The sequence below is a fragment of the Ruminococcus sp. 1001136sp1_2201st1_G3_2201SCRN_220225 genome, from assembly GCF_040924365.1.
GTDB lineage: Bacteria > Bacillota > Clostridia > Lachnospirales > Lachnospiraceae > Blautia_A > Blautia_A faecis.
The window spans coordinates 57,672-115,342 of the sequence record NZ_JBCOME010000004.1 but is presented as its reverse complement, the minus strand read 5'-3'; the positions used below and the strand labels follow the sequence as shown (position 1 = coordinate 115,342).

The 57,671-nt window shown below is 43.1% G+C and carries 48 protein-coding genes (2 of these 48 cut by a window edge); 41 read left to right on the top strand and 7 right to left on the bottom strand.

Going from position 1 to position 57,671, the window contains the following annotated elements:
* Together ileS and AB5642_RS02935 are read left to right on the top strand one after the other, a co-directional pair.
* A protein-coding gene (ileS, locus tag AB5642_RS02940) for an isoleucine--tRNA ligase (protein ID WP_173715782.1) crosses the window boundary here: on the top strand, nt 1–1,556 show its 3' portion. Its footprint begins 1,597 nt before the window's first position; only the last 1,556 of its 3,153 coding nucleotides appear in the window; its start codon lies beyond the left edge, outside the window; its stop codon occupies nt 1,554–1,556.
* Nucleotides 1,557–1,584: 28 nt separating this feature from the next.
* Complete coding sequence (locus AB5642_RS02935) at nt 1,585–4,059, top strand: glycogen/starch/alpha-glucan phosphorylase (protein ID WP_334285846.1); 2,475 nt, start codon at nt 1,585–1,587, stop codon at nt 4,057–4,059.
* 104 nt (nt 4,060–4,163) lie between these two features.
* On the opposite strand, the gene AB5642_RS02930 is transcribed toward AB5642_RS02935, so the two are convergent.
* Entirely contained in the window at nt 4,164–4,919 is a 756-nt protein-coding gene (locus AB5642_RS02930) for a PIG-L family deacetylase (protein WP_173715737.1), read from the bottom strand.
* A 129-nt stretch (nt 4,920–5,048) separates the two neighbouring features.
* Between AB5642_RS02930 and AB5642_RS02925 the strand changes: the two genes are divergently transcribed.
* Together AB5642_RS02925 and AB5642_RS02920 are read left to right on the top strand one after the other, a co-directional pair.
* Complete coding sequence (locus AB5642_RS02925) at nt 5,049–7,085, top strand: beta-galactosidase (RefSeq protein WP_173718049.1); 2,037 nt, start codon at nt 5,049–5,051, stop codon at nt 7,083–7,085.
* Nucleotides 7,086–7,355: 270 nt separating this feature from the next.
* Nucleotides 7,356–7,655: a hypothetical protein gene (locus AB5642_RS02920; protein ID WP_243872629.1), complete on the top strand. Its 300-nt coding sequence runs from the start codon at nt 7,356–7,358 to the stop codon at nt 7,653–7,655.
* A 58-nt stretch (nt 7,656–7,713) separates the two neighbouring features.
* On the opposite strand, the gene AB5642_RS02915 is transcribed toward AB5642_RS02920, so the two are convergent.
* Nucleotides 7,714–8,835: a DUF362 domain-containing protein gene (locus AB5642_RS02915; protein WP_148461504.1), complete on the bottom strand. Its 1,122-nt coding sequence runs from the start codon at nt 8,833–8,835 to the stop codon at nt 7,714–7,716.
* 147 nt (nt 8,836–8,982) lie between these two features.
* A complete protein-coding gene (locus AB5642_RS02910; RefSeq protein ID WP_148461505.1) occupies nt 8,983–9,522 on the bottom strand; it encodes a nitroreductase family protein in 540 nt (179 codons plus the stop codon).
* Between the two features lie 177 nt (nt 9,523–9,699).
* On the opposite strand from AB5642_RS02910, the gene AB5642_RS02905 reads away from it, so the two are divergent.
* The 11 genes from AB5642_RS02905 (at nt 9,700) to AB5642_RS02855 (ending at nt 21,079) form a co-directional block, all read left to right on the top strand.
* Nucleotides 9,700–10,185 carry an RNA polymerase sigma factor gene (locus AB5642_RS02905; protein ID WP_118577634.1) on the top strand — a complete coding sequence of 162 codons (486 nt, stop codon included), beginning with the start codon at nt 9,700–9,702 and terminating at the stop codon, nt 10,183–10,185.
* Between the two features lie 64 nt (nt 10,186–10,249).
* Nucleotides 10,250–10,750 (top strand): hypothetical protein, encoded by a 501-nt coding sequence (locus tag AB5642_RS02900; protein WP_226814881.1) that lies wholly within the window; start codon nt 10,250–10,252, stop codon nt 10,748–10,750.
* 162 nt (nt 10,751–10,912) lie between these two features.
* Nucleotides 10,913–11,707 (top strand): GNAT family N-acetyltransferase, encoded by a 795-nt coding sequence (locus AB5642_RS02895; RefSeq protein ID WP_118577632.1) that lies wholly within the window; start codon nt 10,913–10,915, stop codon nt 11,705–11,707.
* Between the two features lie 195 nt (nt 11,708–11,902).
* Nucleotides 11,903–12,439, top strand: coding sequence for a DUF3877 family protein (locus AB5642_RS02890; protein WP_118577631.1), 537 nt, complete (start codon nt 11,903–11,905; stop codon nt 12,437–12,439).
* Nucleotides 12,440–12,539: 100 nt separating this feature from the next.
* Complete coding sequence (locus AB5642_RS02885) at nt 12,540–12,932, top strand: VOC family protein (RefSeq protein ID WP_118577630.1); 393 nt, start codon at nt 12,540–12,542, stop codon at nt 12,930–12,932.
* Between the two features lie 71 nt (nt 12,933–13,003).
* A complete protein-coding gene (locus AB5642_RS02880; RefSeq protein WP_118577629.1) occupies nt 13,004–14,809 on the top strand; it encodes a sensor histidine kinase in 1,806 nt (601 codons plus the stop codon).
* Complete coding sequence (locus AB5642_RS02875) at nt 14,781–16,394, top strand: response regulator (protein WP_118577628.1); 1,614 nt, start codon at nt 14,781–14,783, stop codon at nt 16,392–16,394. Before AB5642_RS02880 ends, AB5642_RS02875 begins: the two co-directional genes overlap by 29 nt.
* A gap of 144 nt (nt 16,395–16,538) precedes the next feature.
* On the top strand, nt 16,539–17,822 hold the full coding sequence (locus AB5642_RS02870; RefSeq protein ID WP_368371448.1) for an ABC transporter substrate-binding protein: 1,284 nt from the start codon (nt 16,539–16,541) through the stop codon (nt 17,820–17,822).
* Between the two features lie 77 nt (nt 17,823–17,899).
* Nucleotides 17,900–18,784 carry a carbohydrate ABC transporter permease gene (locus AB5642_RS02865; protein ID WP_118577626.1) on the top strand — a complete coding sequence of 295 codons (885 nt, stop codon included), beginning with the start codon at nt 17,900–17,902 and terminating at the stop codon, nt 18,782–18,784.
* Nucleotides 18,781–19,620: a carbohydrate ABC transporter permease gene (locus AB5642_RS02860; RefSeq protein WP_118577625.1), complete on the top strand. Its 840-nt coding sequence runs from the start codon at nt 18,781–18,783 to the stop codon at nt 19,618–19,620. The genes AB5642_RS02865 and AB5642_RS02860 overlap by 4 nt, the downstream gene beginning before the upstream one ends.
* 67 nt (nt 19,621–19,687) lie before the next feature.
* A complete protein-coding gene (locus AB5642_RS02855) occupies nt 19,688–21,079 on the top strand; it encodes a glycoside hydrolase family 32 protein (protein WP_173715739.1) in 1,392 nt (463 codons plus the stop codon).
* A 174-nt stretch (nt 21,080–21,253) separates the two neighbouring features.
* Here AB5642_RS02855 and AB5642_RS02850 read toward each other — a convergent pair whose 3' ends face one another.
* Nucleotides 21,254–21,952, bottom strand: coding sequence for a FadR/GntR family transcriptional regulator (locus tag AB5642_RS02850; protein ID WP_195391796.1), 699 nt, complete (start codon nt 21,950–21,952; stop codon nt 21,254–21,256).
* Nucleotides 21,953–22,232: 280 nt separating this feature from the next.
* On the opposite strand from AB5642_RS02850, the gene AB5642_RS02845 reads away from it, so the two are divergent.
* From AB5642_RS02845 to AB5642_RS02795, 11 genes are all read left to right on the top strand, one after another.
* On the top strand, nt 22,233–23,588 hold the full coding sequence (locus tag AB5642_RS02845; protein WP_148461517.1) for a GntP family permease: 1,356 nt from the start codon (nt 22,233–22,235) through the stop codon (nt 23,586–23,588).
* A 13-nt stretch (nt 23,589–23,601) separates the two neighbouring features.
* Nucleotides 23,602–23,838, top strand: coding sequence for an HPr family phosphocarrier protein (locus AB5642_RS02840; protein WP_173715741.1), 237 nt, complete (start codon nt 23,602–23,604; stop codon nt 23,836–23,838).
* Nucleotides 23,839–23,855: 17 nt separating this feature from the next.
* A complete protein-coding gene (gene ilvD / locus AB5642_RS02835; RefSeq protein ID WP_173715742.1) occupies nt 23,856–25,601 on the top strand; it encodes a dihydroxy-acid dehydratase in 1,746 nt (581 codons plus the stop codon).
* 2 nt (nt 25,602–25,603) lie between these two features.
* The gene (locus AB5642_RS02830; RefSeq protein ID WP_173715743.1) at nt 25,604–26,656 is read left to right on the top strand and encodes a sugar kinase; all 1,053 of its coding nucleotides are present in this window, start codon (nt 25,604–25,606) and stop codon (nt 26,654–26,656) included.
* Nucleotides 26,657–26,671: 15 nt separating this feature from the next.
* Complete coding sequence (locus AB5642_RS02825) at nt 26,672–27,310, top strand: bifunctional 4-hydroxy-2-oxoglutarate aldolase/2-dehydro-3-deoxy-phosphogluconate aldolase (protein ID WP_173715744.1); 639 nt, start codon at nt 26,672–26,674, stop codon at nt 27,308–27,310.
* Nucleotides 27,311–27,511: 201 nt separating this feature from the next.
* Nucleotides 27,512–29,044: a sugar ABC transporter ATP-binding protein gene (locus tag AB5642_RS02820; RefSeq protein WP_148461522.1), complete on the top strand. Its 1,533-nt coding sequence runs from the start codon at nt 27,512–27,514 to the stop codon at nt 29,042–29,044.
* Nucleotides 29,037–30,053: an ABC transporter permease gene (locus AB5642_RS02815; protein ID WP_148461523.1), complete on the top strand. Its 1,017-nt coding sequence runs from the start codon at nt 29,037–29,039 to the stop codon at nt 30,051–30,053. Before AB5642_RS02820 ends, AB5642_RS02815 begins: the two co-directional genes overlap by 8 nt.
* A 138-nt stretch (nt 30,054–30,191) precedes the next feature.
* Nucleotides 30,192–31,124 (top strand): ABC transporter substrate-binding protein, encoded by a 933-nt coding sequence (locus AB5642_RS02810; RefSeq protein ID WP_148461524.1) that lies wholly within the window; start codon nt 30,192–30,194, stop codon nt 31,122–31,124.
* 213 nt (nt 31,125–31,337) lie between these two features.
* Nucleotides 31,338–32,984: a response regulator gene (locus tag AB5642_RS02805; protein ID WP_173715745.1), complete on the top strand. Its 1,647-nt coding sequence runs from the start codon at nt 31,338–31,340 to the stop codon at nt 32,982–32,984.
* A gap of 7 nt (nt 32,985–32,991) precedes the next feature.
* The gene (locus tag AB5642_RS02800) at nt 32,992–34,041 is read left to right on the top strand and encodes a sensor histidine kinase (protein ID WP_148461526.1); all 1,050 of its coding nucleotides are present in this window, start codon (nt 32,992–32,994) and stop codon (nt 34,039–34,041) included.
* The gene (locus AB5642_RS02795; RefSeq protein WP_173715746.1) at nt 34,038–35,522 is read left to right on the top strand and encodes an ATP-binding cassette domain-containing protein; all 1,485 of its coding nucleotides are present in this window, start codon (nt 34,038–34,040) and stop codon (nt 35,520–35,522) included. Before AB5642_RS02800 ends, AB5642_RS02795 begins: the two co-directional genes overlap by 4 nt.
* A 124-nt stretch (nt 35,523–35,646) precedes the next feature.
* Here AB5642_RS02795 and AB5642_RS02790 read toward each other — a convergent pair whose 3' ends face one another.
* A complete protein-coding gene (locus AB5642_RS02790; RefSeq protein ID WP_148461528.1) occupies nt 35,647–38,058 on the bottom strand; it encodes a glycoside hydrolase family 3 C-terminal domain-containing protein in 2,412 nt (803 codons plus the stop codon).
* A 273-nt stretch (nt 38,059–38,331) separates the two neighbouring features.
* Between AB5642_RS02790 and AB5642_RS02785 the strand changes: the two genes are divergently transcribed.
* Nucleotides 38,332–39,270: an AraC family transcriptional regulator gene (locus AB5642_RS02785; RefSeq protein WP_195391795.1), complete on the top strand. Its 939-nt coding sequence runs from the start codon at nt 38,332–38,334 to the stop codon at nt 39,268–39,270.
* Here AB5642_RS02785 and AB5642_RS02780 read toward each other — a convergent pair.
* Nucleotides 39,213–39,446, bottom strand: coding sequence for a DUF6783 domain-containing protein (locus tag AB5642_RS02780; RefSeq protein WP_308768458.1), 234 nt, complete (start codon nt 39,444–39,446; stop codon nt 39,213–39,215). The genes AB5642_RS02785 and AB5642_RS02780 overlap by 58 nt on opposite strands.
* On the opposite strand from AB5642_RS02780, the gene AB5642_RS02775 reads away from it, so the two are divergent.
* The gene (locus tag AB5642_RS02775; protein ID WP_308768457.1) at nt 39,357–39,542 is read left to right on the top strand and encodes a DUF6783 domain-containing protein; all 186 of its coding nucleotides are present in this window, start codon (nt 39,357–39,359) and stop codon (nt 39,540–39,542) included. The two genes, AB5642_RS02780 and AB5642_RS02775, sit on opposite strands and share 90 nt — an antisense overlap.
* Here AB5642_RS02775 and AB5642_RS02770 read toward each other — a convergent pair.
* Entirely contained in the window at nt 39,506–40,246 is a 741-nt protein-coding gene (locus AB5642_RS02770) for a 1-acyl-sn-glycerol-3-phosphate acyltransferase (protein ID WP_118577600.1), read from the bottom strand. The genes AB5642_RS02775 and AB5642_RS02770 overlap by 37 nt on opposite strands.
* Before the next feature lie 202 nt (nt 40,247–40,448).
* Here AB5642_RS02770 and AB5642_RS02765 point away from each other — a divergent pair, with 202 nt between their 5' ends.
* From AB5642_RS02765 to AB5642_RS02705, 13 genes are all read left to right on the top strand, one after another.
* Nucleotides 40,449–40,895, top strand: a complete 447-nt coding sequence (locus AB5642_RS02765; RefSeq protein WP_118577599.1) for a protease complex subunit PrcB family protein — start codon at nt 40,449–40,451, stop codon at nt 40,893–40,895.
* A gap of 29 nt (nt 40,896–40,924) precedes the next feature.
* Entirely contained in the window at nt 40,925–42,481 is a 1,557-nt protein-coding gene (locus tag AB5642_RS02760) for an SPOCS domain-containing protein (protein WP_173734781.1), read from the top strand.
* Between the two features lie 241 nt (nt 42,482–42,722).
* Nucleotides 42,723–43,577: a 4-(cytidine 5'-diphospho)-2-C-methyl-D-erythritol kinase gene (gene ispE, locus AB5642_RS02755; protein WP_195391794.1), complete on the top strand. Its 855-nt coding sequence runs from the start codon at nt 42,723–42,725 to the stop codon at nt 43,575–43,577.
* Nucleotides 43,578–43,592: 15 nt separating this feature from the next.
* Nucleotides 43,593–44,267 carry a GntR family transcriptional regulator gene (locus AB5642_RS02750; RefSeq protein WP_118577596.1) on the top strand — a complete coding sequence of 225 codons (675 nt, stop codon included), beginning with the start codon at nt 43,593–43,595 and terminating at the stop codon, nt 44,265–44,267.
* A 158-nt stretch (nt 44,268–44,425) separates the two neighbouring features.
* Nucleotides 44,426–45,940 carry a spore germination protein gene (locus AB5642_RS02745; protein ID WP_330638261.1) on the top strand — a complete coding sequence of 505 codons (1,515 nt, stop codon included), beginning with the start codon at nt 44,426–44,428 and terminating at the stop codon, nt 45,938–45,940.
* Nucleotides 45,941–45,949: 9 nt separating this feature from the next.
* Nucleotides 45,950–47,614, top strand: coding sequence for a GerAB/ArcD/ProY family transporter (locus AB5642_RS02740; protein ID WP_237925445.1), 1,665 nt, complete (start codon nt 45,950–45,952; stop codon nt 47,612–47,614).
* A 115-nt stretch (nt 47,615–47,729) separates the two neighbouring features.
* Complete coding sequence (locus AB5642_RS02735; RefSeq protein WP_148461537.1) at nt 47,730–47,987, top strand: hypothetical protein; 258 nt, start codon at nt 47,730–47,732, stop codon at nt 47,985–47,987.
* A 121-nt stretch (nt 47,988–48,108) separates the two neighbouring features.
* Nucleotides 48,109–48,924 carry a glutamate racemase gene (gene murI / locus AB5642_RS02730; protein WP_368361355.1) on the top strand — a complete coding sequence of 272 codons (816 nt, stop codon included), beginning with the start codon at nt 48,109–48,111 and terminating at the stop codon, nt 48,922–48,924.
* A gap of 24 nt (nt 48,925–48,948) precedes the next feature.
* Nucleotides 48,949–49,395 carry a DUF1934 domain-containing protein gene (locus AB5642_RS02725; RefSeq protein ID WP_118577592.1) on the top strand — a complete coding sequence of 149 codons (447 nt, stop codon included), beginning with the start codon at nt 48,949–48,951 and terminating at the stop codon, nt 49,393–49,395.
* A gap of 514 nt (nt 49,396–49,909) precedes the next feature.
* The gene (locus tag AB5642_RS02720) at nt 49,910–51,850 is read left to right on the top strand and encodes an amylo-alpha-1,6-glucosidase (RefSeq protein ID WP_195391792.1); all 1,941 of its coding nucleotides are present in this window, start codon (nt 49,910–49,912) and stop codon (nt 51,848–51,850) included.
* A 153-nt stretch (nt 51,851–52,003) separates the two neighbouring features.
* Nucleotides 52,004–54,514 carry a glycoside hydrolase family 2 TIM barrel-domain containing protein gene (locus tag AB5642_RS02715; protein WP_237925444.1) on the top strand — a complete coding sequence of 837 codons (2,511 nt, stop codon included), beginning with the start codon at nt 52,004–52,006 and terminating at the stop codon, nt 54,512–54,514.
* A gap of 42 nt (nt 54,515–54,556) precedes the next feature.
* Complete coding sequence (locus AB5642_RS02710) at nt 54,557–55,597, top strand: alpha/beta hydrolase (RefSeq protein ID WP_195391791.1); 1,041 nt, start codon at nt 54,557–54,559, stop codon at nt 55,595–55,597.
* A gap of 327 nt (nt 55,598–55,924) precedes the next feature.
* Nucleotides 55,925–57,671 carry the 5' portion of an EAL domain-containing protein gene (locus tag AB5642_RS02705; RefSeq protein ID WP_195409251.1) on the top strand. 1,631 nt of this gene lie beyond the right edge of the window, so only the first 1,747 of its 3,378 coding nucleotides appear in the window; the start codon lies at nt 55,925–55,927; its stop codon lies beyond the right edge, outside the window.

Genomic DNA, 57,671 nt, shown 5'->3' with positions numbered 1-57,671 from the left:
GAGCAATGCCATTTGCACAGCATCATTATCCATTTGAGAATCAGGAATTGTTCAAACAGCAGTTCCCGGCAAACTTTATTTCTGAGGCTGTTGACCAGACAAGAGGATGGTTCTACTCCCTTCTTGCTGAGTCTACTCTTCTGTTTAATCAGGCTCCATATAAGAACGTTATCGTTCTTGGACATGTTCAGGATGAGAATGGCCAGAAGATGAGCAAGTCCAAGGGAAATGCAGTTGATCCGTTTGATGCACTTCAGACATACGGTGCAGATGCCATCCGCTGGTACTTCTACATCAACAGTGCACCATGGCTGCCGAACCGTTTCCATGGCAAGGCTGTTCAGGAAGGTCAGCGTAAATTCATGGGTACTCTGTGGAATACCTATGCATTCTTTGTACTTTATGCAAATATTGATAACTTCGATGCTACCAAATATACACTTGACTATGACAAGCTTCCGGTTATGGACAAATGGCTCCTCAGCAAGCTGAATACACTTGTAAAGACTGTTGACGAGGATCTGAACGACTATAAGATTCCGGAGACTGCAAGAGCACTTCAGGGCTTTGTAGACGAGATGAGTAACTGGTATGTAAGACGCTGCCGTGAGCGTTTCTGGGCAAAAGGCATGGAGCAGGATAAGATCAATGCGTACATGACTCTTTACACAGCACTGGTAACAGTTGCCAAGGCTGCAGCTCCGATGATCCCGTTCATGACAGAGGATATTTACCAGAATCTTGTAAGATCTCTGGACAAAACAGCTCCTGAGAGTATCCATCTCTGCGACTTCCCGGAAGTAAAGGAAGAGTGGATCAACAAAGATCTGGAAGAAAACATGGAAGAAGTTCTGGACGTTGTTGTTCTTGGCCGTGCATGCCGTAATACGGCAAATATCAAGAACCGTCAGCCAATCGGAACCATGTATGTAAAAGCTCCGAAGGTGATGGATAAATATTTCACAGACATTATTGCAGACGAGCTGAATGTAAAAGAAGTGAAATTTGCAGATGACGTGGAATCCTTCATTTCCTACAGCTTCAAGCCACAGCTTCGTACAGTGGGACCGAAATACGGCAAGCTTCTCGGCGGAATCCGTACTGCACTTGCCCAGATCAACGGAAGCAAGGCTATGAACGAGCTGAAAACAAACGGTGTACTTGTACTTGATATCGATGGAAACAAGGTTGAGCTTACAGAGGAAGACCTGCTCATCGAGACCGCACAGACAGAAGGTTATGTAACTGAGTCAGAAGGCGAGACTGCAGTTGTTCTGGATACCAACCTGACACCTGAGCTGATCGAAGAGGGATTTGTCCGCGAAATCATCAGCAAGGTACAGACCATGCGTAAAGAGGCTGGCTTTGAGGTTATGGATAAGATCCGTGTATCTGTAAAAGATAATGACAAGATTATCGAGACCATGAAGGCAAATGAGGCTGAGATCAAATCTGAAGTTCTGGCTGAGGAAGTCGTTTATGGCGAGACAAATGGTTATGTAAAAGAGTGGAATATTAATAAAGAGCATGTAACTCTTGGTGTTACAAAGCTTTGATTTAACATACAACAGGAGGATCAAAATGATTGACAAACAGTTTGACAAAGAAACCTTCAAGAAAAGTGTAAAAGACAACGTTAAGTTTCTTTACCGCAGAAAGCTTGAAGAGGCAACTCAGGAGCAGCTTTTCCAGGCAGTAAGCTACACAGTGAAGGATGTGATCATCGATAACTGGCTTGATACACAGAACGCTTATGAAAAGCAGGATCCGAAGATCGTATATTATATGTCCATGGAGTTTCTTATGGGACGTGCCCTTGGAAACAACCTTTTAAACCTTGGTGCATACGGTGAAGTGAAAGAAGCTCTTGAAGAGCTTGGAATCGACATCAATGCACTTGAGGATCAGGAGCCGGATCCGGCTCTTGGAAACGGTGGTCTGGGAAGACTTGCAGCATGCTTCCTTGATTCCCTTGCAACACTTGGATACAGTGCATATGGCTGCGGAATCCGTTACCGTTATGGTATGTTCAAACAGGAAATCAGAGACGGATACCAGGTTGAGGTTCCGGATGCATGGCTTGAAGAAGGCTATCCATTTGAGCTTCGTCGTCCGGAGTACGCAAAAGAGGTACATTTCGGGGGATATGTAAGAGTTGAATATGACCAGGCAACCGGCCAGAACAAATTTGTCCATGAAGGATATCAGGCAGTAAAGGCAATCCCATACGATATGCCGATCGTTGGTTATGAGAACAATGTAGTAAATACACTTCGTATCTGGGATGCTGCTGCTATCGAAGAGTTTGGATTTGATTCCTTTGACAAAGGTGATTACAAGAAAGCCGTTGAGCAGGAGAACCTCGCAAAGGATATCGTAAACGTTCTTTATCCGAACGATAATAAAATGTCCGGTAAAGAGCTTCGTCTGAAACAGCAGTACTTCTTCGTATCTGCAAGTATTCAGGCTGCAATCGAGAAATATAAGAAAACACATAATGATATTAAGAAGCTCCACGAGAAAGTCGTATTCCAGATGAACGATACTCATCCGACTATGGCAGTTGCAGAGCTTATGCGTCTTCTTATGGATCAGGAAGGTCTTGGCTGGGATGATGCCTGGGCTGTAACTACCAAATGTGTTGCTTACACCAACCATACCATTATGGCTGAGGCTCTTGAGAAATGGCCGATCGAGCTGTTCTCCAGACTTCTTCCACGTGTATATCAGATCATCGAAGAGATCAACCGTCGTTTCATCATTGAAGTACAGAATAAATATCCTGGAAACTATGAGAAAATCAAAAAGATGGCAATCATCTATGACGGACAGGTTAAGATGGCTCACCTTGCAATCGTTGCAGGCTTCTCTGTAAATGGTGTTGCAAGACTTCATACTGAGATTCTGGAAAAGCAGGAGTTAAAAGATTTCTATGAGATGATGCCAGAGAAATTTAATAACAAAACCAACGGTATCACTCAGAGACGTTTCCTTCTTCACGGAAACCAGAATCTTGCTGCATGGATTACAGACCATATTGGACCAGACTGGATCACAGATCTTTCCCAGATCAGCAAGCTGAAGGTATATGCTGACGATGAGAAGGCTCTTCAGGAGTTTATGAACATTAAATTCCAGAACAAACAGCGTCTTGCAAAATATATCCTGGAGCACAATGGTGTTGAAGTTGATCCTCACTCCATTTTCGATGTACAGGTTAAGAGACTTCATGAGTATAAGAGACAGCTTCTCAATATCCTTCATGTAATCTATCTGTACAACCAGATTAAATTACATCCGGAGATGGAATTCTATCCAAGAACCTTCATCTTTGGTGCAAAAGCTTCTGCAGCATATGAGCGTGCGAAAAAGATCATCAAACTGATCAACTGCGTAGCAGATGTTGTAAACAATGATCCATCAATTGGCGGCAAGATCAAAGTTGTATTTATTGAGAATTACAGAGTATCTAATGCTGAGCTGATTTTTGCAGCAGCAGATGTTTCCGAGCAGATTTCTACTGCAAGTAAAGAGGCTTCCGGTACAGGTAACATGAAGTTCATGCTGAATGGTGCTCCTACACTTGGAACCATGGACGGTGCAAACGTAGAGATCGTTGAGGAAGTTGGTCAGGAGAACGCATTCATCTTCGGTATGAGCGCTGACCAGATCATTAACTATGAGAACCATGGCGGATACGATCCAGACTTTATCTACAATACAGATGCTGAGATCCGTCAGGTATTGATGCAGCTGATCAATGGAACCTTCTCCAGCGATACAGAGCTGTTCAGAGATATCTATGATTCTCTTCTGAATACTAAGAACTGCTCCAGAGCAGACCAGTATTTCATTCTCGGAGACTTCAGATCCTATGCTGAGGCTCAGAAGAGAGTGGAGGCAGCTTACAAAGATGAGAAGAAGTGGGCGAAGATGGCACTTCTGAACACTGCATGCAGTGGTAAATTCTCCTCTGACAGAACCATCCAGGAGTATGTAGATGATATCTGGCATCTGGATAAGGTTACTGTAACCAAGAGCGAGGCTGCTGAGAAATAAATAAGGGCAGATTCATTTTGCGAAAAAAATTATAAGAAATAATAAAGGCTGTGTTCATGCCAGGATAAATAAATTCTGGCATAGACACAGCTTTTTATATAAGATCAGAAATCTTCTTTCTGCCAGTACTCATAGGGCAGCATATGATACATTTTCCTTACGGTAGTCCGCTGACTGACATAGAGCTTTGCCAGCTTGCGCTTCTGTATATAAAGATCTTTAGGCATTTCTTCAAGGTCGTAGGGAACCTTGTCGTTTACATAATACGTTCCAAAAGAATAGAAATCAGCATTGCAGTCTGTCTCTTTATAGGCTTCTGCTACAAGCTGGTGAGTCATCTGGTGGTGGTGATGGCCGTACTCGCCGTCTGCGTTGTGAGTGGCAACCTGTTTCCAATCTTTATAGTTCAGAACGGTGGTAATATCTGCTTCCATATCTTTTTTCCAGTAGTTCCAGCTGCTGCGATCTTTTCCGATTTTGTCCGGGTAGGAAAGAATCAGATATTTGTCCCCGGTAGCTTCCATTACGGATTTAAATTCTGCGCTTCGAACCGGATCATTTCCACGGGTCATACACACTACCAGATAATCGTCTTCAATCAAGTGCCGTCCACCCCAGAGCAAATCATCATCTGGGTGCGCCACAAACATCACCTTGTCGTAACCATCCAGATCAAGGGCGTCCAGATCGGCAGCAGTTACATGGGGCAGATTCAGGTAAGGATAAAAAAGATAAAGCTTATGGCAGGCAAAGGCAATCGCGCTTAGTATTACAATTGCCGCCAGTAACTGTTTCCAGTGCCGCACAAACCAGGAAAAAAGGCTGGCAGTGTTGGAACTGGGAGAAAAATTATTTTTCATATCAGGTACTCCATTTCTGAGTTTATTTGTATAGACGAAATCGAAATTGATTATTTGTAATAATTATACTATATTTGAGATAAGTTACAAGCTAAGATATAATGCCATAAAAAATAATGGAGGATGAACATGAAAGAACTTCTTTATGGAGTAGCATATTATGATGAGTATATGCCGTATGACCGCCTGGATAAAGATGTGGAAATGATGAAAAAAGCGGGAATCAATACCGTTCGAATTGCCGAGTCTACCTGGAGCACTTGCGAGCCGCAGCCAGGAGTATTTGATTTTTCCCATGTGGAAAGAGTAATGGATGCCATGGAAGAGGCAGGAATCAATGTGATTATCGGTACGCCTACCTATGCTGTGCCTACATGGATGGTGAAGGCGCATCCGGATGTACTGGCTGAAACAGTAAGAGGAAGAGGTATTTACGGTGCCCGTCAGATCATGGACATTACCCATCCGGTGTACCTGTTCTATGCGGAGCGTGTAATCCGAGAACTGATGAAGCGCACAGCACATAGAAAGTGCGTCATCGGCTTCCAGCTGGATAATGAGACGAAATATTACGGAACTGCTGGAAAAAACGTGCAGGAGCAGTTTGTGAAATATATTCGTGAAAAATTCCATGATGATCTGGATGCCCTGAATTACGAATTCGGGCTGGATTATTGGAGCAATCGAATTAATGCATGGGAGGATTTTCCAGATGTGCGTGGTACGATCAATGGAAGCCTTGGCGCAGAATTTGAGAAATTCCAGAGAACTCTGGTGGACAAATTCCTCGGCTGGCAGGCTGATATTGTAAATGAATATAGAAGAGAAGACCAGTTTGTAACCCATAATCTGGATTTTGAGTGGCGTGGATATTCCTATGGCATTCAGCCTTATGTAAACCATTTTCATGCGTCCCAGTGCCTGACAATTGCAGGAACCGATATTTACCATCCTACACAGGATGACCTCACTGGCGCAGAAATTGCATTCGGCGGAGATCTGATCCGATCCCTGAAACAGGACAACTATCTGGTAATTGAAACCGAAGCACAGGGATTTCCTGGATGGACACCATATAAAGGACAGTTGAGACTACAGGCATACAGTCACCTGGCATCTGGCGCAAACAGCGTGATGTACTGGCACTGGCATTCCATCCATAATTCTTTTGAGACATACTGGAAAGGCCTGCTCAGCCATGATTTCCAGGAAAATGCCACTTACAGGGAAGCCTGCACAATTGGTAACGAGTTTGCCCGCCTTGGAAAACATCTGGTTAATCTGAAGAAGAAAAATGAAGTGGCAGTACTGGTCAGCAATGAAGCGCTTACTGCCCTGAACTGGTTCCGAATCCAGGAACAGGCACCCGGCGCGGATGCTAAGAGTATCTATTATAATGACGTTATGCGTTGGATGTACGATACTCTGTATCACATGAACGTAGAATGCGATTTCATCTGGCCAGAGTCCGAGAATCTGGAGCAATATAAAGCAATTGTAGTACCAGCCCTGTATGCGGCACCTGATGAGCTTCTCATACGGTTAAAACAGTATGTGGAAAATGGCGGAACCCTGATTGCATCCTTTAAAACTGCTTTTGCAAATGAAAATGTGAAGGTAAGTCATCAGGTGCAGCCACATATTCTGAGCAACTGCTTCGGAGTCCATTACGATCAGTTCACTTTCCCGAAAAATGTAGGCTTAACAGGGGAAGTCATTCCGGAAAAAACAGATCAGAAAGGCAATGCACACCCAGCTGCGAATGTATTTATGGAGCTTCTGGTTTCGGAAGGAGCAGAAGTGCTGGCATCTTACGAGCACTATAATTGGAAAGATTACGCCGCTATCACCCGAAACCACTACGGAAAAGGCCAGGCCGTATACATCGGCTGCATGACAGACGAGGAAACCCTGAAGTCCGTTTATAAAGCCGTGCTCCCGGAAGCAGGCGTAGAAATCCCAGAATACCACTACCCAATTATTGTGCGAAAAGGTTTGAATGATCTGGGAAAAACTGTTTGTTATTTCTTGAATTATTCTGGTATGGAACTGGAAATGCCTTATGATTATAAAAATGGCATAGAGCTGTTAGAAAACACCGCCGTAGAAAATGGCACCGCTCTCCAAATGCCTGCATGGGGTGTGAAAATCGTGGAAGAAGCTTAAAAAGAAACCATAAAAAGTCCCGGTAAACGGTGGAAAGACATCGGTTACCGGAACTTTTTGTGTTACCAGTATTTGTTTGGAACACCAGTAGCGTGATTTGTTTGGTCCGTGTGTTGGTTTATATGCTGGCGGCTTTCTGCCTGGTCTGATTGTGGTTGTAAGGAAAGCGGATATAGGTCTAAATAATTTAATGCACATAAAACGTGATTTTTGTGTTAAGATAGTAATGAAAAACGTGAGAAAATTGCGAATAAAAGCTTATAAAACGTGATGACTTTTCTTGAAGGGGTGAGACTATGTATTTTAGGATTATATTATTACAAAAAAGAAAATGCAACTTTGGAAGAAGATTTTTTTGTCAGGACAAAAGATGAACTGGTTCCGGTTGAAGTAAAGGCAAATAAAAATCGCTCAAAATCTTTAAGAAAACTGATTGATAATGAAAGTTACAGCGATATTAAGTGGGGAATAAAACTGGCTGACAGCAATGTGGGAATAGAAAATGGCATTTATACATTTCCATATTTCTGCTCCTTTTTGATTAAAAGGTATCTGGCAAAAAAAGGTTAAAGTTAAACGGCTGCCGCATTGTTCAAAGTGTTTTGATAATGTGGCAGCTGTTTATTAATTAAATTCTCTTCAGTTCATAGCTTCTTGTTCCAAGTCCAATCTTCTGTCCATGATCCAGAGTTGCTTCCCACTCTACATTCGGATTGGAATCCATAAAGTGGTTGTGGTGGCAATGCCATTCTGGTTTCGCAAGGTTGTCACCAAGCTGGCTGTTGCGGATTGGCTCCGCAGCAAGACATGCATCTACGCAGGCCTGATCAAGAGCAATGGGATCGAAGCTTGCGAACATTCCAATATCCGGAAGAATCGGAGCATCATTTTCGCCGTGGCAGTCACAGTTCGGGCTGATGTCCTGAACCAGAGCGATATGGAAGCATGGGCGTCCATGACAGACTGCCTGTGCATACTCTGTCATCTTACGGCAGAGAAGCTCATTGGAATTGCTGTGCGGGTTGTGAATTGCATCAAAGCTGCAGGCACCGATACAACGGCCGCAACCCTTACATTTCTCATAATCAATGACCGCTTTTTTCTCAGGATATGTAATAGCGTCACTTCCGCATTCCTTTGCACAGCGTTTGCAGCCGCGGCAAAGGTCTGTTTCGATAACTGGTTTACCACTATTGTGCTGAGCCATTTTTCCTGCACGGCTTCCGCAGCCCATACCAATATTCTTGATTGCGCCGCCGAAACCGGTGGCTTCATGTCCCTTGAAATGAGTAAGACTGATGAATATGTCAGCGTCCATTACAGCACGGCCGATTCTGGCAGTAGGACAGTATTCTGCATTTTCTACAGGAACCTCCACGTCATCGGTACCGCGAAGTCCGTCACCGATAATGATCTGACAGCCTGTAGTGATGGTGTTAAAGCCATTCAGATTCGCACAATCCATGTGCTCCAGAGCATTTTTGCGGCTTCCCGGATAAAGGGTGTTACAGTCAGTAAGAAACGGCATTCCTCCAAGCTCCTTACAAAGATCGGCTACTACTTTTGCATAATTGGGGCGCAGGAAAGCAAGATTTCCAAGTTCTCCGAAATGCATTTTGATGGCCACGAATTTACCATCCATATCAATGTCTTTGATTCCGGCTGCAATGCACAGTTTTTTCAGCTTGTCCAGCTGGCTTGTGCCGACCTTGCAGCGGAAGTCGGTGAAATATACTGTTGATTTTTCCATAAAATTCCTCATTTCTGATTTTTATTTATCTTCATATTATTCTTGTGATTGCTTTAATGTCAAGTTATTTTTGTACTATAGCGTGCCCTCAAAATCGTTCCCACAAATTGTAACACACATCTTGCAGAAAGCCTTTTCAAACACGTTTTAAAAGAACTTCAGAACATCCTCCAACTCTCTGCGTCTCGGACGGCTGGGCTCCTCATCAGCTTTTCCTACAGCAATAACGGAAACAATGGTTTCACTTTCCGGAATAGAAAGCATTTCGCGAATTTTATCCCCATCCCGAAGTCCCATGATCAGAGTGGAAAGACCAAGCTCTGTAGCTTTCAGAATCAGGTTTTCATTCTGAAGACCAAGGTCATAACAGCCCCATCCATTTCCAATCTCATTATCCGGAGTGCCGTCTGTCTGGAAACCGGCACGGTTATGTACGAAGGTAGTGACAATCAAAGCTGCATGCTCAGTTTTTACATCGTTATTCGCGTAACACAGGCATTCTTTACGAAGCTTCTGACTCATATCCTCGGATAAAACACAGTAATAACGACCGGTTTCTGTATTCTTCCATGATGGCGCTTCCAAAGCGACCTGTACAAGCTGCTGTATCTGCTCTTTGGTAACGTTTGTATGGGAACTGTACTTACGCACAGATCTTCTGTTCTCAATAAGTGTCTGAAATTCCATGAAAAAGCCCCCTTAAAGTATGTTTTGGCTGTATTTTAGCATAATTCATTGGATGTGAAAAGTTAAAATTTTTTGTAACCTTTCTCCCTCTTTATTTGTATAATTAGTGAAGGTACCCGATACAAGAAAATAACAGACCGCTGCTTTTCATACTGATCAGCAGCCAGAGGAGTTCTCATGAGACAACCAGTTCAACAGCTGATCCAGCTCTACCAGAACAATCTTTTCACCGCAGCGTTTAATATCTGTCAGAATCAGATGGATGCGGAGGATGCTGTTCAGGAGACGTTTGTTCAGTATTACACCAGTAGAAAAGAATTTGAAAATGAGCAGCACATCCGGGCATGGCTCCTTCGTGTGGTTATCAATAAGGCGAAAAATATAAACAGGACTTTCTGGAAGAAAAATAAATGCTCTCTGGAGGATTATATGGAAACTCTTTCTTTTCCAGATTCCCAGTCAAGAGATTTGTTTGAAGAGGTAATGAAGCTTCCGGACAAGTACCGCATTGTGATTCACTTGTTTTATTACGAAGATTATCTCGTCAGGGAAATAGCCGAAATCCTGAAGCTTTCAGAAAGCAATGTAAAGGTTCGGCTTTCCAGGGGAAGAGCCTTGCTTAAGGATTCTTTAAAGGAGGAATGGGAAAATGACGAATGGTGAAAAATATAAAAAAGCTTTTTCCGTATTGCAGACTTCAAAGGGCTCATTACAGGAGGTTGAAAATATGGCAAAATTACAGAAAAGAACAAAAATGAAAACTGCAGCTGCAGTGATTGCAGGCTGTATTATCCTTGGAGGAACAGGTACTGCATATGCAGCGAATGTTGGAGGTATCCAGCGCACGGTTCAGATATGGCTCCATGGCGATCAGACGCAGGCGACCTTAGATGTTTCCAATGACGGTACTTATACCATGGAATACTATAATGAGGATGGCACACTTCAGCAGACCGGTGGCGGTGGAGTATCTATTGATGCTGACGGAACTCAGCGCGCCCTTACAGCGGAAGAACTTATGGAAGAAATTAATTCCCCGGATGTAGAATATAAAGATGATGGAAGCGTATGGGTTTATTTTCACAATCAGAGTATTGACATTACCGACAAATTTGATGATAATAATGTTTGTTTTGTAAAGGTTACAGATGGAAAAGAGACATTCTATTTAACGGTGAAATATAAGAATGGGTACACTTTTTCAAATGATAAATATATAGAACCGTAGAGCATTTTTCAAATACGTTCTAAAGCGTTTCGCAGGCGTGGAACAGCTGACTTTGACTTTCATATATGGTGCTGTCACCGACAAGTCTGTTTGGATAAATGAATTAAGCAAGGATGGCGAGGGGCAAAGGTCTCTCGCCTGATTTACGTAAGGGGGATGAATATGATTTATGAATTAAAAGAAACGGGCAGAGCCACTGCTCTTTTTGCAGGCTGGCAGGATAGTGTAGTCTGGTCCGCATTGCAGGGAGTGATGGGAAAAATCTATGTGGATTCTCTGGAAAAACCGGAGAGTGGTGTTGTTATGCTTGGGGATTTCTGCTTCCTGAGTGGAAAACCAAAATCAGAGATCATTTCCGGAGCTTTGACAAACAGTGCATCAGAGGAAGTGATTCTGGTTCCGCAAAATGATGACTGGGCACAGATGATTGTGGAATGTTACGGGGAGAAGGCAGAGAAAGCGATCCGTTATGCAATCAAAAAGGAACCTGGAATCTTTGATTTAAAGCAGCTTCAGAAGGTAGCACAGAGTTTGCCAGGAGAGTATGAGATGAGACTGATCGATCAGGAGCTTTTTGAAATTTGCAGAGATACACAGTGGAGTAAGGATTTGACAGCAAACTACGAAAGCTATAGTCAATACAAAGAGTATGGACTTGGTGTTTGCATTTTAACGGGCGGGGAAGTAGTCGCCGGAATTTCCTCTTATTCTGGTTATGGCAGAAGAAGTGACGAGAATCTTGGATGTCATGGTGGAATTGAAATTGAGGTAGTAACCCGTGAGGACTACCGGAGAAAAGGTCTTGCATATATCGGAGCGGCGCGGCTGTTTCTGGAGTGTGACAAACGCGGGCTTTATCCAAACTGGGATGCAGCCAACAAAATGTCAGTAGGACTGGCAGAGAAACTGGGGTATCATTTCAGTCATGAGTATGTGGTTTATAAAGTGAAAAAGTAAGTTGCGGCGAACCTGGAAGTATGGTAGAATATGAAAGACTGAAACGAAACATTATATAATTGTGATTTTTGTTATAAAAAAGCAAAGAAAACACTCATAATAGAAGAAAATTGTCAATTGATTGAAAAAGCAGCGGAAGCATTCAGCTGAAAGAATGGGATGTAAGGCCGCTTTTTAGTGGAAGTAGGAGAACTTATGACTGGATTTAAGAAGCTGGAAAATAGTTTAATAGATGTAATAAAGGAAGAACAGGCTAAGCTTGGCTTTAAGGAAGAGAAGATTCACTTATATTATCCGCTATCTTCCCTAAATCATTTTTTTTCTGTGCAGGACAGTGCAGAAGAAATGTTGGCTCGTCTGCAGAATCTGCCGGAAGAGCTGACTTCCAAGCTGGGAAATGTGGCGGTGTCTCATAAAGGGGACAGATTCTGTTTTTATATTCCGGAGCCTGGAAGCGTTTATGTGCATGAGAATATGAAAGAGAATGAATTTATCAAAGTGCTCATCGAACTGGTTCAGAAGCATGACTGCACAAAGGTGAAATTACTTGACCTGTTTACTTCTTACTGGGAAAAAACAGAAAGTCAGGAAATGGACAATGGAGAATTTGATTTCTATATCCGTTTCCTGGATAAGGCAGATGATACCTATTATTACTGCTTTAAGGATGAGGGATTCCATTTCATTTATCACAGATTTCTGCCAGAGGATTATGAGGATTTTGGATTTTGAACAAGCGTAAATCTTGACAAACAAGAAAACTTGTGCGTATATTGTTAAAAAGCTATTGGACAAAACATATTTTTTAACAGAGTTTAAGGGGGAAACGAAAATGGATTTGAAAAACTATTCAACAGGTGTTCAGCATATTGGAATTCCAACAAATGATATTGATAAAACTGTAGATTTTTACCATAAACTGGGTTTTGAAACAGCTTTTGAAACAGTTAATGAAGAGGCGGACGAGAAGGTTGTATTTCTGAAGCTTGGAACTCTGGTTGTAGAAACATATGAGAATCATGCAGCAGTCCTTCGGGTTGGTGCAATTGATCATGTTGCACTCGATGTTAAGGATATAGAAGAAATTTATCAGTACATTAACCAGGCTGGTTTGAATACCACACAGGACAGTATTCATTTTTTACCATTCTGGGAAAATGGAGTAAAGTTTTTCACTATTGAAGGACCGAACAAAGAGAAGGTTGAATTCAGTCAGTACTTATAAAGGATATTTATAACAGGAAGCCGGTACATTGCCTGAAACAATGTACCGGCTTTTATAAGGTGGATGGAAAAATGAAAAAGTTAAAAAAATGGTTTCTGAATCTTTCAATTCAGAGAAAATATCTGTATTGTACACTAGGCATTACGTTGGTTGTGCTTTTGGCAACCAGCTTTTTCCAGTTTATGTCTGCATCTGAAATTGTAACAGAGCAGACTGTGAAACAATCGGCAGGAGTGATTAATGAGCTGTCTGTTAATCTGGATCATTATTTCGATATGGTGGAAAATTCATTTGAGTATATCGCGAATAATAGTATTGTACAGGCAGAACTGGAATCAGATGAACCATATAAATCTGACGGTTCCGAGCTTTATTCTTATTATTCAAGGGCAGGTCAGATCAGACGTCTGCTGCTGCAGGGATATACGAGCATATATATGAATGATATTCAGCTGTACGGATATAATGGTGCAAACCATCTTCTTTCCAATGACAGAGGAATCAATGAAGAAAGCTCCGAAATTTCCTGCACAATGGCAGAAAATGCAAATGGACGTTGTGTTTACTATAATGCAGCGGACGAAAATCTGATTTATATGGCTAAACAGATAAAAGATGTATTGACTATGGAACCTCTTGGAGTTTTGCGGGCTTCTATAAAAATCAGCTATCTGAAGAAAATGACGCTTACAGCACAGGAGTCCCTGTTTGCTCATATATTTTTACTGGATCAGGATAACAACATTCTGCTGGAAAGTGTCGGTGAAAATAAAGATTTGAAGGATCAGAAATGGGTGGATCAGATTAATGGAAATTCCGGAAACCTTCGGCTTAATCTGGACGGGAAAGCTTACAATCTCGTTTACCAGACAAGCTCAGATACAGGACTTACGGTTGTGGGAATGATTCCTACCAGCTTTTTGCAGAAAACGGCTAGGGAACTGGAAAAAACCACTGTGTTGTTAATCGGAATCAGCATTCTGCTATGTGTATTTCTTGCAAATATTATGGCGCGTGGAATTACAAGACCTATTGAACGAACCAGTAATGCCATGAAAAAATTTGCCAAAGGAGATTTCTCAGTGCGCCTCCCGGAAGAACGAACAGATGAAATCGGAGCGATGAATTCTGTTTTCAATCAGACGATTGAGAAGATTGAAAAGCTGCTGAAGCAGATCGTCGAGATGGAAATGGTAAATAAAGATATAGAATTTCAAGCATTGCAGGCACAGATCAATCCGCATTTTCTTTACAATGTACTGGATACCATTAACTGGATGGCTAGAAAAAAAGGGGAAGAAAATATCTGCCGGATGGTAACTGCAATCAGCAATCTTATGCGGGCAAGTATTAGTAATAAACGAAGCATGGTACGTGTGAAAGAAGAATTGAAATACATTGAAGACTATCTTTTTATTCAGGAAACAAGATATGGAGATAAATTTACTTCGTATATTGAGGTAGACGAGGAACTGAACGAACTGGAAATTCCTAAGATGGTAATACAGACGCTGGTTGAAAATGCGGTCGTTCATGGAGTTGAAAATGCCACCTGGGACTGCTTCCTCTATATTTCAGGAGAAGTTCAGGATGGTATAGCAGTATTCAAAGTAAAGGATGACGGTGTGGGAATATCTGCAGAAAAGCTGAAAACCCTTATGAACATGGAGGAAGAGCCGGAACATAAGGCAGAAAGAACACATACGAATCTGGGCATTTATGCAGTGCAGAAACGTCTGGAATATGTATATCACGGAAAAGCAAAAATGACGATCACATCGGAACAGGAGAAGGGAACTCTGGTAGTGCTGGAAATTCCTTTGAAAAAAGCGAAGGAGATTATGGAAAATGGAACTTCAGGTAATGATATTGGATGATGAGTATATTATTCTGGATGGCTTGTGTTCTTTTCCCTGGTCTGATTATGGATATCAGGTAGCAGCTACTGCGAAAAATGGTCTGGAGGGACTGGAAAAGCTGGAGCATATAAAGCCGGATCTGATTCTTACAGATGTTCGGATGCCCGGAATGGATGGTCTGGATTTTGCGGAGCGGGCTCACGAGATGTATCCGGATACGGTTATTGTAATCCTGACAGGTTACGACAGCTTTGCCTATGCTCAAAAAGCAATCACTATTGGCGTGAAGGAATATCTGCTGAAGCCAATTGACTATGAGGAATTAAAAAATATGGCAGCCCGGCTTGCAGAAGAGATACATGCAAAAAAAGATGAACAGCAGGAGGTTCGGGATTTACAGAAATATTTTAATCAGTCTGTACCAGAGCTGAGATCTAAATTTGCAGGGAATCTTCTCTATGGAAGGATCCAGGGAAAAGGTGTGGTGCAGGAGCAGGCGAAATCCCTTAAGCTGACCATCGAAAAATACATTGTATGTGTTGGAAGAAAGGTAGTTGGGGAAAAACAACTTCACGAAGGCGACAAATGGATTGAAGAATTTGCCTGTATTAATATTTTTGAGGAAATTTTCAACAATTACAACATACAGGTGTTGAGTGATTATAATACGGCTACAGCTGAGTATAACTTCATACTTTTGTTTGCGAAAGAGGAAGAAAATCAGAAATGTATGGATCTTGCACTTCAGGCCTGTGGAAAAATTCAGGAAGAAGTGGAACGGTATCTGAAGGCATATATGAATTTTGGAATCAGTGATATTTCAGAAGATGAGTATCAGGCAAATGCCCAGTACCGAAAAGCCCAGAAGGCCTGCAGACAGTGTATTTATCTTGGAGCGAACATTATTCTGAAATATGAAGACCTGCAATATGAAGAACAGAAGGATTTTGTAATTACACCGGGAGAAAGAATGCATTTTATGATGACTCTGTTTCAGGAGAGCTTCGAAAAAGCGGAAGATGAATTGCGTCAGCTGTTTGCCAAAGCACCGGAGGATGGGGAGGCTGTAAAATTTGCAGCAATGGATCTGCTGTTCGGATGCATGAAGTTTCCGTACACCTGTGCAGTAGACAGTGAAATACACAATAAAAACTGGAATTTTTCTGTATTGCAGGATGGAGTAAAGCGTATTTCCCAATGTGAAACTACAGAAGAAGTTCTGACCTGTATGTTTAATCTGTTTGGGACTTTGATCAAGCAGAATACAGAAGGCTCAGATGAACGAAACCAGAAACTGGTTCAAAGTATATTATCATACATTGAGAAAAATTTTGCTACAGATATTTCAATGGATGATCTTACAGAAAAGTTTCATGTAAGCCGAACCTATATCAGCCGGCTTCTGAAGAAATATGCAGGAAAAAGCTTTCTGGAATATCTGACAGATGTGCGTTTTAAGCATGTGGAGAAGCTGATAGCAGATGATCGCTATAAGCAATATGAAATAGCAGAAATGGTAGGATATAAGGATTTCGGATATTACATTAAGGTGTTTAAAAAGCGATACGGCATTACCCCTAATGAGTTCCGTAAACATATCTAAAAGCAATGGGAGATTTGTGCACAAAAGGAAACTGTGTACAAATCTCCCATTTTTACGTTTATTTCCAATTGTTTATAAAAGCACCAGAAGGTAAAATAAAATCATCAAAAGCGAGGAAACCTAAAATAAAAGGAGGAAAATGAAATGAAAAAAATGAGAAAAATGGTATCTCTGGCGTTGACAGCAGCTATGACAGCTGGTCTTATGACAGGAATGGGGGCGTTAACAGCTTCAGCAGACAGCGAGAGAACCAAGATTACTGCACTGTTAAAAGGAACGGAATCAACAGAGCAGTTTCAGACCTTTGACTATCTTCTAAAAAACTTCTGTGACGAGAAAGGCCTGGATTATGAAATTGAACTTGTAAACGATATGCAGGACTATTTCACAAAGCTGCAGATGTACATCAACAGTGATACACTTCCAGACATCTTTGGATGCCCGAATGGAACACTTTCTGCAGCCTGCAAGGATATTGATGCTCTGGTTGATGTAGGTGCAGAGTTAGAGAGAAACGGATATGCAGATAAATTAAACGGAGCAATTCGTGATTTCCTTACCGATGCAGATGATGGAAATTTATATTTGTTCCCACAGGGATTGTACTGCGAATACTTTATGTATAGAAAAGATATTTTTGAAAAATCAGGAATCACAGATGCTCCTACAACCTGGGAAGAGTTTGAAGAGGACTGCCAGAAAATCGCAGATCAGGGTGAGATTCCGGTAATCGTAGGTGGCTCTGATGCATGGCAGCTTATGAGATATCTTTCCTTCTCTCCATGGAGAGTAACAGGTCCTGAATTTATCCAGGGATATCAGGCAGGAACAGATTCCTTTAGTGAGAACGAGTCTGCAAAATATGCAGTAAATCTTCTTTCTGATCTTGGAACAAAAGGATATTTTGAGCCTGGATTTGCAAGTGTAGACTTCACATCCGCATGCAACCTGTTCTTCGGTGGTACAGGAGCAATCTTCTATACTGGTTCCGGACAGATCAGCCTGGCAGAAGAAATGTATGATAATGGAGAACTTGGATTCTTCCCGGTACCGGATACAGAAGGAATGGACAATATGTCTACAAATGTACCGATTCATGCTGGATTTGCAGAAGGATTCAATAAGGCTACATATGATGATACAATGCAGGAATTCTTTGACTACATGTGCGAGAACTTCTCAGACGCTTGCTACACTCAGGCACATGTATTCTCTCCATTTAAAGAAGATTCTCTTCCAGAAGGACTTCCGCAGCTGTACTATGACACTCAGCCAATGTTCGAGAACGCAGAAACAGCATGGACTTCCTGGGATGATAAACTTGATTCTGATGTGCTGACTAAAATCGTTGATGAACAGCAGAAACTGGCACAGGGAATTACCACACCAGATGAATTTATTGAAACCTGTGATTCTTTTGTTAAATAAAGAATTTTAAGCATGCAGGAATGAGACTGGCGGATTAATCGTCAGTCTCTTTTAAAGAAAGAAGAGGAGGGAATCTTATGCAGAAAGCATTTGGAAAAAAATCAGTAATTTTCATGTTCCTTTTTCCTGCATTCCTTATCTATACTGCATTTGTTATTGTGTCCATTGTATGGGCAGGCTATTACAGCTTTTTTGACTGGAGTGGTGTAGGCGAGAAAGTATTTGTAGGATTTAAGAATTATGCGGAGCTTTTAACCCAGGATACGGTGTTCCGCTCTACAGTATGGCATACGATTATTTATACCATTATCAATGTGGCAATTCAGGTATTTGGAGGTTTGTTGTTTGCAATCCTTCTTTCCAGAATCAAAAAAGGAAGAGTTGCTTTACAGACCTTGTACTACATTCCGGTAGTAATTTCATCTGTTGCAATCTGTCAGATTTTTACAAAGCTGTTTTCTGTAACACCGATTGGAATCATAAATCAGATTTTATCATTTGTGAATCCTTCATTTAAGTTCATGGAGTGGATATCAAATCCTCAGATTTCTTTGTATGTAACAGCATTTGTAGAGGCTTATAAATATCTCGGTCTGTATATGGTTATTTTCTATGCAGCACTGATCGGAGTACCGGATGAACTGGGTGAGGCAGCATTGATTGACGGAGCAGCAGTATGGCAGGAATATCTGTATGTAAAAATCCCATACATCAAACCGGTTATCATTGCAAACTGTCTTCTGGTATTAAATGGATCCTTAAGATCCTTTGAATTCTCATATCTGCTGACACATGGCGGACCTGGAAATGCTTCTGAGCTTATGACAACTTACATGTATAAACAGGCATTCAGCAGTATGAAGTATGGATACGGAAGTTCTGTAGCCATTATGATCGTAATCATTTGTATGGTAGTTGGTTTATTATTCCGTAAATTTTCAGGAGAGGGGGAAGATGAATGAAAAAGAAAAAAGTTTCCATTTCAGGTATTATTAAATGGGTCATTGCGTTACTCCTGGTTATTATGCAGGTGTACCCCTTCTTCTATGTATTTACCTCCAGCTTTAAATCCCTGGATGATTTCAGAAAGCTTCCGGCATATGCACTTCCATCTAAGTGGGTATTAACAAACTTTATTAATGTTTTTACAAAGAGCCATATGCTGACTTATTTTAAAAACAGTATTATCGTTTTGATCGGTGTATTAGTTCCATTACTTTTATTTGCGCTGATGGCTGGATTTGCACTTAGTAAAATTAAATTCAAAGGAAGAAAAGTAATCCTGAACTATTTCCTGCTTGGATTAATGCTTCCTATGCAGGTTGCCTTGATTCCCTTGTTCAGTATCTTTAATAAAATGGGACTGATCAATACATATCCGGCAATTATTTTACCGCAGATTGCATTTTCATTGTCCTATTCCATCCAGCTGTTTTATTCCTTTAACAAATTCTTCCCGGAGGAAATGCTGGAAGCAGCTATTATTGACGGATGTTCTCCAATGGGCTGCTTTTTCAAAATGGTAGTTCCAATGTCCTTGAACTCTATCATTACCGTAGCTACCATGCAGGCTGTTTTCTGCTGGAATGAATATATCAATGCTTATACATTTACAAGATCAACAGATATGAAAACAATTACACTGGGTCTGAATGACTTCGTGGGAAGTATGGGACTGACTGACTGGGGCGCAACCTTTGCGGCAATAACAGTTACAGTACTTCCAGTATTTATTTTCTATTTCTTCAGCAGCAAGAAGATGCTTGCAGGTATGACAGCCGGTGCTGTGAAGGGATGAGTATTTAAATAAAATTTACAGATTAAGGGCAGATATATGCCTGTAAAGAAAAGGAGAATATATTATTATGCAGAAATTATACTATCAGTTTCCGGAAACCTGGTTCGGCGATTGTATGCCATTCGGACATGGGGATAAATTCTATTTATATCATCAGAGAGATACCAGAAAACCGGGACCATTTGGAGAGCCATTTGGCTGGGATTTAGCAACAACCTCGGATTTTGTTCACTACGAAGACTGTGGTGTGGCAATTCCAAGAGGAACTGACGAAGAGCAGGATCAGTTTATTTTCGCAGGAAGCGTTTTTGAAGCAGAAGGACAGTATCATATTTTCTACACTGGTTACAACCGTGATTATCCAGCTCTTGGAAAACCGTCTCAGGTACTGATGCATGCATATAGTGATGATCTGGTTACCTGGCACAAAACTCAGGATGCTCTTACCTTTACCCCACAGGAAGGCTATGATCCAGATGACTGGAGAGATCCATGGGTGATCCGTGATGAAGAAAATGATCAGTACTTACTGATTCTTGGAGCAAGACTGCAGGGACCGAAAACAAGACAGACAGGAAGAACTGTTAAGTTTACATCCAAGGATCTGAAAAACTGGAAGTTTGAAGGCGATTTCTGGGCACCGGATCTTTATACCATGCATGAAATGCCAGACCTGTTTAAAATCGGTGACTGGTGGTATCACATTGTGACTGAATACAGTGACAGAAGCAAAATGGTTTACCGTATGAGCAAGAGCCTGAATGGTCCATGGATCGCACCGAAGGATGATGCATTTGATGGCAGAGCTTATTATGCAGGACGTACTTTTGAGCTGAATGGACAGAGAATTCTGTTTGGATGGGTTGCAACGAAAGACAAAGATGATGATGACGAAAACTTCATCTGGGCAGGAACCTTTATGGCGCATGAGGTATACCAGAAAGAGGATGGTACTCTTGGTGTAAGAATTCCGGAAACAGTATGGAATGCTTTTGACAAAGAGGAAAAGAAGGATGATTTCGTTATCGATACACCAACTAAGAGTTCAGAAGTAGTTGTTGGAAGAAATACCGGTGACATTTTCAAATTCGAAGCAGATGTGGAATTTTCTGAAGGCACAAGAACATTTGGCGTGAGATTTTATGAGGACGAGGACAAAGCAGAATCTTACCAGTTTGTATTTAATACTACAGAGAACCGTTATGTATTCGAGAAGAAACCGAACTGGCCATGGCCAGCAAATCAGAACATCGGACTGGAAAGACCGCTTGATCTGATTCCTGGAAAGAAATACAATATCCGTATGATCGTGGACGATACAATTGCGACAATTTATGTTGATGGTGTGGCTTTGAATGCACGAGCATACAAGAGACCAGGAGAAAGCTTATCTTTATTTGCGTCAGAAGGAAGTCTGAAGGTTACAAATTGTAAGGTGACTACCGGGCTGAAGAAATAAGTCGCAAAAAGGAAATTTTTAAGGCTTCATTAAACAGATACATAATTTTATAAAAAAGTCATAGGGTATCATAAGAGATATTGTATAAGTTCCAAATCTTATGATACCCTTTTTATGGATTCCACGTAATATAAAAATATCAATATTGTTATAAAAACAATAAAAATATAGCATTTATTCAGAGTCTTTTTTTATCATCTGAATCCGCTTACGGTTATAAACCAGATGCAGATACATAGCATCCTGTGCGCGGAGCGGATCATGAGCGGCAATGGCATCCGCAATCGCGCGGTGGGTCTCGATGGTTTCTTCCAGCAGTGTACCTCTGGTGGTCTCTACAAACAGAGGAATCGAGCTGTTGATCACAGGAACCAGTCTTGGAACTACAACATTTTTGCTGCTTAAAGCAATAGCTGCATGAAACTCTATATCCTTTTGTGTATGGTCCTCGTGCTTTCTTAATAATTCTTCAACTTCATCGCAAAGTGCGGTGATTTTTTTTATGTCTTTTTTATCGGCGCGTGTAGCTGCCATTGCAGCAATAGATGGCTCAAGAAGAAAACGCACTTCCAACAGGTCGGTGATTAGTTTTTGTTTGTTTCCGATAAAAGTGAAGCCCAGTGGATCGTCCACCATTCCGGGGGAAGATGAGATATAGGTGCCGGAACCCTGTCGGATCGTAACAATATTTCGGGATGCGAGAAGCTTCATGGCTTCCCGGACAGAACTTCTTCCTGCATTCAGACGCTCAGAAAGAATGGTTTCATTCGGTAATTTATCTCCTGGTTGTAAGTTTTCTTCTAAAATAAGCGCAATAATGTCCTCTGATATTTTTTGAGGAAGACTTTTTTCTTCTGATAATGAATTCATCATATGATTTGCTCCATTCCTGATGTGATAATTCTTGTATCTTATGATAATGTTTTTTGAAATCAATGTCAAAATGCTAAATTGCACAAAAATAAATACAGAATTTTATATAAAATTCCGTATTGCGTTTTTGGCGAATAGAATATATTATAAAGACATCAGATGAATTCAAAGAAAAAGACAGCAATTAAAGGAAAAATGACATAAAAGCCACCAAAAAGGTCAGATGAATTCATAGGAAGATTGTAAAACATCAGATGAATCAAGGAGGTAAAAGGAAAAAATGGAAGAAACAACTTTTGCGGCGGATCCAATGAGACTGATGATCGCGGCGGCGGTGGGAATTGTGGTTCTGCTGGTACTGATCATCAAATTTAAGCTTCATCCGGTTCTGTCAATGATGATTTCCGCAATCATCATTGGAGCGGGAGCAGGAATGCCGCTTACGATGATTTCGGACACAGTAGAGAAAGGTGTTGGAAAGACACTACAGGGAATTGCGCTTCTGGTAGGATTGGGATCCATGTTTGGCGGAATTTTGGAGGTAAGCGGAGGAGCCCAGAGAATAGCAGAGACATTGATCGGTAAATTTGGTCAAAAAAAAGCCGGATGGGCACTTGGACTTACAGGACTTGTAATTGGTACCACCGTATTTTTTGAAGCTGGTGTTGTGGTACTGATCCCATTGGTATTCAGTGTTGCGAAACAGACCAGAAAATCCACCCTGTATTATGCGATTCCCCTTCTTTCCGGTCTGGCCAGTGGATATGCTTTTGTTCCACCTTCAGCAGGCTCGGTACTTGTGGCAAATGCCCTTGGCGTGAACCTGGGAACCATGATCATGGTAGGAGTTCCAACCGCACTGATCTGTATGATGGTTTCCGGAATCTTCTGGGGAAGCTTCATTGGTAACAAGATTCATACAGAGCTTCCGGCAAATGTGGAAGAGATTAAAGATGATGGAAAAGACCTTCCGCCTTTTGGCCTGGTATTAGGTGTGATCCTGATTCCGCTTGTTCTGATCCTTCTCAGCACATTATCCAAGTATATGCCGCTTCCAGAAGGAGTAAAGGATGTTCTGGGATTCATAGGAAAACCATTCCTTGCACTGACCATTGCGACATTGGCATCTATGTACTTCCTGGGAATCAAACGAGGATTTACCGGGGCGCAGTTAAAGAAAATCCTGGATCATTCACTCAGACCGGTAGGCATGATCCTTCTGGTAATTGCCAGCGGCGGAGTGATCCGATGGATGCTTCAGGATTCCGGCCTTGGAAACATTATTGGACCGGTGCTGGAGAAGAGTGGGCTTCCATTGATCCTGATCGCATTTCTCATTGCACTTCTGGTCAGAGCTTCTGTAGGAAGTTCAATTGTAGCGATGACAATGGCATCCGGAATTATGGCAACCATGCCGGCTGTAATGGGTACCAGCATGCTTTACAGAGCTGCTATGTGCTGTGCAATCTGTGGCGGCGCAACTGCACTGAGCCATGTGAATGATGCAGGCTTCTGGCTGGTAACCTCATTCCTTGAGATCGACGAAAAGACAACCCTGAAATCCTGGACGATCATGGAGACACTGATCGGTGTTACGGCACTTATTGTAAGCTTTATTGTTTCAATCTTTGCATAGGAGGCAGGACGCAATGATAAAGATACCGGTTTATTTAAGAGATATGTGTGATGCCAAGCATCTGGTGCAGGCTGCATCAGGATGTGAGAAAAATGTAGATCTGATCTGTGGAAGATATATTGTAGATGCGAAATCAATGCTGGGTGTGTTCAGTCTGCCAACATTTGATGATGTAGAACTTGGAGTAGAAGAAGAGGACGAAGAGAAACTCAGGAAAACACTGGAAAGTTTAAAGCTTATCAGAGAATAAAAATGGAGGAAAAAATCATGCAGTTAAAAAGTCAGGAAATGAGAAAGCTTGCACCGGAGCTTGATCCGCTGCGTATTGGAACAGGATGGACAAAAGAAGATCTTGGAAAAGTCCAGGTTATGGTTGAAAGCACCTATGGTGACAGCCATCCGGGAAGCGGACATCTGAATATCCTTGTAGAAGAAGTCCGCAAAGGAATCGCAGAAGAAGGCGGTTTCGGAGCACGTTATAACTGTACCGATATCTGCGACGGTGAAAGCCAGGGAACAGATGGAATCAACTACAGTCTGGCCAGTCGTGAGATGATCGCTAATATGATTGAAATCCATGCAAATGCAACTCCTTTTGATGCAGGTGTATACCTTTCAAGCTGTGACAAAGGTGTTCCTGGAAATCTGATGGGACTTGCCAGAGTAAACATTCCTTCCGTATTTGTTCCAGGTGGAACCATGAATGCCGGACCGGAAATGCTGACCCTGGAGCAGCTTGGAATGTACAGCGCAAAATTTGAGCGTGGCGAAATTGATGAAGAGAAGCTCGACTGGGCAAAATGCAATGCATGCCCAAGCTGTGGCGCATGTTCCTTTATCGGAACTGCATCTACCATGCAGATTATGGCAGAGGCACTTGGACTTGCACTTCCAGGCACAGCCCTGATGCCTGCAACCAGCCCTGACCTTCTTGACTTTGCAAGAGAAGCGGGAAGACAGGCAGTGAGAATTGCCCAGATGGAAAATATGCGTCCTTCCGACATTGTGACTATGGACAGCTTTGAGAACGCAATCCTTGTTCATGCTGCAATTTCAGGAAGCACCAACTGTCTGCTTCATCTTCCGGCAATTGCCCATGAGTTTGGCATTGAGATCACAGGTGATACCTTTGATAAGCTGCACAGAAATGCAAGATATCTTCTGGATGTACGTCCGGCAGGCCGCTGGCCAGCAGAGTGCTTCTACTATGCAGGTGGTGTACCGGCAATCATGGAGGAGATCAAAGATCACCTTCACCTGGATGTCATGACAGTTACCGGAAAGACATTAGGTGAAAACCTGGAAGAACTGAAGAACAACGGATTCTATGAAAAATGTGATAAATGGCTTCAGGAATTTAACAAACGTTACAACGTAAATGTTACGAAGGAAGACATCATCCGTCCATATGACAAAGCAATCGGAACAGATGGAAGTATTGCAGTTCTCCGTGGAAATCTTGCTCCGGAAGGCGCAGTGATCAAACACACTGCATGCCCGAAGGAAATGTTTAAATCTGTTCTCCGCGCAAGACCATTTGACAGCGAGGAAGAATGTCTGGATGCAGTTCTGAAGCATAAGGTTCAGAAGGGTGATGCAGTTTTCATCCGTTACGAGGGTCCAAAGGGAAGCGGAATGCCGGAAATGTTCTATACCTCTGAGGCAATCAGCAGTGATAAGGAACTTGGAAAGAGCATTGCCCTGATCACAGACGGACGTTTCTCAGGAGCATCTACCGGCCCGGTTATCGGACACTGCAGTCCGGAGGCTGTTGATGGAGGACCGATCGCTCTTGTGGAAGAAGGAGACCTTATCGAAATCGATGTTATGGAAAGAAAACTGAACATCATCGGAATCGCAGGAGAACGCAAGTCTATGGAAGAAATCGATCAGATTCTTGCCCAAAGACGTAAAAACTGGAAACCACGTGAAATGAAATACAAAAAAGGTGTCCTGAGACTTTTCAGCCAGCATGCTGCAAGTCCAATGAAGGGAGCTTATCTGGAGTATTGATTATGAAGTATAAATTTATTACCATCGGCGAGATCATGCTTCGCCTGACTCCGCCGGATTATGAAAAAATCAGAACAGCAACATCTTTTGAGGCAAGATATGGGGGAAGTGAGGCCAATGTGGCCCTCTCCCTTGCAAATCTTGGAGTAGCTGCCTCATTCTTTACAGTAGTTCCGGGAAACAGTCTTGGAAAAAGTGCTGTACGTATGCTGCGAAGCAATGACGTAAATTGCGACAGCGTAGTTTATTCAACAGAAGAAGAGACACCGACACATCGGCTTGGAACCTATTATCTGGAGACGGGTTACGGAATCCGCCCGAGTAAAGTCGTTTATGACAGAAAACACAGTGCTTTTTCAGAGTATGATTTCAGCAAAACAGATGTGAAGAAACTTCTGGAAGGATACACCTGGCTTCATCTGAGCGGAATCACTCCGGCACTTGGAAAAAGCTGCAGTGAACTGATCCTGACCTGCCTGAAAACAGCAAAGGAGAATGGCATGACCGTCAGCTTTGACGGAAATTTCAGAAGTACATTGTGGAACTGGGAGGAAGCAAGAGATTTCTGTACCCTCTGCCTTCCATACGTAGATGTTCTCTTTGGAATTGAGCCTTACCATATCTGGAAAAATGAAGAAGATCATACAGCAGGTGATGTAAAGGATGGTGTTCCCTTCCAGCCGGACCGTGAACAGCAGGAAAAAGTCTTCAGGGCCTTTGCAGAGAGATATCCGAATATCAAATGCATTGCAAGACATGTGCGTTTTGCACACAGCTGCAGTGAGAACAGCCTTATGGCTTATCTCTGGTTAAACGGAAAGATTTATGAAAGCAAACGGCTTACCTTCCATATTCTTGACCGTGTTGGAGGTGGAGATGCATTTGTAAGCGGTATTATTTATGCACTGATGAATGAATATACACCGGAGGATATTGTGAACTTTGGTGTTGCAGCCAGTGCAGTGAAGCATACCATTCATGGTGACGGAAATATTACAGATGATGTTTCCCTGATCAGACATGTGATGGAAATGAATTTTGATATAAAAAGATAACGAAAGGAAATTCAAATGATGGATATAGCAGAAAAGTTTCAGAAGCTTGGTGTTGTTCCGGTAGTTGTGCTGGAAGATACAAAAGATGCAGTACCCCTTGCAAAGGCACTTGTTGAAGGTGGACTTCCATGTGCAGAGGTAACTTTCCGTACAGAGGCAGCAGAAGAATCTATCCGTCTGATGACAGAACAGTTTCCGGAGATGCTTGTAGGAGCAGGAACCGTTCTTACCAGAGAGCAGGTAGATGCAGCTGTTGCAGCCGGTGCAAAGTTCATTGTAAGCCCTGGATTTGATCCAGAGATCGTAGACTACTGTCTGGAAAAAGAAATTCCTGTTTTTCCAGGCTGCATCACACCGTCTGAGGTCGCACAGGCAGTAAAAAGAGGCCTTAAAGTTGTAAAATTTTTCCCTGCAGAACCGGCAGGCGGAGTTGCCATGATCAAGGCTATGGCCGCACCTTATGTGGGAATTAAGTTTATGCCCACTGGCGGTATCAATGCAAAAAATCTGGAAGATTATCTTTCTTTCGACAAAATTATATGCTGCGGCGGAAGCTGGATGGTAAAAGGAGAACTTGTAAAAAATGGAGAATTTGACAAGATCAGAGAACTGACAGCAGAAGCACGAAAACTGGTTGATTCCATCCGAAAATAATCGGAGGTATTACACATATTCATATTCACAAAAAACAGGATCCTGCATGAAAACAGGATCCTGTTTTTTACACACATACACTTCATACATTAAAAAAACCCCCATAAACCCAAACTCTCCCCCTCTATCCCAACCCCATCGTATGAGTTAAGATAATATCAACAAAGGAAAGCAAAAACAAATAAATGAGGAGGGAATGGAATGAATGAGGTCATTGTCTCCATGAACAATATCAGCAAAAGTTTCCCGGGTGTTAAGGCTCTGGATCATGTAAAATTTGAGCTGCGTTCTGGAGAAGTCATGGCGCTGCTGGGAGAAAATGGAGCCGGAAAATCGACCCTGATGAAAATCCTCAGCGGTGTATATACCAGAGACGAAGGAACGATGGAAATCTTCGGAAAATCCTATGACGACCTAACACCAAAGCAGGCCCAGGAAGCAGGAGTAGCCATTATCCATCAGGAATTGAACATGTGCAGGCACTTAACAGTAACGGAGAACATGTTCCTTGGAAGAGAAGTAAAAGGTGGTTTATCCTTAAATAATGCGAAGATGCGGAAAGAAGCCAAGAGGGTTCTGGACGATCTTCGAATCGACATCAGTCCGGATCAGATCGTAGGAGATCTGCCAGTATCCAAACAGCAGATGGTTGAAATTGCAAAAGCACTTTCCATCGATGCAAGGATCCTGATCATGGACGAGCCTACATCCTCTCTGACAGCAAAAGAAATTGATGATCTTTTCCGTATCATCCGAAAGCTGAGGGACGAAGGAAGAGGAATCGTATACATTTCACACAGACTGGAAGAACTGTCCCATATCGTGGACAGAGTTACCATCATGCGAGATGGACAATACATAACAGACGGTAATTTCAAAGACATGGACATGGACTACATTATCAAAAATATGGTAGGCCGTGAAATCAAAGAAAAATTCCCGAGAGTGGAATGCAGGAAAGGCAAGAAGATTTTTGAAGTGAAAAATCTCAATGCCGGAAAAATGGTCCGAGATATCAACTTCTCTTTATATGAAGGCGAGATCGTAGGATTTGCGGGACTGATGGGAGCCGGAAGAACGGAGACTACAAGAGCCATCTTCGGTGTTGATCCGAAAGACAGCGGAGAGTTTTATGTGGATGGTAAAAAAATCGAAGTCAACTGTCCAATGGATGCCATTCGAAACGGTGTTGTGCTTGCTCCTGAGGATCGTAAAAAAGACGGTCTCTGTACGAAACTGAGCATCCGTCAGAACCTGGCACTGCCAAATCTTGACCTTGTATGCAATAAGATGGGTGTGATAAACTCAGGAAAAGAAGATGCTCTTTGCGAAAAAGCAGTGAAGGATCTCCAGATTAAAACACCGAATGTGGAAATTGATTCCGGCAATCTTTCTGGTGGAAACCAGCAGAAAGTAGTTGTTGGAAAATGGCTCGCAAGAGATTCAAGGGTTGTTATCTTTGATGAGCCCACAAGAGGAATTGATGTTGGCGCAAAGGTAGAAATTTACAATCTGATGAATGAGCTGAAAAAACAGGGAATTGCAGTTATGTTTGTATCCTCTGAAATGCCGGAGGTCATGGGAATTGCAGACCGTATCATCGTAATGTGTGACGGACGTATCACCGGTGAGGTTTCAGCAAGGGAAGCCACCCAGGACGAGATCCTTACAATGGCAACATCCTTTGAAAACAAGAGTATTAAGGAAACTGAGGGAGGAAGTAAAAATGAATAGTAAACAGCAACGCCCTTTAAAGAAATTATTGGGAATCAGGGGAATGGGGGCAGCACTTACCGCATTCGTGGGGCTGATCATTATTTATATCGCATTTGGTATCATTAACCCGGCGGTTTTTTCAGGACAGAATATGTTGAACCTGCTGCGTTCCATGTCCAAGTACCTGTTGATCGGTATTGCACAAAGTTACGTACTGATCACTGGAAACATTGACCTGTCAATCGGATCCATGGTCGGAATGAGCGCCATGATCGCAGCTACCTTAATGACAACAGGAATGGTACCATTCCTTGCAATTGTGATCGCACTTATTGCCTGTCTGGTAGTTGGTGTGGTAAATGGATATCTGGTTGGAAAATTTAAACTCCCTCCATTTATTGCAACTCTGGGAACCATGTTCGTAGCACGAGGAATTGCCTACATGGTAAACGGAAACAGAAATACAGATGCCATTGCAACAGGTGTTGGAAAAGAAACGGCTGATGCATTCCAAAATTGTTTTTATTACGGTAAAACGCTTGGCATTTATAACACATTCTGGATCGCACTTGTTATTTTTGTTATATTTTTCTTTATCTTATCCAAGACACGTACAGGCCGTCATATTTACGCAATCGGTTCTAACGTGGACGCGGCAAAGCTTTCTGGTGTAAACGTAGTTTCCACCACAGTAAAGACTTATCTGGTAAGCTCCGTATGCTCCTGTGTAGTTGGTCTTATCCTTTGCGCACAGGCTGGTATGGGAAATATGGAAGCTGGAAACATGTACGAGATGTATGGCGTAGCAGCCGGCGTAATCGGTGGCGTTTCCCCACTTGGAGGAACTGGAATCCTTCTTGGAACCTTCGCAGGTGCAGCTGTCTGGCAGACTCTGGAAAATGGTCTGAACATGATCGGTGCACAAGTTGGTATCCAGCGAGTTGTAATCGGCGTGATCGTAGTTGCAGCCGTATTGCTGGATGTAGTTGTAAGAAACGGACAGTTTGGCAAACACAGAAAAAAATAACCGCAAGAAAACAGTATTTTTCACAGGAAAATGAAATCGACAACTGAATATGGGAGATGTAAAATAATTTCATGAAACTAAACCGCAAATGGAGAAGGCGGGTAGTTATAAAAAATAATTTTTAGGAGGATTTTTACAATGAAAAGAAAACTTTTAGCTATGGTATGTGCAGTATCTATGATCGCTTCCCTTGGAGCAGCTACTGTTTATGCATCAGATGATGTTAAGGCTACAGGCGATGAGAAAATTGCGCTGATCACAATGGACTCTATCGACCAGCACTGGATCACCCTGAACGAAGGCGCTCAGGAAGAAGCAAAAGAGCTTGGTGTAACAGTTGACTTCATGTCCCCGAATACAAAAGATGACGCTCAGCAGATCGAGTGTGTAAACAATGCAGTAGCAGGCGGTTATGATGCAATCATGGTTGCTGCAAACGGACCAGACGCTATTTCTTCCGCACTTCAGGAAGCAAAAGATCAGGGAATTAAGATCGTATATGTTGATTCCCCTGCAAATGTAGAGGCAGAAGCTACTTTCTCCACAGACAATGAGGCAGCTGGAACAACAGCAGGAGAAGAGATGAAGAAGGCGCTTGAGGATGCTGGTATTACATCTGGTAAAATCGGTATCATTAATGTAAACGCAGCTACTGATTCCTGCGTAAACCGTGAGGAAGGCTTCCGCGCAGCATTTGACGGCACAGACTTCGAGATCATGGAAACCCAGTACGGCGAAGGTGATGCTGCAAAATCCCAGAGTATCGCAGAGAACTACATTACACAGGGTGTTGTTGGTATCTTCGGATGTAATGAAGGCTCCACAACTGGTGCCGGAAATGCCATCAAAGCAGCTGGAAACGCTGACATCATCGGTGTTGGTTTTGATAAATCTGACGCGATTCTGAACCTGATCGACGACGGATATCTTCTTTGCACAATGGCTCAGAACCCAGATGTTATGGGATCTGAAGGCGTAAAAGCAGCTGTAAAAGCAATCAACGGCGAGGAACTCGGCGGAGAAGTTACAGATACAGGTGTATCTGTGATCACAAAGGATTCTGATAAATAATCTGAAATAAAAGGAATATTGTTCATGGAACGTCATGGATATGATGACGGCTGGGGCAGTAATTATAAGGAGCAAGAAACCGTCGGTTTTTCCGGCGGTTTTCTTGCTTAAAATGCTGAAATGGATTATTATTAGAAGTAAGAAAAAGTGGAGAGAGTTTCTAAAAAAATGGGGAAATTTCTTCACAGTAATCATGTAATGGGGACGGAGAACATGGAGATTTTAAAGGTAGTAATTGCAGATGATGAGGTGCGGATCTGCCAGCTGATCCAGGCACTGATCGACTGGGATTCTATGGGAATGAAGGTGGTGGGAATCGCCCACAACGGAGAGGAAGCCTGCGAAATGGTACGGCAGACACAGCCGGATATTCTGATCACAGATATCCGCATGCCAGGCTGCAGTGGCCTGGAGCTGGTAAAAAGGGTGAAGGAGCTGGATTCCGCTCTGGAAGTAATCATAATCAGCGGTTACGCCCATTTCGAGTATGCACAGCAGGCTATCAGTTACGGTGTGGGACATTATCTTCTGAAGCCGGTAAACAAGGGGGAACTGACTGCTACCCTGCAGAAATTGCAGAAAAAGATCGGGGAGCGCAAGGAGTCGGAACTGAATCATCAGGAGCTTGTAAATAAGGCGAAAAGGGATGATGACCATTTACGGGCAAATCTGATCGACCGGCTGCTGGATCAGCCGGATATGCCGGTTTCACAGGACACATTGACGAGCATTTATCATCTGAAAGCAAGACAGGGAGTGTACCAGGCGTTTTGTGTAAAAGTGGATTATGGAAGAAAGATCATTTCTGGCGGCAGAATGGATGGAACAACAGGTCTGGCTGGCGCACGAGAGATCAGCTCCACTTCCAGTGAAATCCTTATGGAAAAAGTACGTGAGGTCCTGGAACGAAATCTGAAAAAAGACAGCCGCGAATTAGTTCTTCTGATTCGTGATGACTATTGCTACGGTATTCTTAACTATCCGGAAAGTGAGAAGGAATCCATCCGCCGGAGCATGAAGAGCAGCCTTACCCAGATGGAAATCCAGAAAAATATGTTTCAGCATGTAAGCTTTTCCATGGCAGTTGGAGCTGCATACAAAGAGGCAGAGCATTTGGCTGACTCTATGCAGGAAGCCCGAAAACTGATCCAGGAAAGGCTGGTAAAAGGGGACGGACGGGTTCTTGACTGTCTGGGAAAAGCTTCAGAAATCCAGGAGAGCGAGTTGCTGAAAAAGTATCTTCGTGAGATTACTCATGCCGTAGAAATTTCCAGCATTCAGAATGCAGCAGAAGCAGTAGAGGATTTGCAGGATACGGTAAATAAGGCGAAAGAAATTCGTGGCAGCGAGATTTTTGAACTGGTGTATGCAGCAGCTGATATTTTTGCGGCAAGTATTCGGATTCCAGAGCGTACTGCTACTGTGGAGGAATTCCGTAAACAGTGTGATAAATGTGGAAAAATAGAGGAAATTTTTTCCTGTCTTGGGGATTTCCAGAAAAAATATATCCAGGAGCAGGCTGAACGCTATGAAACTGATACTATCCGCCCGGTTCGCAAGGCAAAGGAATATATCCAGAACCATTTCAGTGATCCGCTGACTTTAGAGGAAGTCAGCGAGATAGTGGGACTTAGCACTGCTTATTTCAGTGCCTTATTCAAGAAGACAGAAGGAGAAGGTTTTGCAAAATATCTGATCAACGTGAGAATGGAACAGGCCAAGCTACTCCTTCGGGAATCCAATCTTCCAGTAACAGAAATCTGCAGGAGGGTAGGATATAACGATCCGAAACATTTCACACATACCTTTGAGAAAGCGGCAGGGGTGAAACCCTCTACATATAGAAAATTGTATGGATAAATCAAAAATGAAATTTAAAGAAAAACTGAAATACATATCCAACCGGGCTCTTGTCCTGGGAACGGTAGTCTTCGGGAGTTTTATTATTCTGGCGGTAATTCAGCTGTTATTGGCATATAAAGGCGAAACACCCTGGTGGATGGCCATAATTATAACAATATTTGCAATTTTGTTTCCGATTGTATTCTGGCTGTGGATTCACCGCCCTTACATGCGCTGTGAAAAAATGACGGATCGTTTTCTGGATGGTTATATTTTTTCCGAAAAAGAAGATATGGAACTCTTGAACCTGACTCCAAGCATCCAGAAGCAGATGAAAATGGTAGACCGCATTGTGCGTTCTCCCCAGTATATGGATCTGAACAAAAGACAGGCTCAGTACCTGGCTTTGCAGAATCAGATCAATCCCCACTTTCTTTACAATACACTGGAAAGCATCCGTGGAGAAGCTATTATTGCAGGTCTGGACAGCGTTGCAGATATGACAGAAGCCCTGGCAAGATTTTTCCGTTACACCATTACCAAGGTGGAGAATCTGGTTTCTGTGGAGGAAGAACTGGATAACTGTGAGACTTATTTTGGAATTCAGAAATATCGTTTCGGGGACCGGCTGCAGCTTCATATTGATTATGATATTGCAGAGTATGAAAAGATCATGAACTGCAGAATCCCCAAACTGACGTTGCAGCCGATTCTGGAAAACAGCATTATCCATGGCGTGGAGCTGAAGGTTGGCGGTGGAAATCTTTATATCCGTTTTCAGTGTACAAAGGATCGCCTGCTCATCCGTATTTCAGACGATGGGGTGGGAATGGACGAGATGACTTTAGCAAAGCTGAACCAGAAGCTGGGCAAGTCAACCAAGGCCATTCACGACAATGAAGAAAAACAGGGCGGAATTGCTCTGGTGAATGTGAATAACAGAATCCATTTGATCTTTGGGGATGAATATGGCATGCATGTTTATTCTGTACCAGGAGAAGGAACAGATGTGGAGATCACCATCCCTATACTTACTGACGACAGACAGGTGAAAAACAGGAGCGTGTTGGTATGAGAAACGAAGTTCTCAGAATGGAGCGTGTGACGTATAAAGAGGATGAGGTTGTGAAGCTGGAGGACTTCAATCTTCAGATTTTTCAGGGAGAGATTATGGGATTTATGCCTGTTAACAGTCATGGAAAAACAGCTCTTCTGAAGCTTCTGGAACGGAATCTTCCCCTCTATGACGGTTATATTTATTATGGAGGGGAAAAGGTAAACACCTGGAAAGAGAATTACAAGGCAGCAAACAGGATCAGCATTATCCAGGAGAAAAGTTCTCTGGCAGGAAATCTGAACATTGCAGATAATATTTTTGTCCTGCGTCCGGGCTTTCGCCAGTGGGTGATCCGCACAAAGATCCTGAACCGGCAGATGGAACCTTTTTTAGAAGATATCGGAATGGACATTCCCCTTAATAAAGATGTGGAGAAGCTTTCTACTTTTGAACGGATCATTGTAGAATTGCTCCGGGCTGTGATTATGGGATATCATCTGATCGTGCTGGACGAAGTTGGAGCCCTTGTCAGTGATGATGAGTTGAAAAAGCTCCATGGAATTATCCGTCGTTATGTGAAAAAAGGGTTTTCTTTTCTTTATATCTGTTCTCATCTGGAAGAGATTTCCAGTATCTGTGACAGATGTGCGCTGTTTACCAATGGAAGAATCCAGAAGATTCTGGAAAGAGAGGAGCTGTTCAATGATCCGCCCGTAACTTACATGACGGAATATAACGACATGGTCCGTTATCATACGGAAAAAAGGGAAGGGCAGCAGGCTGCACCGGTTGTTTTTCAATGGAAGGGCTACGGAGAGGATGCAGCCTGCAATTTTTCCTTTGATGTGCATAAAGGAGAATGCCTGGCCGTACAGATTATGGATGCCAGGGGAATGGAGGAGCTACGGAAGATTCTGACCGGAGATATTTTACCGGAAAGTGGAGAAATCCTGTTGAATGGGAAGCAGACAGAGATTCCGGGAAATGGCAGGATTGCAGTAATCCAGGAACGTACTACAAAAACCATGATTTTTCCGAAACTGGATTATATGAATAATCTCTGTATTTGTCTGGCAGAAAAAGTTCCTTCAATCTGGCACAACAAACGTCTTCAGAAAAGTATTCGGAATGAATACAGTCCCATATTAGGGACAGATGTTTTTGAAATGCCGGTGGAGGAACTGAGTGAAAAGCAGAAGTATCAGCTGGTGTATACAAGAGTATTTTTGCAGAAACCGGAGATTCTGTTTTGTATTCAGCCTTTCTGCGGCGCTGATCTTGCTCACAGGATGTTTATCTGGAGTATGTTGGAAAAGTTCCTGGATAAGGGGATTTCGGTGGTGATCTTATCTTTGAATTTATCGGATTCCCTGGCTATGGCAGATCGCCTGTTGATTCTTGGGGAAAATGGGAAAAAGAAGGAAATTGTAAGAGAAAATTTCCATAAGATTACCTCGTCGGTGCCCTGGCTGCATAGGTATCCGTCAGAGAGAAAATAAAATGTATAAAACATAATACTAATAATTCGGATTGTATTTTCAAACACGCTCCAGAGCCTAAATAAGAAGCCCATGGCAACAGAAATAAAATTGCCATGGGTTTCTTTATAACTAAAATTCAATTTCAGTCAATCTTCAGAATCAGTTCCAGCACCCGTCTTGCACAGTGCTCTAATTCCGGGCGGCCAAGCTGTCCCATTTCCATGGCCTTTTTCACACGTTCTGGGAAACCAGTTCCCATTTTTACGTCATTTCCGGCCTTGATTTCTTTGTAATGCTCTGCTCTTGTCCACCAGTCAGTGGTGACCATTCCCTTGAAGCCCCACTCGCCGCGGAGAACATCTTCCAGAAGCTCACGGTTCTCAGAAGCGCGGTGACCATTGATTGCATTGTAGGAGGACATGATCGTCCATGGCTGTGCTTCTTTTACAATGATCTCGAAACCTTTCAGATAGATCTCGCGAAGTGCACGCTCGGAAACACGGGAATCGCTGTGCTTTCTGTTGGTTTCTTTGTTATTTGCTGCGAAATGCTTTACAGAAGCTGCAATGTGCTGGGACTGGATACCTTTTACCATAGCTGCGCCCATTTTTCCGGCAATCAGCGGATCCTCGGAATAGTACTCGAAGTTTCTTCCACAAAGCGGATTTCTGTGGATATTTACTGCAGGGGTAAGCCATACAGCAAGATTGTTCTCCTTCACTTCTTCGGCGCCAGCCTGTCCAACCTGCTGAACAAGAGCCGGATTCCAGGTGCAGGCAAGAAGGGTTGCACAAGGCCATGCTGTTGTGTTCATGCTGCATTCCCCGCTGATACGAAGACCGGCAGGACCGTCTGCTGTCATAATGGATGGAACACCATAATCCGGAAGATTTCCAAAGCCGAAGGTATTGGAAACACCTACGTTTGGCTGTCCTCCAAGAAGATGAATCAGATCGTCATCGCTTAACTGTTCCATAAAATCATCCAGGGAAAGCCTGCCTTCTGCTACATCAATAAACTGTTTTCTGCCAAAGTTGTCGAAAAGTGTGCCACGTGTACAGCAGCGGACTGCAGGGGTAATACCTTCCTCAGTGCCCGGCTCCATTTTCTCAAATACGCATTCGTTCATGTCATTGCATGCAGACTGTGGAAGCTCCTCAAAACTGCCGTCAGAGAGCATACGCTCTTTCAGGCTGGTTGGAACAAGATGAGCTGTCAGCTGCTTTGTGATCATATTTTCATACAGTTCCATTGTCAGGAGGCTCTCCTTAGTGTCGCGCACAGAAGTTCCAATATAGAACTTATAAGTACCTTTTTCCAGAATATATGCGGATTTCTTGATTTTTCCAAGGTCATCGTAGGAAGCCATGTCAGCCTTTGCAAAGGAAAGGCGGATCTGCTGTGTCTCACCTGGCTGAAGAAGACGGGTTTTTGCAAAAGCAGCAAGCTGGCGGGCTGGTTTCTTCAGAAGTCCCTGTGGAGCTTCGAAATAAATCTGGACAACTTCTTTTCCAGCCAGGTTACCGGTGTTGGTCACCTGAACTTCAGCGAAAATCTGATCCTCTGTTTCCCACATAGCGGTGGTGTTCAGGCAAAAGGTGGTGTAGGAAAGTCCGTATCCAAATGGATAGATTACTTTTTCCTGTGCTCCTGGAAGGGTTTCAAAATAACGGTAGCCTACATAAATATCTTCTGTATAGTTTACATAATCAAAAGACTCATGGAAGTTAGCAGTGGATGGATAATCATTTACGTCTGCAGCAAAAGTGTCAGCCAGCTTACCGGATGGATTCCCTTTGCCGGTGAGAAGCTCCGCCATGGCAAGCCCGCCTTCCATGCCACCCTGCCATCCAAGAAGAGCGGAGGAAATCCGGTCATCATTTTTTACCCAGGAAAGGTCCATGATTCCGCCGATATTGAGAACGACTACGATATCATCAAAGCGCTCTTTTACCATGGAAAGCATTGCTTTCTCCCTGGTAGTGAGATAGAAGTCGCCATCTGGGAAAACTTCGCCGGAAATTTTCGGCATGGTGGTTTCTGTATCCCATGGATTAAATTCGTTGTTGCATTCAATGCTGGAACGGTCCCAGCCCTCGCCGGAGAAACGGCTGATCACAACAACTGCAACGTCAGCAAATGCTTTTGCGCCGTCAGCAAGCTCCTGGGAAAGCTCTGGCTCTACCGTCATTCCTGGTGCGGCACCTTTTTCATACTGATGTCGGATATCGGTGCGGTAAAAATCGGATAACGGTTCGTAGATCTGAACGGCGTTTTCCTGCATTTTCAGCCCATCGTAAAGGTTGTGTACATAAGAAACCATAACATCACCGCTTCCGCCGCCGCCTTTTACATAGTCGAAGCTGCCCTTGCCAAAAAGGGCGATGCGTGTGCCCTCAGTAAGAGGAAGCAGGTTTTTCTCATTTTTTAGAAGAACCATACCTTCTTTGGCGGCTTCTTTGGAAAGAAGGATATGTTCTTTGCTTGCGGTAACACGGCCGCTTTCCCTAAGGGGAAGGTTTGGCTGGAATTTAACTCTGGTCCATTTGTTCATTGTGGGATGTCCTCCTGTAGATAAATTTATAATTAGAAATTTTTTTTCGTGTAGTTGTCTTGATGTTGCTATTGTACTGGAAAAAGCGGTGGTGTACTAGATGGTTTATTGCTTCTTTTATAGGTCTTTCTTGATATTACAGATGAAATATTATATATTATCATAAAGAATAGATGGTGTATTTTGATTTTAAACCTGTGATATAAGTGTTGTGTATTTTGGATGAGGATGGAAGTCGGGAAATTTGAGTGAAAAAAGAAGGTGAGGCATACTATGAGAGCGGAATATGAAAACGTGCTGGATGATCATTTGGGACAAATTCATTTTACATATGTAAATACCTGGGATGAACTGTTACCGGCGCACTGGCATGAGCATTTGGAAATTATTTATGTGCTTGGCGGCGAGATTACAGCATCTATTAATGATGTGAGTTATGAGTTGGAAAAAGGGGATATTTTTCTGGTAAATTCCAATGATATCCATTATACCTACACGCATGAGGATGCCAGGTATTATCTTTTACAGATCCCGCCGGTTCATCTGGAAAGAATTTCTGCAAAGTGGAAGGGACTGAAATTTCAGGAGCTTATAAGGTCGAAATCAGCTGACGCATGTGTTCAGGGAGAACAACTGGAGAATGTGCAGGGAAAGGGACTTGTGGAGATGAGGGAGAATCGAAAGTCTACAAATCGGGCTGATGATCTGTATGATCAGTTGAGAGACGTATTTCGGAAAATTGCAGGCTTTTATGAAGAAAAAAAAGAAGGCTATCATCTTCTGGTGCTTTCTGCTGTTTACCGTTTACTTTATTTTCTTTATACAGAAGGAATCAGGAGTGAGGAAGATACAGAAACCGCTCACGGCACTCTGCGAGACTTGGAGCGGATGAAGTTATGCATGGAATTTGTCCGGGAACATTATGGGGAAAGAATTTCCCTTGCCGATGCTGCAGGGCTTTTGGCCATTACACCAGAGCATTTCTGTCGCCTTTTTCGCAAATATACAGGACAGACCTTCCTGGCTTATGTAAATCAGATCCGCATGGAGCATTTCCACACAGATCTTCTGGAGACAGATAAAAATATAACATTTCTTCTGGATAAAAACGGGATTACCAATTACAAAGGTTTTTTGCGAAAATTCAAGGAGGCTTATGGGGAATCGCCGAAGGAAGTAAGGAGAAAACAGCTGGGAAAAAAGCAGGAATGATTTTTCCGGAGGGTTCTGAAAATAACAAGCAGGACAGCCTGAAGGTCTGTCCTGCTAGAGCGTGTTTGAAAAAGCATTCCTGCAATCTGCACGCCCCACTTTGCGGTATATTTTGCCCGAATTCGGTTGTCGTAGCCCGCTACGACGCCCTCATCCGGACAAAATCTCCCACAAATTGTGACGCACATCTTGCAGAAAGCCTTTTTCAAACACGCTCTAGTTGGAAGCTGACGCATTATAACTGCGCTTTATTTTTCACCAGCATTTCATGAATGATATTCTGTGTATAAGCACCCAGATGTTTTTTGTCCTCTTTTTCCAGCTGGTCTATGTAGATTGGTTTGCCATATTCCAGGATAACGTGGGTTTTCTTAACTCTTGGAAAATGGTTTTCCCAGATATCAGCGGAGCCGCTGATCGCCATCGGGATGATCGGACAGTTTGTCTTTGCGGCAATTTTGAAGCTGCCCTCATGGAATGGAAGCATGTCCAGTTCATCTTCATTTTTGTTTCGTGTACCCTCTGGGAAAATGCAGATGGAAATGCCGGATTTCACTTTCTCAATAGCAGTGAGAATGGTTTTCAGTCCCTGCTTCAGGTCATTACGGTCAAGAAACAGGCAGTGAAGACGTTTCATCCAGGTAGAAAGCAGAGGAACCTTTTCCATCTCTTTTTTTGCGATATAGCCGGTACGGATGGGGCAGCGTGGATAAGTGATCGGTACATCAAAAAAGCTTCTGTGATTTCCGATATAAAGAACCGGCACATCAGTTGGTACATTTTCCTCTCCGATAACAGTCAGCTTCACACCGGATATCCACAGGATAAAACGAAATACTGCCTGAACGATCCGAAGAGAGCTGATTTCCTTTGCCATAGGATTGAATTTGCCGATGATCCATTCTACAAAGAGAATGGGAATGGATAAAATCAGGAATCCAACCACTACGATCACGCATAAAATAAAACGAATCATATGATTTTCCTTTCTTTGATCTGTGCCTCATGCGTAGGAAGCATGTTTTGGCATATTGTTTATGTCTATTATATGTAATTTGAAAAATTCTTGCAATAAATCTTTTTTATTCCTCATACAATAAAATAAATGGAGATTGCTGTTTGCTGTGTTTAAAGGCTGAGCATCAGATGAACAGCAACGAGACATCTGAGGTGGCAGAATGAAAAAAACAAAAGCAGTTCTTCTGGGAGTAATTTTGTGGTCACTGCTTTTGATCAGTGGATGCAATTTTATCCGCATTGAGGAAGAGCCGCGGAAGCCTCTGGAGTATTCCATTGTAAAAAATGAAGAGATACCGGCAGAACTGGCTGCCCTGATACAGGAGAAAAAGAAGAATGAATTTCAGCTGACCTATCAATGTGAAAAAGACCTGTTTCTTGTAAAAGGATACGGGGAGCAAATGAGCGGAGGTTACAGTATTTCCGTGGAAGAACTGGGGTGGACTTCCCAGGCTGTTTTTTTCCGGACAATGCTGCTGGGGCCATCAGACGAGAAAATAACGATCAGTCCGCCTTCCTATCCTTACATCGTGGTGAAGACGGAATACCGAAAAGAACCTGTGATTTTTGAACGCTTTACTGAAAAAAGCGAAAATGATGCAATATAGCAGTCTGGTGAAAAAAGGAGTGGAAAATCGTGGAATTAAGAAAAGAAAGTGTGCAGATGCTTCAGATAAAAAGCCGTGCAGCCAGCCAGGTAACGTTTGATACAGATTATAATGTACCAGATGCAAAGCCGGATGTGGGCCGACTGATCCAGAACAAGGGTGACGTTTCCATGGATGAAGTGCGTCTTAGCGAAGGAAAGGCATTTATCAGCGGAAACCTGAACGTGGATATTCTCTATGTGGGGGAAGAAAACCAGAAGGTGAGCAGTCTGGGGGCAAAACTGCCTTTTGATGAGACTTTGAACCTGGAAGGGATTGCAAGTGGGGATAAAATGTGCCTGAAGTGGGAGATTGAGGATCTCAGCGTGCACATGATTCATTCCCGAAAATTAAACATAAAAGCAATTGTCACCTTTTATGCAGTGGTAGATGAAATGGCAGGGATTCAGCTTCCGGTGGAAATCAGTGAGGAGGGAATTTCAGTAAAAAGGAAGAAAGTCCGTTTAATGAGTCTTATGGTACATAAAAAGGACACTATGCGGATTAAGGATGAAGTGACTTTAGTGTCCAATAAACCGAACATTGAACAGCTTTTGTGGTATACCATCGATGTCCGTGGAATGGATCTGCGTCCAGAGGATAATGTGGTGAAGGCAAGAGGGGAGCTGTCAGTTTTTGTCCTGTATTCGGGAGAAGATGAGGAAAATCCGCTTCAGTGGGCAGAGTATGTGCTTCCGTTTAATACGGAAGTGGAGTGTACTGGTTGTATGGGAGAGATGATTCCAAATATTGGCTTTTCCGTTATGCATCAGAGCATTGAAGTAAAACCGGATTCCGATGGGGAAGAACGGGTAATGAGTGTAGACACGGTGCTGGAACTGGACATGAAGCTTTACCGCGAAGAAGAGCATGACCTGATTCTGGATGTGTACTCGCCTTTGAAAGAATGCATTCCTCAGGGAAAAGAGATGTGTCTGGAAAGCCTCCTGGTACGGAATGACTCCAAATGCCGCGTATCTGACCGTATTGAACTGAAGGAAAGCCAGGGGAAAATCCTGCAGATCTGTCACAGCCAGGGACGTGTAAAGGTTGAGAAAACGAAAATTGTAGAAAATGGAATCCAGGCTGATGGAATTGTATTTATGAAAATTCTGTATATTACAGGAAATGATGAAATGCCATTCTATTCTGTTGATGGAATGATCCCTTTTTCCCATATAATTGAGGCAAACGGGATCAACGAGGACAGTATCTTTTTTTTGCAGGCAGATCTGGAACAGCTGTCAACGTCTATGATCGACAGCAATGAGATTGAGGTGAAGGCTGTGATCAGTCTCAATGTGCTGGTGCTTCAGTGTGAAAACCGGATGATCATAAGCAAAGTGGAGGAGCGTCCCCTTGATATGGAGAAAATCCAGGCAATGCCGGGAATCACGGTGTATGTGGTGAAAAATGGGGATTCTATGTGGGATATTGCGAAAAGATTTTATACTACAGTGGAGGAAATCTGTGAGCTGAATGAACTGGAAGAGGACAGAGTTGTGCCTGGAATGCCGCTGCTGTTGGTGAAGAAGGTGGAAGGGTAAGGCTGCTTTCTGTTTACTGCATATATTTGGAGAAAACCTTTTCAAACATGCTCTGGTCACGTTGTGGACAGTAACGATATATATAGAATGAGAAATTTCCTCGCATAAATGTATTGAAAAAAATACAAAAATATTTTACAATAAAAGCATTGATAAAATTGTATACAAAGTACAAAGAAACTGCTGCTCTTAGAGCCTGCCAGAGGTTTTATGTGAGCGGCAGCTACAAGCGGAGGAAATTATGCGTTTACGTGCACTTGCAAAGATAAATCTGGGACTTGACGTGGTTGGAAAACGTGATGACGGATATCACGAAGTCCGTATGATCATGCAGACCATACAGATGTATGACGTGCTTGAAATTGAGAAAAAAAAGGAGCCGGGAATTGTCCTTACCACGAACATTCCTTACGTTCCTACTGACGAGCGGAATCTTGTATATAAAGCGGCGAAAATGTTAATGGATGAGTTTGATATAAAAGAGGGGCTTACCATGAATCTGGAGAAGTTTATCCCGGTAGCAGCCGGCATGGCTGGTGGAAGCTCTGATGCGGCAGCTGCTTTTGTTGGAGTGAACCGCCTGTTTGGACTGGGACTTTCTGAGGAAGAGCTGATGAAGCGTGCTGTGAAGGTTGGAGCTGATGTTCCTTATTGTGTGATGCGCGGAACTGCTCTTGCAGAGGGAATCGGGGAGAAGCTGACCAGACTTCCCAGAGTACCTTACTGCTATGTTCTGGTGGGAAAACCAGGAGTAAATGTTTCAACCAAGACTGCTTATGAGAACCTGAAACTGGACGATCCTGTTGTGGTTCATCCGGATATCGATGGTATGGTGACAGCTGTCAGAAATGGTGATCTTGATGGAATGATTTCCAGAATGGGAAATGTATTTGAACCGGGAATTATCAGCAAATATCCTGTGATCCAGGAAATCAAAGATCTGATGGAGAGCAACGGAGCACGTAAGGCCATGATGAGCGGAAGTGGTCCTACTGTATTTGGCATTTTTGATGATAAGGAGAAAATGGATCTGGCAGCAGCTGTTCTCAGGGAGAGCAGACTTGCGAAGACTGTTTTTGCCACAGATGTTTTTTAGCGGAGGAAAATACAAATGACAAGTGATTTTACAGTGCATATGGATGAGTATCTTCCACTTAGGGAGGTCGTTTTTAACACATTGCGTCAGGCAATCCTAAAGGGAGAACTGAAGCCGGGCGAAAGACTTATGGAGATTGCCCTTGCGGAGAAGCTTGGGGTGAGCAGAACTCCTATCCGGGAGGCCATGCGTAAGCTGGAACTGGAAGGGCTGGTTGTGATGATCCCGAGACGTGGAGCCCAGGTTGCCAATATTACAGAGAAGGATCTGAATGACGTTCTGGAGGTCAGGATCACTCTGGAAAATATGGCCATTGAGAAGGCCTGTGCTAATATGACAGATGCGGATATCCGGAAGCTGGAGCAGGCGGCTGAGGTTTTCCAGACCAGTACGGCGGAAGGCGACCTGGTAAAGATGGCTGAGGCGGATGTGAATTTCCATGAGGTAATTTATGAAGCTGCTGATAATAAAAGACTGATGCAGGTTCTGAATAATCTTCGCGAGCAGATCTACAGATATCGTGTAGAATATTTGAAAGAGGATGAGTCCAGAAACCGTCTGGTGAAAGAGCATGAGAAAATTACCAGGGCGATTAAGGAACGGGACGTGAAAGCGGCACAGGAGCTGTCTTTTGAACATCTGGAAAATCAGCGGATGGGAATTATTCAGGCGATTCGGGCAGAAGAGTAAACTGAGTGGTTTTCTGGGAGCGGAGCGGGCACATCCTGCCCGCGTTCCTCTTTTGGGGAAGTTGAGAGAAAATGAATATAATTGTTTTTATGGGAGATACTGGGAGAGATAACCAGTGTCTTTTTTTTGTTGCCTGAAAATGGAAAAGAGGAGCAGCGTTGGATAAAAATGATAATATTGTTATGATTTCAAAGGATATTCGAGCAAATGAACGGTATATAAGAGAACGTCTGGCAGATTGTGGAGATATTCAGATCCGGAAGATGCGGCTGGGGGATGAGCGGAAGGTTGACTGTCTGATGGTCTATATTGAGGTAGCGACTTCCAATATGATGCTGGAAGACTCTGCCATTGGAAAAATGGTGGGGCATTTCTGGGAGATTTCGCCTGGGGAGATGCAGGAATTTGTGGAGTATAACAGTCTGGGAATTGCGGATGTAAAGAAGCTGACTGACATGGAGCAGGTGTTCGCAGGGCTGCTTGCCGGAAATGCGGTTTTCTTTATGGACGGATTTGACCAGGCCATGAAAATTTCCAGTGCCGGTTATCCAAGCATGGGGGTAACAGAAGTGGAGATGGAGAAGGTTCTGCGAGGTTCCAGGGAAGGCTTCTCTGATTCTGTGAAAATAAATTCTGCACTGATCCGGAAGCGGCTTCGGGATACCAGATTAAAGGTAGTGGAATTTTATATTGGGGAGAGATCACATACACTGGTTCAGATGGTATACATGGAAGATCTGGTGCAGGAGGAATTTCTGGAACAGGTGAAAGAGCGGTTGGGAGAGTTTCGAGTTGATGGAATCCTGGACAGCGGAATGCTGGAACAGCTGACGGAGGATTCCTGGTTTTCCCCTTTTCCGCAGTACCAGACTACGGAAAGACCGGATCGTGCAGCGCAGGAAATTTTAAATGGAAAAGCAGTGCTTCTCTGTGATAATTCTCCGTCAGCGCTTATTTTGCCAGGGGTTTTTCACAGCTTTATGGAAAGCAGCGAGGACTGGTATAACCGATTTGAAATGGCATCATTTCTTCGAATACTGCGCTATGTGGCACTGGCAGCTGCTACGTTGCTGCCGGGACTTTATCTTGCAGTGATCCGGTTTCACACGCAGATTCTTCCTACGAATATGCTTCTGTCCTTTGCCCAGGCAAGAGAAGGCGTGCCATTTTCCAGCATTGCGGAGCTTGTTCTGCTGGAATTATCCTTTGAACTGATTCGGGAGGCTGGTGTACGGATTCCGGGAGCGCTGGGAAATGCTATGGGAATTGTGGGAGGACTGATCGTGGGATCTGCTGCTGTGGAAGCGAATCTTGTAAGCCCGATCGTGGTCATGGTTGTGGCGATCACGGCACTTGGTTCTCTTGCAATCCCTAATGAAGAATTTGCCTCGGCATTTCGGATGCTTAAATATTTCTTTTTGTTTTTGGGAGGATATCTGGGGATTTTTGGAATTGTGACAGGAGTATATCTGACAGTATCACATCTGGCAGGACTTCTCAGCTTTGGAGTTCCATACCTGTCGCCCTTTGTCAAACAAAGTACGGATAATGGGACTGGAAGCAAAATTGTGAGAGTGCCATTTAAAAAGAGATGGAGGCGCCCTCCATATGCCAGAAAAAATGAGCGAGTGAGACTGCAAAAAATCCGCAATAAGAACAGGAAGGAAAGGTAACCGAAGTAAATGAAATTTGCAGAAAATAATCGAATCTCCCAGCGGCAGCTCTACAGGCAGATTGTGATTGCGTTTATTGCACCATTAATATTATGCCTTTTCGAAAACAGAAAAACTCTGGGGCTTGGTGGGCTGGCAGGGACTGCAGCAGCCCTTGCAGCTGTGCTGTTTTATGTGATTTTCCTCATCCGTCTTCGTTATGCTTTTGCCAGGCCCTGCAAAACAGCCGGTGTGGTGTGGGGACGGCTGGCAGCGTTGTTTTTTCTTATATACTGTATTCTTGGAGCTGCGTTTCTTTTGAATCTTCTGGGAGAAATTGTTGCAGTTAGTCTGGGAACAGGTATAGGAAAAAAATGGCTATGTCTGATCACATTGCTGGTTTGCAGTCTGGGCACGCAAAAGGGGATTCAGAGACGAGGCAGAATGGGAGAAGTGTCAGGAGGCGTGGTACTTGCAGCGGTTATGCTTATGTTAGTCCTGGCTGTGGGACAGGGAAAATGGGAGTATTTTCAGGAAATGGTATGGAATTCCTCTTTCTCAGGAAGAAAAATTATGGAAAGTGGATACGATGTGATATGTGCATTTTCCGGATTGGGGCTGCTTCCCTTTGCATTGGACAGTGTAGGAAACAGTAAAGATACAGGGAAAACTGTAAGTTTTGCCGTTTTTACCCTGGGAATTTTGCTTATTCTGACGGAATTGCTGCTTCCTTCAGTATTTGGATGGGGGCGCCTGAAATATGAAAGCTGCCCGATTTTGCCGCTTCTGGCAGGTGCGGAGCTTCCAGGGAATGTATTGGCAAGATTTGATGTCCTCTGGATGGGATTTCTTTTATACAGCCTTTTATTTTCTATTGGAAGTTTTCTGCATTATGGTCATTTAATTGTGGAAAAAGCAGATATGGGAACTGGAAAGCTGTGGATATCCACTCTGGTTTTTGCCGGAGCTGTGTGGGATATTGAAAGATGGGGAATCCGGAATAGTTTTCCATTATATTTGAAATATATTTTTGTGCCCGGAATGCTGGTGCTTCAGATTATTTTTTTTATGACAGGCAAAAAGAAGTGGAAAAAAAAGCTTGCCGCAGCGTGTGTCAGTGCATTGTTTCTGTTAGCCGGCTGTGGTGGTGTGGAACCGGAGAAACGCATGTATCCGCTTGCACTTGGAGCCGATATTACAGAGGGGAGATATCAGCTGACTTACGGAATTCCGGATCTTCCAAAATCTACAGGACAGGAAAAAGACGGGGAAGACCAGGGGAATGCTGCTCCGTCGATTCAGGGAGAAACTTTCCGTGAGATTGAAAATATATACAGCCGGACACAGGAAAAATATCTGGATATGGGACATCTGGAAATTCTGGTTTTGGGCGAGAGTTTGTTAGATGGAGGGCGTTGGGAGCAGGTTCTTGAGTATCTGAAGCAGGAGCCGACTATAGGTGAAAATGTTTATGTGTTTCGCTGCGCTGTGGCATCTGAAGCAGTAGCCTGGGTAAGCCCTCAGGACGTTTCTCTGGGAGAGTATCTTCTTGGGCTGCTGGAAAATAATCCAAATGGAAGCCCGGGACAGGCTGTAACGCTTCGTGAGGTTTATCATGAGTTTTATGAACGTGGTGCTTTGTCTGAATTGCCAGAACTGGAAATTTATGGAAAGGAACTGGAAGTGAAATTTTAGCCGAATCTGCACGCTCCAGGGCAGCTGCGAAAAGCAATAAGCAGAGGGTATGAATGTGATTATTCCGGGCTGGGACAGGGAATACTTTTGATAGAAAGATATGGGAGGTACATTTATGTTCTGTTTAAGAAAAAATAAATATCATATAGCGGCAGCACTTCTGACAGCTGTATTACTTTGCCCAGGCAGTGAAAATTTTAATAAAAATTCCAACCTTCTTGCGTGGTGGGGAACCATTTATCCCCAGTTCTGTTTTATGGAAGCACCGAGGACGGAGAACGGTCAGAAAGCAGAGCCAAGATTTCATTTCTGGATTGTGGAGACGTTACTGTTCGCAAAAAACACTTCGCGGAATGTTACCAGTGAACCGTAACGTGGGGACACTTAACGCTTTGATGTAGTACAAGCACTTGCACCGCCGCTCCTTTGGTGTTAAAATGAAATACAGATTGCAAATATCGCTTGACTATGAATTTGGAGATAGATAAATGAAAATAGACAGAGATGCGCCTGTTGGTGTGTTTGATTCCGGTATTGGCGGACTTACTGTGGCAAGGGAGATCATGCGGAATCTTCCAGCAGAGAAAATCGTGTATTTCGGCGATACTGCCAGAGTTCCATATGGCAGCAAATCCAGAGAGACTATTATAGGATATTCCCGTCAGATAATCCGTTTCCTGAAAGAGCAGAAGGTGAAGGCGATTGTGGTGGCTTGTAATACAGCCAGTGCGTTTGCCCTGGAGGCAGTTCAGGAAGAATTTGACATTCCCATTCTTGGAGTGATTGAAGCCGGTGCCAAGGTAGCTGCGCAGGTTACCAGAAATAAACGGGTGGGAATCATCGGTACAGAAGGTACTGTTGGAAGTGGAATCCACGCGGAGGTTCTGAAAAAGATCGATCCGGAGATTACAGTGATCGGAAAGCCATGTCCCTTATTTGTACCGTTGGTAGAGGAAGGCTGGACTCATGATCCGGTGACAGTGGAAGTTGCCAGCAGATATCTGAGGGAATTACAGGAAAAAGATATTGATACACTGATCCTTGGCTGTACCCATTATCCACTGCTCCGTTCTACCATCGGACAGATCATGGGAGAGGGTGTTACTTTGGTGAACCCGGCGTACGAGACGGCACTGGAGCTTGGCAGACTTCTGAAAGAGCAGGATATGCAGAGCACCGGACAGGGACAGTCTGATTTCCCATATCGTTTCTATGTGAGCGATCTGGCAGAGAAATTCAAGGGCTTTGCCAATTCGATTCTGCCATTTGATGTGGAGAAAACGCAGAAGATTGATATTGAGAAATATTGAAAAAGAGAAAGAAATGGAAAAACAATGGAAAAAGAAGTTTTAATTCACGTAAAAGGTTTACATATGATGGACACACCAGAAGGTGATGAGCCAATCGAGATTGTGGTTCCGGGAGAGTATTATTTCCGCAACGGCAGTCATTATCTTCGCTATGAAGAAATGCTGGACGAGCAGGGAGATCCTACTGTAAATTATATCAAGATATCCTCCAGGGGAATGGAAGTCCGAAAAAAAGGACAGGTAAATACACATATGGTTTTCGAGCAGGGAAAGCGTAATATGGCATTTTATACTACTCCGTTCGGAACTCTTGAAATGGGAATTTCAGCGACGAATCTGGAATTGGAAGAAAGTGATGGTCAAATTGCCATGAAAGTGAACTATTCTCTGGACCTGAATCAGGAGCATGTGGCAGACTGCTGTCTGGATATTCAGGCGCAGGGGAAGAATACAACTGGGTTTGTGTTGTAGGAACTGTTGGGTAGAAGCATTACAGAAATTAATTTTAACAAGAAGACAGCAGGCGTTCGTTTGTTAGAATGAACTCCTGCTGTTTTTTTTATTGTTATTTGAATCGGTAGCAGTGGACGAATCTGGTATTGGAATCAATATTTTCAGATGAAACCAGTGGTCACTGGCGCTGACATCCACGGTATTCATGAATTTGAAAAGGGTTCCATCGATGACGCTGGTTATGGTAATCCCATGTTTCTGGCAATATATGGTTTTCATTTTTTATGTAATGATGTAAACAAAAGAGGTGCGACTTAAAAGTTTGTTTTTAAGCTGCGCCTTCTTTGTTTAATTCACCAGCCGTAACCAGATACGAAAGCGTAATCTGTAGCTTTTTAAACGTGGGATGTTGTGGACTCCTGGAGAAATTCATTTTATACTATAGTTAAATTATGAGTAGATTTACAAGAAATGAGAATTGGTTATTGTTCAAAGATTGTGAACAGCAATAATTTACGGGAGGAAAACAGAAATGGAACATACATTTTGGATCTGGTATCCGGGAGATTTTGAATTATATCATGCCATGAAGCAGAATTTCAGCCGTGTGGAGAGAGGTTTTGGATGGCCGGCATTTTGGAAGAGTGAGGGCTTCCGCAACCGTGTGGCTTTCCGCCGGACTTATGAATTGGAGCAGGAGACCAGTTTTACTGTATTTTCCAATGCGATTGGTCATGTGCTTGTAACCAGGGAGAATGGGGAGAAGAAATATCCATTTGGAAAGAAGATTACAGTAGCACCTGGAAAGGTGCGGATCTCTATTCATGCAGGCTGTGTGGAGGCATTTCCTTGCGCTTATGTGCAGGGTGAGGTGATCCATTCTGATAAAACATGGAAGGCAGAGGATTATTCCCAGCCATTAGTGCCGGTTGGAGTGTGTAAGTATTTTACCAAGCCGGGACAGAATCCTACTGTGTGGGAATATACAGAAAAAGAGTGCAAGCCGGTGAAAATCAGCGAGATAAACGGTGGCGTGCTGGCAGAGTTTGAGACGGAACTGACGGCGGCGGTTTATGTGAAAAGTAAACGCAGTAATTGTGTTGACAGTACAAGCGAAGATGAGGATTTAGAGGTTTTTTGCGGTGAATCTGAGGACGAAGCTCTTGACCTTGAGCACTGCTACTACAGCTGGCAGCCGAATCCGGTTACAAATCGATGCCCATGCTGTGCAGTCCGTTTTGCATTCATTCCGAATTGCAAAGCCGAAGATGTGGAAATCACAGCATTCTATCAGTATGTAGATTTCCCGAAACGCGCTTCCTTTAAGTGTAATGATGAGAAACTAAATAAAATCTGGGAGGTGGCGGAGCATACCTTCCGTCTTTGCAGCGGTATCTTTTTCCTGGATGGGGTGAAACGTGACAAATGGATCTGGTCTGGAGACGCCTACCAGAGCTTTTTTGTAAATCAGTATCTGCTGGCAGATCCTGATATTGACCAGAGAACTCTTTTAGCACTACGTGGAAATGATCCTATGACAAGACATATCAATACCATCATGGACTATTCCCTGTTCTGGATCCTGGGCGTGCTTTATCATTATGAGGCATATGGTGACCTGGAATTTGTCCGCCAGGTTTATCCGAAAATGTGCTCCCTTATGGAGTTCTGTGAGGGTCAGCTGGATGAAAACGGATTTCTTGTAGGTCGTGAAAATGACTGGATCTACATTGACTGGGCTGATATGGATAAGACTGGCGCCCTTTGTGCAGAGCAGATGCTGTTCGCAGCATGCTGGCAGACCATGGCGAAAGTGAGTGCGGCTCTTGGAGAAGAAAATCCGGAATACATGGAGAAATATGAAAAACTGATCGGGCAGATCCGTAAATTCTACTGGGATCAGGAGAAAGGCGCATTTATTAATTCCTTTGAATCCGGTAAGAGAAATGTGACCCGTCATGCCAATATTTTTGCAATTCTTTTTCACATTGCAACACAAGAAGAGCAGGAGAAAATTCTGGCAAATGTAATTAAGAATAATGCAATTCCGGCAATTACAACTCCATATTTCAACTTCTTTGAACTGGATATGCTCTGCCAGACCGGAAATCTGGAATTTGTACTAAATAAGATTCGCAATTACTGGGGCGGTATGCTGGATCGCGGTGCAGTTACCTTCTGGGAAGAATTTGACCCGGAGGCACCAGTAGAAACCCAGTACGACATGTACGGTGACCGCTTCGGAAAAAGCCTCTGCCATGCCTGGGCTGCCAGCCCGATCTATTTCCTGGCGAAGTATTTCATGGGGCTGAAATTTACCGGAGTTGGTGGAAAAGAGTTTGTGGTAGAACCGCATACTGAGTTTTTTGACAGCTTTGATTGTACATTGCCTGTTGCTGAGGGACAGGTACATATTGTGTGGGATGGAAACGAGCTGAAGGTGGAGAAGACAGCTCACAGACTTGATTTATAAAGTTCTGTGGGCTGTTATTAGCGTTAAAAAAAGGACTGTTCACGCTAATTCTTCCACAGAGATAGGAAAAAGCAGTAAACTGTTAACAGTTTGAGAATGCCGAAAAAGTAGTTGGTTTAAGGACAGAGATTTCAGAAAGGAGCAGTTTACTGTATGCAGAAAATTGATTTTAACAAGGATTGGATATGCAGGTGTCTTACCCGGGATGAGGCTGCTTATCCGGTGACTTTGCCACATGATGCAATGCTGAGTGAGCCGCGTACTCAGGAGAGTACCGGCGAGGGAAATATTGGATGGTATATTGGTGGGGATTACGAATATACCAAGAATTTCTTTGTGCCAGAGGAGTATAAAGATAAGAAAGTCCTCATTGAATTTGAGGGGATTTACCACAATGGTGAAGTTTACATAAATGGGAAAAAGGCGGCTTACCGTCCTTATGGTTATACCAATTTTTATGTGGATACAGAGGGCTTTTTCCAGTATGGAAAAGAGAATGAGATTAAAGTCATTGCGCGCAATGCTGACCAGCCAAACAGCCGCTGGTATTCAGGAACCGGTATTTACCGTCCGGCTTATCTGTATGTTGGGGAAGAAAAACATATTCCGGTAAACGGTGTGAAAATCCGTACTTTAAGCTATGATCCGGCGAGAATTGAGGTCGTTGTGAAAACTTCTTCGCCGGGAGAGGTTTCCCTGAAGATTGAGTTTGAGGGCTCTAAAGTACTTAGAGTAATTGGTGAAAGTACAAAAATAGGAAATGTAAACAATGACAAAATAATATCATCAGATAATAAAAACATGCAGCCAAATGAATCAGTACAGACTGGAAAAAATGGTCAGAAGAGTGAATTGGCGCAGGTGGAAGCGGAAAAAAATAATCAGGAAGCAGCATACCAGGCCATCTTCCAGCTGGATATTCCAAACGCAAAGCTCTGGGATACAGAGCACCCGAATCTCTATACCTGTAAAGCAATTTTCGGTGAAGACGAAGTAACTGAAACTTTCGGAATCCGTGAATTGATCTGGAATCCGCAGGTAGGAATGACCATTAACGGAGAGCGTGTGATTCTTCGCGGTGCATGCTTTCATCACGATAATGGCGTGCTTGGTGCATGTACGTATCCGGAAGCAGAAGAACGTAAAATGCGTATTCTCAAAGAAAATGGATACAATGCAGTCCGCTCTGCACATTATCCTTGCTCTAAGGCACTTCTGGATGCCTGTGACCGTGTGGGAATGCTGATGATGGATGAATATGTAGATGTGTGGTACATTCATAAGACTAAATATGACTATGCCGGACAGCTTGCGGACTGGTGGAAACAGGATTTAAAAGACATGGTTGACAAGGATTACAACCATCCAAGTGTGATTATGTACTCCACAGGAAATGAGGTTGCAGAGACCGCCCAGAAGAAGGGAATTGCCCTCACCGGCGATATGACAAACTACCTTCACAGCTTGGATTCCACCCGTCCTGTTACCTGCGGAATCAACATTTTCTTCAATTTCTTAAGCTCCATAGGACTTGGCGTTTACAGTGATGACAAGGCAGAAAAGACAGCTGCTTCCAAGCCGGAAAAGAAGAAAAAGCCGGTAGGAAGCGAGTTCTATAATACTCTTGCCTGTCTGGTTGGAGACTACTTTATGAAGTGTGGTGCCACCCTTTATCCATGCGATTTAAGGACGAAGGATGCCTACGCAAACATGGATATCGCAGGTTATAATTACGGTATTTTCCGCTACAAACATGACCTGAAAAAGTACCCGAACCGTCTGATTCTTGGAAGTGAAACCTTCTGTAAAGATGCGTATAGTTTCTGGGAAATTGCCAAAAAAAATAAAAGAATTATCGGTGATTTTGTGTGGGCAGGATGGGATTATATCGGAGAAGTCGGGGATGGTGCAGCAGAGTATTCTGACTATAAATTTGAAGATCCAGCCACGAGAATGACAGGTGGAAATGGTCGAATTGACCTGAATGGAAAGCCGCGTGCAGAGGCTGCATATACTCGAGTTGCTTTTGAAAGAGAGACAGGTCCGTTTATTGCAGTTGATCCTGTTTACCAGAAAGAAAAGTTTCGGCTTACCGGCTGGCAGCTGACAAAGGCTCTGGAAAGCTGGGCATGGGATGGCTGTAACGGAGAACCGGCGAAGGTAGAAGTTTATGCAAGGGCTGCACAGGTTGAGCTGTTTATCAATGGCAAAAGTGCTGGTAAAAAGAAAGTGAAAAAATGCCGTGCAAACTTTAATATCACCTATCAGAATGGGGAGATAACGGCGGTTTCTTACGATGAAAACGGAAGAGAAATCAACCGTTATTCATTACATACAGCAGGAAAAGAAACGGTTCTTCAGGTGCGCCCAGAGGAGAAAACCGTGAAACCGGAGGGCCTTGCATTTATTCAACTGCAATACACAGATAGCAAGGGAATCTGGAAACCAATGGAGAAACATAACATAAAAGTAACAGTAGAAAATGGTGTCCTGAAGGGACTCGGAAGCCCGGCTCCTTATGTAAAAGGGAATTATACTGACCATACTGTGGCGACTTATTATGGTGAGGCAATGGCAGTTGTACAGGCAGATGGAAACGGACCGGTGAAGGTTACCGTGGCAGATGAAGAACGGTTTTATGTGGTGGAAATTCCATGTGAATGAAGTGAAAGACTTATGATTTAAGGTGGAAAAGAGGTTGAACAAATGAAGAAAAAAGGTTTTATCATAGGTGGAATCTGTCTTGCTGCTATAGTTGGTATTCTCGGTTACAATCATGAAGCTGTTCGTGTGGTTTTTCATAATGTATACTCTCCATCAGTGAAATTGGATGATTCTTCCAAATGGAATGGTGGAAAAGCTTATGAGAAGCTGCCATATTCTGAGACTTCCGAAAATGATTATCTGGATCTGTATGTGCCGGACAGTGAAGAACCTATGCCGTTGATCATATTGGTACATGGGGGCGGCTTCGTATACAATGACAGCCAGTCCCGTCAGGCGCAGCTGATGTACCGCTATTTCCGCGATCATGGATATGCATGTGCATCCGTTAACTATCGTCTTGCCCAGGAAGCAGCCTTTCCGGCAGGAGTGGAAGATGTGAAATCAGCGATCCGTTTTCTTCGTGCAAATGCAGAGAAATATGGATACGATCCGGAGTGTTTCGCAATCTGGGGAGAGTCAGCTGGGGGGTATTTATCAGTGATCTGTGGCGCTTCCAATGATGAGGAATTTAATAGTGTTCCATTTATCGGAGAAGATGAGAACCATCCTGTTTCCAGTGAAGTTCAGGTGATTCTGGACTATTACGGCTGTATGGAATTCGGAACTATGGAAGATGATTACAGGGAGCTGAGGATTCCAAAAATTGTCCGCTGGGCGGCCAGCCTGTGGCTTCAGGGGGCAATTAAAGATACCGGCTACGAGGATGTGGAATCTTATTGGATGCGCAAGGATGTAAAAGCTCTTACTGAGGATGAGAAAAACAACTATAGTCCATTGTATTATATTGAGAAAAATCTTACGAAGGAAAACAGCCCGGATATATTAATCTGGCATGGTGATGCGGATTTAGATGTTCCGTATCTGCAGTCTGAGAGACTGAATGCACTGCTTACAAGAATTGTTGGGACAGATAAGGTGGAATTTAAGCTTTTTCATAATTATAAGCATGCGGCAGATCAGCTGTACAGTGATGAAAATCTGGGAATCCTGAAAGAATATCTGGATGAGAAATTTGCATAAGGGAAGTCGCATACATTAATATGAGCGTGATTACCGGAGAATCGGCAGACACATAAGCTGACAGAAACGAAGAAAATATCTGGCACAGGGCAGAATTGCCCCGTCAGATATTTTTTTGCCCTCAAATAAAAAGGTTTTAACAAAATCTGTCAAAACCTTGAAAAAGCTAAATGGGTTTGATATGCTGTCTATGTATATCTTTTGATGAGTTGTAAGTCATTGTTTACAGGTAATATTCTGTGCGGGTAAATTTTGCACAGAATTGCAGCACAAGGTGATCATTGTGCACTTAGTGAGCAGTGCTATTTTATGTAGTAGGGAGAAACTATGAAAATAGAAAAAAAACTATGGATCACCCTGTTCGTATTTGGATTGTTTGCAATTGGTTTTTCAGGTTGGATATTCAGTCAGAGTACAGCCAGGGAAAAATTGCTCTGGGATAATACGATTAGGTTTGAAACAAAAAAACTGACAGATGGAGAAATCAAATCAGAGAATATTGCTCTGCCCGAAGACTTCGATGATCCCAGATCAATCTTATTTAAAACCACACACACCATTGCAGAAGTGTGGCTGGACGGAGAAAAAATATACGAATACGGAAATGAAGAAGATGCTCCCAGCTTTATGAAGTCACCGGGAAGCTGCTGGCACATTGTGAATATTCCGGAAGACAGCGCTGGTAAAAGTCTTGAGGTCAGAATTATTCCAGTATATGACAACTATTATGGAAATGAAGTCAGCATTGTATACGGAACACGAGGCAATTGCGTTCTGAAAATTTTAATGGACAGCTTTAAAACCCTGTTACTCAGCTGCGGGATTCTGTTTGCAAGTATCATCTGCCTGCTGCTTTATTTGGGAGCAGTGCGAAGAAAAAGAAGAGACAAGACAGAAACGAAGATAGAGGTCTTTTTAAACCTTGGATTTTTCTCATTGCTGATTGCAGTATGGACACTGGCACAATGTGGATTCCTGCAGTTTTTGATTCCGGATGGAAGAACTTTGTATTTTGTAGATTATTTTTCATTCTTCCTTTTCCCGGTACCCTTTAATTTTCTGCTATATGATATCTGCAAAAGCAGATACCACAAAGGTGCATTGATTTTTCCCATTCTTTATCTTGCGAATATGGCAGCTGACGTTCTGCTTCAGTGTACGGGAATTATTGATATATTCCGGCTGCTTCCCGCAACCCATGTTATTATGGTTGCCAATGCAGTTTACACAGTTGCCCTCATTCTTTACGAGGCCAGAAAAGAAGGCAACGATGAAGCCAAGAAATTCCAGTATCCTATGTGTGTGCTCATAGTATTCGGAATGGCAGAAATGTTCCTTTATTATTTGAGAAAATTTCAACAGACATCCATTTTGCTTCCCATAGGAACCCTGCTGTTTATCATTATGCTGATCTGGATCCAGGTTTCCCAATATTACGATCAATACATCCAGAAACAAAAGGTGATCTATCTGCAGAAAATAGCCAACATGGATATGCTCACAGAGGCCATGAACCGAAACGCTTACGAGGACATGGTGAAATATCTGGAGGAAAGTGATATTAAACTTCGTACAACAGGTGTAGTTCTGTTTGATCTGGATAATCTGAAAGTGATCAATGACAATTTTGGGCATGAAAAGGGAGACGAAGCGCTGAAGCTATGCTATCAGTGTATCAGTCAGGCATTTCAGAATGTAAAGAACTGTTTTCGGATTGGCGGCGATGAGTTTGCATATGTATATCATAGCGATGAGAAGGATATGATTCCGGAACGGCTGAAGGCGCTTGAGCTGATTTTGAAAAAAACAGCGGAAACGAACAAGCTGGAGTATCCACTCAGCATGTCAGCCGGATATGCTTATTATCAGCCTGATATAGATTTTGACTTTAAGGATATTGTAAGACGAAGTGATACCATGCTGTACCGTCAGAAGCGCAGAAAGAAGGTGGCACGGTCAGCAGGTCTGGACAATCTGCTCTCCCGTATGAGTAAGCAGTCGACAGAGGAGATCACAGATGAGGTGATCCTGCAGGAGAAAAAGTTTCAGAGCATGTCTGTGGATGAGCTTTGCA

Excerpts from the sequence above, each read along its gene's own strand:
- AB5642_RS02930 (WP_173715737.1), bottom strand. The coding sequence starts at position 4,919 with ATGAAAAATAATTTTTCTCCCAGTTCCAACACTGCCAGCCTTTTTTCC.
- AB5642_RS02925 (WP_173718049.1), top strand. The coding sequence starts at position 5,049 with ATGAAAGAACTTCTTTATGGAGTAGCATATTATGATGAGTATATGCCG.
- AB5642_RS02920 (WP_243872629.1), top strand. The coding sequence starts at position 7,356 with ATGACTTTTCTTGAAGGGGTGAGACTATGTATTTTAGGATTATATTAT.
- AB5642_RS02915 (WP_148461504.1), bottom strand. The coding sequence starts at position 8,835 with ATGGAAAAATCAACAGTATATTTCACCGACTTCCGCTGCAAGGTCGGC.
- AB5642_RS02910 (WP_148461505.1), bottom strand. The coding sequence starts at position 9,522 with ATGGAATTTCAGACACTTATTGAGAACAGAAGATCTGTGCGTAAGTAC.
- AB5642_RS02905 (WP_118577634.1), top strand. The coding sequence starts at position 9,700 with ATGAGACAACCAGTTCAACAGCTGATCCAGCTCTACCAGAACAATCTT.
- AB5642_RS02900 (WP_226814881.1), top strand. The coding sequence starts at position 10,250 with ATGGCAAAATTACAGAAAAGAACAAAAATGAAAACTGCAGCTGCAGTG.
- AB5642_RS02895 (WP_118577632.1), top strand. The coding sequence starts at position 10,913 with ATGATTTATGAATTAAAAGAAACGGGCAGAGCCACTGCTCTTTTTGCA.
- AB5642_RS02890 (WP_118577631.1), top strand. The coding sequence starts at position 11,903 with ATGACTGGATTTAAGAAGCTGGAAAATAGTTTAATAGATGTAATAAAG.
- AB5642_RS02885 (WP_118577630.1), top strand. The coding sequence starts at position 12,540 with ATGGATTTGAAAAACTATTCAACAGGTGTTCAGCATATTGGAATTCCA.
- AB5642_RS02880 (WP_118577629.1), top strand. The coding sequence starts at position 13,004 with ATGAAAAAGTTAAAAAAATGGTTTCTGAATCTTTCAATTCAGAGAAAA.
- AB5642_RS02875 (WP_118577628.1), top strand. The coding sequence starts at position 14,781 with ATGGAACTTCAGGTAATGATATTGGATGATGAGTATATTATTCTGGAT.
- AB5642_RS02870 (WP_368371448.1), top strand. The coding sequence starts at position 16,539 with ATGAAAAAAATGAGAAAAATGGTATCTCTGGCGTTGACAGCAGCTATG.
- AB5642_RS02865 (WP_118577626.1), top strand. The coding sequence starts at position 17,900 with ATGCAGAAAGCATTTGGAAAAAAATCAGTAATTTTCATGTTCCTTTTT.
- AB5642_RS02860 (WP_118577625.1), top strand. The coding sequence starts at position 18,781 with ATGAAAAAGAAAAAAGTTTCCATTTCAGGTATTATTAAATGGGTCATT.
- AB5642_RS02855 (WP_173715739.1), top strand. The coding sequence starts at position 19,688 with ATGCAGAAATTATACTATCAGTTTCCGGAAACCTGGTTCGGCGATTGT.
- AB5642_RS02850 (WP_195391796.1), bottom strand. The coding sequence starts at position 21,952 with ATGATGAATTCATTATCAGAAGAAAAAAGTCTTCCTCAAAAAATATCA.
- AB5642_RS02845 (WP_148461517.1), top strand. The coding sequence starts at position 22,233 with ATGGAAGAAACAACTTTTGCGGCGGATCCAATGAGACTGATGATCGCG.
- AB5642_RS02840 (WP_173715741.1), top strand. The coding sequence starts at position 23,602 with ATGATAAAGATACCGGTTTATTTAAGAGATATGTGTGATGCCAAGCAT.
- ilvD (WP_173715742.1), top strand. The coding sequence starts at position 23,856 with ATGCAGTTAAAAAGTCAGGAAATGAGAAAGCTTGCACCGGAGCTTGAT.
- AB5642_RS02830 (WP_173715743.1), top strand. The coding sequence starts at position 25,604 with ATGAAGTATAAATTTATTACCATCGGCGAGATCATGCTTCGCCTGACT.
- AB5642_RS02825 (WP_173715744.1), top strand. The coding sequence starts at position 26,672 with ATGATGGATATAGCAGAAAAGTTTCAGAAGCTTGGTGTTGTTCCGGTA.
- AB5642_RS02820 (WP_148461522.1), top strand. The coding sequence starts at position 27,512 with ATGAATGAGGTCATTGTCTCCATGAACAATATCAGCAAAAGTTTCCCG.
- AB5642_RS02815 (WP_148461523.1), top strand. The coding sequence starts at position 29,037 with ATGAATAGTAAACAGCAACGCCCTTTAAAGAAATTATTGGGAATCAGG.
- AB5642_RS02810 (WP_148461524.1), top strand. The coding sequence starts at position 30,192 with ATGAAAAGAAAACTTTTAGCTATGGTATGTGCAGTATCTATGATCGCT.
- AB5642_RS02805 (WP_173715745.1), top strand. The coding sequence starts at position 31,338 with ATGGAGATTTTAAAGGTAGTAATTGCAGATGATGAGGTGCGGATCTGC.
- AB5642_RS02800 (WP_148461526.1), top strand. The coding sequence starts at position 32,992 with ATGAAATTTAAAGAAAAACTGAAATACATATCCAACCGGGCTCTTGTC.
- AB5642_RS02795 (WP_173715746.1), top strand. The coding sequence starts at position 34,038 with ATGAGAAACGAAGTTCTCAGAATGGAGCGTGTGACGTATAAAGAGGAT.
- AB5642_RS02790 (WP_148461528.1), bottom strand. The coding sequence starts at position 38,058 with ATGAACAAATGGACCAGAGTTAAATTCCAGCCAAACCTTCCCCTTAGG.
- AB5642_RS02785 (WP_195391795.1), top strand. The coding sequence starts at position 38,332 with ATGAGAGCGGAATATGAAAACGTGCTGGATGATCATTTGGGACAAATT.
- AB5642_RS02770 (WP_118577600.1), bottom strand. The coding sequence starts at position 40,246 with ATGATTCGTTTTATTTTATGCGTGATCGTAGTGGTTGGATTCCTGATT.
- AB5642_RS02765 (WP_118577599.1), top strand. The coding sequence starts at position 40,449 with ATGAAAAAAACAAAAGCAGTTCTTCTGGGAGTAATTTTGTGGTCACTG.
- ispE (WP_195391794.1), top strand. The coding sequence starts at position 42,723 with ATGCGTTTACGTGCACTTGCAAAGATAAATCTGGGACTTGACGTGGTT.
- AB5642_RS02750 (WP_118577596.1), top strand. The coding sequence starts at position 43,593 with ATGACAAGTGATTTTACAGTGCATATGGATGAGTATCTTCCACTTAGG.
- AB5642_RS02740 (WP_237925445.1), top strand. The coding sequence starts at position 45,950 with ATGAAATTTGCAGAAAATAATCGAATCTCCCAGCGGCAGCTCTACAGG.
- AB5642_RS02735 (WP_148461537.1), top strand. The coding sequence starts at position 47,730 with ATGTTCTGTTTAAGAAAAAATAAATATCATATAGCGGCAGCACTTCTG.
- AB5642_RS02725 (WP_118577592.1), top strand. The coding sequence starts at position 48,949 with ATGGAAAAAGAAGTTTTAATTCACGTAAAAGGTTTACATATGATGGAC.
- AB5642_RS02720 (WP_195391792.1), top strand. The coding sequence starts at position 49,910 with ATGGAACATACATTTTGGATCTGGTATCCGGGAGATTTTGAATTATAT.
- AB5642_RS02715 (WP_237925444.1), top strand. The coding sequence starts at position 52,004 with ATGCAGAAAATTGATTTTAACAAGGATTGGATATGCAGGTGTCTTACC.
- AB5642_RS02710 (WP_195391791.1), top strand. The coding sequence starts at position 54,557 with ATGAAGAAAAAAGGTTTTATCATAGGTGGAATCTGTCTTGCTGCTATA.